Source organism: Comamonas sp. wu1-DMT (assembly GCF_040187805.1).
In the GTDB taxonomy this organism is placed as follows: domain Bacteria; phylum Pseudomonadota; class Gammaproteobacteria; order Burkholderiales; family Burkholderiaceae_C; genus Comamonas; species Comamonas thiooxydans.
This window is the reverse complement of record NZ_JBANEM010000009.1, coordinates 57,672-114,393: the sequence shown is the minus strand read 5'-3', so window position 1 is coordinate 114,393 and position 56,722 is coordinate 57,672. Positions and strand designations below refer to the sequence as shown.

Annotated in this window: 49 protein-coding genes and 2 pseudogenes (1 of these 51 running past the window's edge); 24 read left to right on the top strand and 27 right to left on the bottom strand. The window is 62.6% G+C overall.

Features of this window, described 5'->3' with window-relative positions:
- Positions 1–127 precede the first annotated feature (127 nt).
- Positions 128–502 (bottom strand): VOC family protein, encoded by a 375-nt coding sequence (locus V8Z78_RS14405; RefSeq protein WP_003060301.1) that lies wholly within the window; start codon positions 500–502, stop codon positions 128–130.
- 103 nt (positions 503–605) lie between these two features.
- Between V8Z78_RS14405 and V8Z78_RS14400 the strand changes: the two genes are divergently transcribed.
- From V8Z78_RS14400 to V8Z78_RS14390, 3 genes are all read left to right on the top strand, one after another.
- The gene (locus V8Z78_RS14400; RefSeq protein WP_087865939.1) at positions 606–1,181 is read left to right on the top strand and encodes a flavin reductase family protein; all 576 of its coding nucleotides are present in this window, start codon (positions 606–608) and stop codon (positions 1,179–1,181) included.
- A 243-nt stretch (positions 1,182–1,424) separates the two neighbouring features.
- On the top strand, positions 1,425–2,243 hold the full coding sequence (locus V8Z78_RS14395) for a hypothetical protein (RefSeq protein WP_349731587.1): 819 nt from the start codon (positions 1,425–1,427) through the stop codon (positions 2,241–2,243).
- A complete protein-coding gene (locus V8Z78_RS14390; RefSeq protein ID WP_039050325.1) occupies positions 2,236–3,300 on the top strand; it encodes a sensor histidine kinase in 1,065 nt (354 codons plus the stop codon). Before V8Z78_RS14395 ends, V8Z78_RS14390 begins: the two co-directional genes overlap by 8 nt.
- Before the next feature lie 769 nt (positions 3,301–4,069).
- Here the strand turns inward: V8Z78_RS14390 and V8Z78_RS14385 are convergent.
- The 4 genes from V8Z78_RS14385 to V8Z78_RS14370 all read right to left on the bottom strand — a co-directional run bounded on the left by V8Z78_RS14385 (position 4,070) and on the right by V8Z78_RS14370 (position 9,211).
- Entirely contained in the window at positions 4,070–4,606 is a 537-nt protein-coding gene (locus V8Z78_RS14385; RefSeq protein ID WP_349731586.1) for a transglycosylase domain-containing protein, read from the bottom strand.
- 109 nt (positions 4,607–4,715) lie between these two features.
- On the bottom strand, positions 4,716–5,309 hold the full coding sequence (locus V8Z78_RS14380) for a hypothetical protein (RefSeq protein WP_145914968.1): 594 nt from the start codon (positions 5,307–5,309) through the stop codon (positions 4,716–4,718).
- A 6-nt stretch (positions 5,310–5,315) separates the two neighbouring features.
- A complete protein-coding gene (locus V8Z78_RS14375) occupies positions 5,316–7,124 on the bottom strand; it encodes a DEAD/DEAH box helicase (protein WP_349731585.1) in 1,809 nt (602 codons plus the stop codon).
- Between the two features lie 1,079 nt (positions 7,125–8,203).
- Entirely contained in the window at positions 8,204–9,211 is a 1,008-nt protein-coding gene (locus tag V8Z78_RS14370) for a zinc-dependent alcohol dehydrogenase family protein (protein WP_349731584.1), read from the bottom strand.
- Positions 9,212–9,374: 163 nt separating this feature from the next.
- Here V8Z78_RS14370 and V8Z78_RS14365 point away from each other — a divergent pair, with 163 nt between their 5' ends.
- Positions 9,375–9,773: a winged helix-turn-helix transcriptional regulator gene (locus V8Z78_RS14365; protein ID WP_046460502.1), complete on the top strand. Its 399-nt coding sequence runs from the start codon at positions 9,375–9,377 to the stop codon at positions 9,771–9,773.
- Between the two features lie 103 nt (positions 9,774–9,876).
- Here V8Z78_RS14365 and ycaC read toward each other — a convergent pair whose 3' ends face one another.
- The 3 genes from ycaC to V8Z78_RS14350 all read right to left on the bottom strand — a co-directional run bounded on the left by ycaC (position 9,877) and on the right by V8Z78_RS14350 (position 12,251).
- Positions 9,877–10,506, bottom strand: a complete 630-nt coding sequence (ycaC, locus tag V8Z78_RS14360; RefSeq protein WP_057094054.1) for an isochorismate family cysteine hydrolase YcaC — start codon at positions 10,504–10,506, stop codon at positions 9,877–9,879.
- A gap of 38 nt (positions 10,507–10,544) precedes the next feature.
- Positions 10,545–11,240, bottom strand: a complete 696-nt coding sequence (locus V8Z78_RS14355) for an isochorismatase family protein (RefSeq protein ID WP_003066964.1) — start codon at positions 11,238–11,240, stop codon at positions 10,545–10,547.
- A 90-nt stretch (positions 11,241–11,330) separates the two neighbouring features.
- Entirely contained in the window at positions 11,331–12,251 is a 921-nt protein-coding gene (locus V8Z78_RS14350; RefSeq protein WP_179627365.1) for a pirin family protein, read from the bottom strand.
- Between the two features lie 131 nt (positions 12,252–12,382).
- Between V8Z78_RS14350 and V8Z78_RS14345 the strand changes: the two genes are divergently transcribed.
- Positions 12,383–13,294, top strand: coding sequence for a LysR family transcriptional regulator (locus tag V8Z78_RS14345; RefSeq protein WP_080944381.1), 912 nt, complete (start codon positions 12,383–12,385; stop codon positions 13,292–13,294).
- Between the two features lie 66 nt (positions 13,295–13,360).
- Here V8Z78_RS14345 and V8Z78_RS14340 read toward each other — a convergent pair whose 3' ends face one another.
- Positions 13,361–13,846 carry a glutathione peroxidase gene (locus tag V8Z78_RS14340; protein WP_012840289.1) on the bottom strand — a complete coding sequence of 162 codons (486 nt, stop codon included), beginning with the start codon at positions 13,844–13,846 and terminating at the stop codon, positions 13,361–13,363.
- 266 nt (positions 13,847–14,112) lie between these two features.
- Here V8Z78_RS14340 and V8Z78_RS14335 point away from each other — a divergent pair, with 266 nt between their 5' ends.
- The 4 genes from V8Z78_RS14335 (at position 14,113) to V8Z78_RS14320 (ending at position 19,427) form a co-directional block, all read left to right on the top strand.
- The gene (locus tag V8Z78_RS14335; protein ID WP_349731617.1) at positions 14,113–16,581 is read left to right on the top strand and encodes a penicillin-binding protein 1A; all 2,469 of its coding nucleotides are present in this window, start codon (positions 14,113–14,115) and stop codon (positions 16,579–16,581) included.
- A gap of 160 nt (positions 16,582–16,741) precedes the next feature.
- Entirely contained in the window at positions 16,742–18,232 is a 1,491-nt protein-coding gene (gene putP / locus V8Z78_RS14330) for a sodium/proline symporter PutP (protein ID WP_502878850.1), read from the top strand.
- Positions 18,233–18,439: 207 nt separating this feature from the next.
- Entirely contained in the window at positions 18,440–18,859 is a 420-nt protein-coding gene (locus tag V8Z78_RS14325; protein ID WP_003066953.1) for a guanyl-specific ribonuclease, read from the top strand.
- A gap of 142 nt (positions 18,860–19,001) precedes the next feature.
- Positions 19,002–19,427, top strand: a complete 426-nt coding sequence (locus V8Z78_RS14320) for a barstar family protein (RefSeq protein WP_003072350.1) — start codon at positions 19,002–19,004, stop codon at positions 19,425–19,427.
- A 74-nt stretch (positions 19,428–19,501) separates the two neighbouring features.
- Here the strand turns inward: V8Z78_RS14320 and V8Z78_RS14315 are convergent, their stop codons facing one another.
- Positions 19,502–20,194, bottom strand: a complete 693-nt coding sequence (locus V8Z78_RS14315; protein WP_003066946.1) for a TerC family protein — start codon at positions 20,192–20,194, stop codon at positions 19,502–19,504.
- Here V8Z78_RS14315 and V8Z78_RS14310 point away from each other — a divergent pair.
- The 4 genes from V8Z78_RS14310 to V8Z78_RS14295 all read left to right on the top strand — a co-directional run bounded on the left by V8Z78_RS14310 (position 20,193) and on the right by V8Z78_RS14295 (position 24,321).
- Entirely contained in the window at positions 20,193–20,411 is a 219-nt protein-coding gene (locus V8Z78_RS14310; protein WP_003066944.1) for a hypothetical protein, read from the top strand. The two genes, V8Z78_RS14315 and V8Z78_RS14310, sit on opposite strands and share 2 nt — an antisense overlap.
- A gap of 61 nt (positions 20,412–20,472) precedes the next feature.
- A complete protein-coding gene (locus tag V8Z78_RS14305; protein ID WP_034347946.1) occupies positions 20,473–21,165 on the top strand; it encodes a LuxR C-terminal-related transcriptional regulator in 693 nt (230 codons plus the stop codon).
- Positions 21,166–21,186: 21 nt separating this feature from the next.
- On the top strand, positions 21,187–23,106 hold the full coding sequence (locus V8Z78_RS14300) for a sensor histidine kinase (RefSeq protein WP_349731582.1): 1,920 nt from the start codon (positions 21,187–21,189) through the stop codon (positions 23,104–23,106).
- Between the two features lie 18 nt (positions 23,107–23,124).
- On the top strand, positions 23,125–24,321 hold the full coding sequence (locus tag V8Z78_RS14295; protein ID WP_349731581.1) for a leucine-rich repeat domain-containing protein: 1,197 nt from the start codon (positions 23,125–23,127) through the stop codon (positions 24,319–24,321).
- Between the two features lie 14 nt (positions 24,322–24,335).
- Here V8Z78_RS14295 and mnmA read toward each other — a convergent pair whose 3' ends face one another.
- A complete protein-coding gene (gene mnmA, locus V8Z78_RS14290; protein WP_349731580.1) occupies positions 24,336–25,466 on the bottom strand; it encodes a tRNA 2-thiouridine(34) synthase MnmA in 1,131 nt (376 codons plus the stop codon).
- Between the two features lie 53 nt (positions 25,467–25,519).
- Here mnmA and V8Z78_RS14285 point away from each other — a divergent pair, with 53 nt between their 5' ends.
- The 5 genes from V8Z78_RS14285 to V8Z78_RS14265 all read left to right on the top strand — a co-directional run bounded on the left by V8Z78_RS14285 (position 25,520) and on the right by V8Z78_RS14265 (position 32,336).
- Positions 25,520–26,458 carry a LysR family transcriptional regulator gene (locus V8Z78_RS14285; RefSeq protein ID WP_057094063.1) on the top strand — a complete coding sequence of 313 codons (939 nt, stop codon included), beginning with the start codon at positions 25,520–25,522 and terminating at the stop codon, positions 26,456–26,458.
- Between the two features lie 312 nt (positions 26,459–26,770).
- Complete coding sequence (locus V8Z78_RS14280; RefSeq protein WP_046460423.1) at positions 26,771–28,156, top strand: GntP family permease; 1,386 nt, start codon at positions 26,771–26,773, stop codon at positions 28,154–28,156.
- Positions 28,157–28,448: 292 nt separating this feature from the next.
- Positions 28,449–29,894, top strand: a complete 1,446-nt coding sequence (gene tcuA / locus V8Z78_RS14275) for an FAD-dependent tricarballylate dehydrogenase TcuA (RefSeq protein WP_046460422.1) — start codon at positions 28,449–28,451, stop codon at positions 29,892–29,894.
- 155 nt (positions 29,895–30,049) lie between these two features.
- Positions 30,050–31,261, top strand: a complete 1,212-nt coding sequence (gene tcuB, locus V8Z78_RS14270) for a tricarballylate utilization 4Fe-4S protein TcuB (protein WP_314352541.1) — start codon at positions 30,050–30,052, stop codon at positions 31,259–31,261.
- 91 nt (positions 31,262–31,352) lie between these two features.
- Positions 31,353–32,336 carry a Bug family tripartite tricarboxylate transporter substrate binding protein gene (locus V8Z78_RS14265; protein ID WP_003066923.1) on the top strand — a complete coding sequence of 328 codons (984 nt, stop codon included), beginning with the start codon at positions 31,353–31,355 and terminating at the stop codon, positions 32,334–32,336.
- Positions 32,337–32,496: 160 nt separating this feature from the next.
- Here V8Z78_RS14265 and V8Z78_RS14260 read toward each other — a convergent pair whose 3' ends face one another.
- The 4 genes and pseudogenes from V8Z78_RS14260 to V8Z78_RS14245 all read right to left on the bottom strand — a co-directional run bounded on the left by V8Z78_RS14260 (position 32,497) and on the right by V8Z78_RS14245 (position 37,160).
- Positions 32,497–32,994: a carboxymuconolactone decarboxylase family protein gene (locus tag V8Z78_RS14260; RefSeq protein WP_003066920.1), complete on the bottom strand. Its 498-nt coding sequence runs from the start codon at positions 32,992–32,994 to the stop codon at positions 32,497–32,499.
- A 238-nt stretch (positions 32,995–33,232) separates the two neighbouring features.
- Positions 33,233–34,157, bottom strand: a pseudogene (locus tag V8Z78_RS14255) (RNA polymerase sigma-70 factor).
- A gap of 199 nt (positions 34,158–34,356) precedes the next feature.
- Positions 34,357–35,973 (bottom strand): gamma-glutamyltransferase family protein, encoded by a 1,617-nt coding sequence (locus V8Z78_RS14250; RefSeq protein WP_314352539.1) that lies wholly within the window; start codon positions 35,971–35,973, stop codon positions 34,357–34,359.
- Between the two features lie 176 nt (positions 35,974–36,149).
- Complete coding sequence (locus tag V8Z78_RS14245; RefSeq protein WP_054074293.1) at positions 36,150–37,160, bottom strand: Bug family tripartite tricarboxylate transporter substrate binding protein; 1,011 nt, start codon at positions 37,158–37,160, stop codon at positions 36,150–36,152.
- 158 nt (positions 37,161–37,318) lie between these two features.
- Here V8Z78_RS14245 and V8Z78_RS14240 point away from each other — a divergent pair, with 158 nt between their 5' ends.
- The gene (locus tag V8Z78_RS14240) at positions 37,319–38,239 is read left to right on the top strand and encodes a LysR family transcriptional regulator (protein ID WP_046460417.1); all 921 of its coding nucleotides are present in this window, start codon (positions 37,319–37,321) and stop codon (positions 38,237–38,239) included.
- A gap of 22 nt (positions 38,240–38,261) precedes the next feature.
- On the opposite strand, the pseudogene V8Z78_RS14235 reads toward V8Z78_RS14240, so the two are convergent.
- The 3 genes and pseudogenes from V8Z78_RS14235 to V8Z78_RS14225 form a co-directional block, all read right to left on the bottom strand.
- A pseudogene (locus V8Z78_RS14235) lies at positions 38,262–39,159 on the bottom strand (DMT family transporter).
- Positions 39,160–39,217: 58 nt separating this feature from the next.
- Positions 39,218–39,775 (bottom strand): NUDIX hydrolase, encoded by a 558-nt coding sequence (locus V8Z78_RS14230; RefSeq protein ID WP_003066904.1) that lies wholly within the window; start codon positions 39,773–39,775, stop codon positions 39,218–39,220.
- 26 nt (positions 39,776–39,801) lie between these two features.
- Positions 39,802–40,314: a GNAT family N-acetyltransferase gene (locus V8Z78_RS14225; protein WP_057094075.1), complete on the bottom strand. Its 513-nt coding sequence runs from the start codon at positions 40,312–40,314 to the stop codon at positions 39,802–39,804.
- 197 nt (positions 40,315–40,511) lie between these two features.
- Here V8Z78_RS14225 and V8Z78_RS14220 point away from each other — a divergent pair, with 197 nt between their 5' ends.
- Complete coding sequence (locus V8Z78_RS14220; protein WP_003066898.1) at positions 40,512–40,766, top strand: DUF2061 domain-containing protein; 255 nt, start codon at positions 40,512–40,514, stop codon at positions 40,764–40,766.
- 337 nt (positions 40,767–41,103) lie between these two features.
- On the top strand, positions 41,104–42,459 hold the full coding sequence (gene aptA / locus V8Z78_RS14215) for an omega-aminotransferase AptA (protein ID WP_179627355.1): 1,356 nt from the start codon (positions 41,104–41,106) through the stop codon (positions 42,457–42,459).
- Positions 42,460–42,521: 62 nt separating this feature from the next.
- Here aptA and rsmA read toward each other — a convergent pair whose 3' ends face one another.
- The 3 genes from rsmA to V8Z78_RS14200 all read right to left on the bottom strand — a co-directional run bounded on the left by rsmA (position 42,522) and on the right by V8Z78_RS14200 (position 47,174).
- Positions 42,522–43,283 (bottom strand): 16S rRNA (adenine(1518)-N(6)/adenine(1519)-N(6))-dimethyltransferase RsmA, encoded by a 762-nt coding sequence (gene rsmA / locus V8Z78_RS14210; RefSeq protein WP_057094077.1) that lies wholly within the window; start codon positions 43,281–43,283, stop codon positions 42,522–42,524.
- Positions 43,284–43,386: 103 nt separating this feature from the next.
- On the bottom strand, positions 43,387–44,814 hold the full coding sequence (locus V8Z78_RS14205; protein ID WP_012840313.1) for a peptidylprolyl isomerase: 1,428 nt from the start codon (positions 44,812–44,814) through the stop codon (positions 43,387–43,389).
- A gap of 14 nt (positions 44,815–44,828) precedes the next feature.
- On the bottom strand, positions 44,829–47,174 hold the full coding sequence (locus V8Z78_RS14200; RefSeq protein WP_349731616.1) for an LPS-assembly protein LptD: 2,346 nt from the start codon (positions 47,172–47,174) through the stop codon (positions 44,829–44,831).
- A gap of 243 nt (positions 47,175–47,417) precedes the next feature.
- Between V8Z78_RS14200 and V8Z78_RS14195 the strand changes: the two genes are divergently transcribed.
- From V8Z78_RS14195 to V8Z78_RS14185, 3 genes are all read left to right on the top strand, one after another.
- Positions 47,418–48,524, top strand: coding sequence for an aminoglycoside phosphotransferase family protein (locus tag V8Z78_RS14195; protein ID WP_054074287.1), 1,107 nt, complete (start codon positions 47,418–47,420; stop codon positions 48,522–48,524).
- Between the two features lie 180 nt (positions 48,525–48,704).
- Entirely contained in the window at positions 48,705–49,445 is a 741-nt protein-coding gene (locus V8Z78_RS14190; RefSeq protein ID WP_057094080.1) for a 16S rRNA (uracil(1498)-N(3))-methyltransferase, read from the top strand.
- A 4-nt stretch (positions 49,446–49,449) separates the two neighbouring features.
- Positions 49,450–50,184, top strand: coding sequence for an SOS response-associated peptidase (locus V8Z78_RS14185; RefSeq protein ID WP_349731579.1), 735 nt, complete (start codon positions 49,450–49,452; stop codon positions 50,182–50,184).
- On the opposite strand, the gene V8Z78_RS14180 is transcribed toward V8Z78_RS14185, so the two are convergent.
- The 6 genes from V8Z78_RS14180 to V8Z78_RS14155 form a co-directional block, all read right to left on the bottom strand.
- A complete protein-coding gene (locus tag V8Z78_RS14180; RefSeq protein ID WP_349731578.1) occupies positions 50,185–51,063 on the bottom strand; it encodes an alpha/beta hydrolase in 879 nt (292 codons plus the stop codon).
- A gap of 167 nt (positions 51,064–51,230) precedes the next feature.
- A complete protein-coding gene (locus tag V8Z78_RS14175; protein ID WP_054074283.1) occupies positions 51,231–52,724 on the bottom strand; it encodes a M20 family metallopeptidase in 1,494 nt (497 codons plus the stop codon).
- A 112-nt stretch (positions 52,725–52,836) separates the two neighbouring features.
- Complete coding sequence (locus V8Z78_RS14170; RefSeq protein WP_349731577.1) at positions 52,837–54,378, bottom strand: methyl-accepting chemotaxis protein; 1,542 nt, start codon at positions 54,376–54,378, stop codon at positions 52,837–52,839.
- A 242-nt stretch (positions 54,379–54,620) separates the two neighbouring features.
- Positions 54,621–55,205, bottom strand: a complete 585-nt coding sequence (gene metW / locus V8Z78_RS14165; protein ID WP_003066861.1) for a methionine biosynthesis protein MetW — start codon at positions 55,203–55,205, stop codon at positions 54,621–54,623.
- Positions 55,202–56,410: a homoserine O-succinyltransferase MetX gene (gene metX, locus V8Z78_RS14160; protein ID WP_057094083.1), complete on the bottom strand. Its 1,209-nt coding sequence runs from the start codon at positions 56,408–56,410 to the stop codon at positions 55,202–55,204. Before metX ends, metW begins: the two co-directional genes overlap by 4 nt.
- A 216-nt stretch (positions 56,411–56,626) precedes the next feature.
- Positions 56,627–56,722 carry the 3' end of a TMEM165/GDT1 family protein gene (locus V8Z78_RS14155; RefSeq protein ID WP_003066856.1) on the bottom strand. 474 nt of this gene lie beyond the right edge of the window, so the window shows 96 of its 570 coding nt (coding positions 475–570); the start codon falls outside the window, past its right edge; the stop codon is at positions 56,627–56,629.

Sequence of the window (56,722 nt, the reverse complement as noted above, 5' to 3'; positions counted from 1 at the left end):
CGCGTTCCATGTTGCCACTCGGGGCTCAAGGCCTTGCCCGGAAAGCACAGACAGCTCCTGTTTTTTATCCCCACCCCTGAAGACAAAAAAAAGGCCGCTTGCGCGGCCCTGGTTCAGTCAGCCTGGATCAGGCCTTCGCGGGGCGATAGGCCAGACAGATCTTGTTGCCGTCCGGGTCGCGCAGATAGGCCAGATACATGGAATCGCCACGCCAGCCCGGCGCATCCTCGATCGAGACGCCGCCCGCTGCCAGGCCCGCCGCATGGGCCGCGTTCACCTGGTCGGTGGACTGGGCCAGAAAGCCCGTGGTCGCGCCATTGCCAGAGCTTGCCGTTTCGCCGTTGATGGGCGTGGAGATGGCAAACACGCCCGTGGGGCTGCGGTAGAAGAAGCGGTTCTTGTTGGCAACGCCGGGCGCGATGCCCAGCTGACCCAGCAATGCGTCGTAAAAGCGCTTGCTGGACTCCAGATCATTTACACCCAGCATGATGTGGCTAAACATGGTTGTCTCCTGGAAAAGCCCTGTTTCGGGCGAAGATGGGAAATCGGCAAGCCATCGTAACGGGAGCTTGCCGCCCTCTTCTGTCACCCATATTCAGCCCACCATGCTGCCAGACCATTTCACCCCGGTTCCCCTGGACAAGTCCTACCGCCTGCTCAATCACGGCCCCACGGTCATCGTCTCGGCCCAGCATGCGGGCGAGCGCAATGCCATGAGCGCGGCCTGGGCCTGCGCGCTCGACTTCGCGCCGCCCAAGATCAGCGTGGTGCTCGACAAGGCCACGCGCACGCGTGCGCTGGTCGAGGGCAGTGGCCTCTTTGCCGTGCAACTACCCACCGTGCCCCAGGCCGCGCTGACGGTGGGCATAGGCACGGACAGCGCCGTCACAGAACCCCGCAAACTCGTCAAACATGGCGTGCAGCTTTTCGACGCACCGGGCTTGGCTGTACCGCTCGTGGCAGGCTGCGCCGCCTGGCTGGTCTGCAAGCTGATCCCAGAGCCGCACAACCAGCAGAGCTATGACCTGTTCATCGCCGAAGTCGTGGCGGCCTGGGCCGACGAGCGCGTGTTCCGCAATGGACACTGGGAGTTCGGCTCCGCGCCTGCCGAGCTGCGCACCCTGCACTATGTGGCGGGCGGGCAGTTCTTCGCGATTGGTGAATCGGTGCTCGTGAAATAGAAGCTCTTATGGCCGCATCGCTTATGTATCAAGCGCCGGCAGCTATCAAAATAATGCGCACTTTGCCGTGACGGCCACTGACACCCTCAGGTGCCCCGGCCCGCAGCGCCTGCGCACCCGGGTCTTTGTAACCGCCTTGATTTAGACTGCATCACTGACTGACCAAACAACCCATGACTGCAGGTGCCGTACCTCCGCACAGGGCAACGATCTCTGCTATCAATCACCTTGAAGTGACAGGCAATGGCGCAAGAGTTTTTTGATCCCGTGCTGTTCATCACAGAAGATGCGCCGACGTCGGTCGATCTGTCGCAGACACCGTTTTTCTGCAATATCCACGGGTTCCCGCACTATTGCGCGGAGCCGCCCACAGGCTTGACGCTGCTTGAGCCTGTCGCCAGTGACCCCAAGGTCGCCATCGGCAACGCATACCGCGTCCTTTCTGCGACCACCACCCACCCCGACCCCAAGTACGGCAATCAGACCCGGCTGGAGTTCCAGGCCGATAAGGTCGAGTACGAAGCCCTTGCCGCCACGCATCAAACTGCAGCGGCGTTCGGCATGACGCTGATAGCACCGGGCCAGGGAGTTCGCATCACCAGCCCCCAACCACATCTTTCGCTGGTCGACTATGAGTACGGCATGTTTGCCGGGCACCGCTCGCCCTATGAGGGCACCGGCTACCGTCTGCTGGGCAAGGTCTGTACCGACCTCGAGCATCACGATTTCCCGCATGTCTTCACCTCCATCGACCCGCACCTGCCGCTGGTGATTTCGGTGGGAAAGTACTGGCCTGAGCAGCAGAAAATCTGTCTCGCCGACCTCTGGCTGCCGCGTGGCATGGCCTTGTATGTGCCTCCCCGACCCAATCTTCCCGGACAGACTTGCCTGGATCTGCACGGCAACCGCAATTCAGCCCTGGCCTGCTGGCGCGGGATAGAGCGATCCAGCGTCAAAACCCAGACCCTGCTGCAGACCGAAGGCGGCTATTTCTACTGGTTCTGGAACGAGCTGCCCACCACCCACCCTCTTCTCGATCTGACAGGAGCGTCCCATGCTTGAAGCCCGCCCCCGCCTGCGCACCCTTGAACCCGACACGGACAACGGCCTCTACCAGACGCTGCTGGAATCCACCCTGGCGATTCCGTTCAAGATTGACTGGACCACGAAGAAATACAGCTATATCGGCCCGCAGATCGCTGATCTGCTGGGCTGGAGCCCCGAGAGCTGGGAGACCGTGAACGACTGGGCCGAACGCATCCACCCCGACGAGCGCGAGCAAACCGTCTCGCGCTGCGTGGAGCTGTGCCTGGCGGGTGTGGATCACGAGGCCGAGTACCGGGCGCTGACCAGCGACAACCGCTTTGTCTGGGTCAAGGAGGTCGTGCATGTGCTCTGCGACGAACAGGGCCAGCCCACAGCGCTGATCGGCTTCACCTTCGACATCACCGAGCAGAAAAAATCCGAGCATTTGCGCGCCGAGCTGGAGGCCCAGAAGCTCTCCAACGCGCGCCTGCAGGAACGCCTGCGCCTGACCCACGACCTGCACGACGGCCTGGGCGGCGAGCTGGTCCATATGATTGCTTCCGTCGAGCAGGGCAGCGATGCCATGACCCGGCCCCAGGTGCTGTCCATGCTCAAGCTCATCCGCAACGATCTGCGCCAAAGCATAGACAGCAACGCCTCGGCCCAGGTACGCGTGCCAGCCACTCCACAGGAATGGCTGGCCCCCTTGCGCCGCCGCTTCAACGATCTGTTCGAGGCCCTGGGTGTTCGCTGCGACTGGCAGTTTCCGCAGAGCTGGAGCCAGCCGCCCAATGCGCTGCAATACCTGGCTCTGACCCGGCTGATCGAAGAGGCGCTGACCAATGTCATCAAGCACAGCCAGGCCCGTCATGTGCGCCTGTCCCTGGTGCAGCCACAGGCAGAGGAGCTGCTGCTGGAGATCGAGGACGACGGCGTAGGCTTCGATGTGCAGGCCGTGGATGCATCGGGTCTGGGCGTTGGCATGCGCTCCATGGCGGTGCGCATTGCGCGGGTCGGCGGACTGCTGGGGATTGAATCGTCGCCGGGGCGGACTGCTTTGACGGCGAGGGTGGTGTTGGGTTCTGAGGATTGAGGCTTCTGGGCTGTAGTGCTTATGCGGTAAGCGCTTGCGACTATCCATTTCCAACTGCGCTGAATTCACCACTTGCTGCGTTGCTGGCGACAGAGGCCGGGATTTCGCCCCGGCGGGCGACCTTCTTTTCTTGCTCGTGCAAGCAAAGAAGGCAAAAGAACACGCCCCGACTGTCTGCGTCCCTGCGCTTCGCTACGGGCAAACCTGCGTCACGCCATTCAGTCTGCTCTGCCGCCCAACTCGCTGCGCGGCACGCCGCTTCGCTCAGACAAGCGGCGGCAAGCCAGAGCACGATGCAACGCTGTCCTCCGGCAGCGTTGCCCGCAGCCCGAACCGCGTGCCGCAGGCGCAGACACACGGGGGAATGCGGGAGCGGACGGCCTGCGAGAGTTATGACGAAATTGGCCTTTAGCGCTTACCTAGATTGCGGCAGCAGCTATCAAAAATACAAAAAAACTATCTGACTGTCCGCATTCGGTATCGCTCCTTTTGCCCACGCCTGCGACGGCAAGTTCTTGGGGCTGGCAGTTGCACCGCAGAGTGCAACTGCATCGTCATCACTTTTATGGCAACGTGTTTGAGCGAAGCGCTGCAAGCGCGCAGCGAGTTTTGCCGTACAGCCCCAAGAGCTTGACATCGCAGGTTGCCCCGCAGCGAAGGGGTCGTGGGCAGCAGGGGCCGTCTCTTTGCCTACTTTCTGGCCACAGAAAGTAGGTCGGCTGGCGGGCCAAGACCCGCCCGGTGGTCTAAATTGAGCTCCGCAGGCAATCTATCTTTCAATTTGCGCCTTGAGATAGTTCGAGTACTTCAACTCTCTATTTTTTATATATAAAATCCTATAGCTTATCTTCTCGGTCCATTTCTCACTTATTTCCATCGGATGAGGATATTTAAGCAATGCAGCAATTAAATAAAATTTATCTGACTCAAGACCAAAATTATTACGATCAAGCGCTTGAAACATCCCTTTTCTTTTATGTCCCATATAAGCATTAATTAAATAACACTGGGCAATTTCATATTTTTTAAAATTTCTCGAAATTAATACTGCAAGAATTTGCTCTCGGATTTTTCGCTTCAAGCTCTTTTCATATCTGGCAGAAATAACTCTCACCAATTGTTGCTCTATTGTGCTTGCACCTTGAAATTTTTTATTCACCTTGGTTGAGTATATTGCCCTAGCCATGGCAACAAAATCCACACCGAAATGAAATAAATACCTATGATCCTCAGCAAAAATCAACTCTTTTATTCCATTGTTTTTTAAATCGAATATTTTTGACTCATTTATATTAATTGAAACCAATTCAAAATCTATTTGAAATCTTGAATTGAATCTCAGAAAAAATTTCCCAACGATATATAAAATAAAGCTTGGAAAAAAATAGAAAAATAACACTAATAATGGCTTAAGCCTAGGTGATAGAAGGCTTCTCATTTTTAAAATCTGTAGCAGGCCTCTGATAAAACTTATTTTTACTCAAATATGCAGCTCCAGTTTTATTAGAAACACTCCAGCTAAACCTTCCTTCGAAAATTTCAGAATCACTCCGTTCACATCGCGGCGGAATATCAAAAGAAACGACCATACTGGAGACTCTAGCTTTTGAACTCGCTTTACAGAAAGCATTCAACGTATCATTTCCAAATATTCTTTTAATTATTCGACCACTTACATCAATCGGAATTTTTGAGGAACCAGAATAATGAATGACATGCTCCACTTTCATACCGCGAGACGAATCCTCATATATTCGTTCGCCACCGCCAATTAACTCTCCATTAGATGATGAGAAATACATTAAGAAATGCATTTCCATTTCTCTGTATGGATTGTAATCAGTCTCCTCAACAATTAATTTCAAGTAATATCTTCCATTAAACTCTGGAAACTTAAAAAACACGTCCTTCAACAGAAAAAATATAAACGCAACTACTATTGCAGCCAATATATTGGCGATTACAGAATATAGTAGATTATTCTTGTTTATTTCAGAAATAAATTCCATTAGCATTTACAAATAAACCATTTTATTTATCGCCCGCGTCGAAGCCACATAAACTAACCGAGCTTCTAGCACAGAATCCTTTTTCACATCCCGCGCCTTGCGCTCTTCGTCCGAAGTCACCACCGCCACCACCGGCCATTCCAGCCCCTTGCTGGAATGCATAGTCATAACCTTGATGGAGTCTTCTGCGGGCTTGAACTGGCCGGAGCGCTCACGCACCTTATGCGGCAAACCTTTGCGACGCAAAGCGTCTGAACACACCCACAGTTCATCCTTGTGGCGGCAGAGCACAGCCATCTCGCCCCAGGCATGGCCTTGCGCATGCTGGTCGGCCAGGAGTTCGGCCACGCGGGCCGCGCGTTCGGGCAGGGTGGGCAGGTCGATGACGATGGGCTCGGGGCCTTCACGACCGCAGCTCAGCGGTTTGAGCAGGGGGATGCCGTCTTCGTCCTTTGCATCCTCGGGCGTGAGCATGTCGCCGGCCACGCGGTGAGCCAGCTGCAAAATCTGGCGCGTGTTGCGGTAGTTGATCTTGAGAATGGTGGTGCGGCCGGACGCCTGTATGCCCACGCTTTTGAGGCTGAAGTTGCGCTTTTGGCCGCGGTCGTAAATGCTTTGCGCGTCGTCATAGAGCAGCAGCAGGCTGTTGGTGCTCGGGTCCACCATCTGCGTGACGAGCTTCAGCCATTCGGGCGCAAAGTCATGACCTTCGTCGATCAACACGGCGTGGTACTGGCCTGCGGGAATATGTTTGTCGTCCACGCCTTTGATGACGCGCTGCGCAAACTCAGCCATCTTCTGGCTCACATGCAAGCGGTCAAGGTCCGGGGTGTAGAGGTTGTAGGTAGTGAGCTGGGCACGCGTCCATTTGTCCCAATGCACGACATGCACACGGTCGGCCAGACCTTTGGCCTCCATGCTGGCCGCCAGCTTCACGCCCAGCGGCTCGTTGTAGCAGAGCACCAGAATCGGCTTGCTACCCGGCCCTTGCGTCTGGGCCAGATGCTCGGCGCGGTAGCCAAGGATCATGGTCTTGCCCGAGCCTGCCACGCCGTGGATGACGCGGTGACCATCGCCCAGGCTGCGTGCCAGCTGCTCCTGCTGCAGATCCATGACCCGCATGATGTCGGGCAGCTCTTCCTCGTCCTGACCGGCATCATCGCCAAACAGTTTTTGCTGCTGGGGCACGCGCACTTCGGGAAACAGAATCCAGCGAATGCGGTCGAGCTGCGGCAGGCTGATGGCGCGACCAAAGCTGTGCGGGAACATATCCCAAAGTCGCAGCTGGAAGGCTTCTGCGTCCACGGCTTCGACCATTTCGTCCTGGCAGATGACCAGATGGCCGGGCAGTGCGTCACCCAGACCCGCCGCATCGAACTGTTTGCGCGTGATGCGCGTGAAGACCACGCCGTGGCCCCAGGGAAAAGCCAGCTTGCCTTTGTGATCGCCATCGCCCTGCACCAGTTGCGGATCGCGCTCCAGTGCATTGATGACCTGAATCGCGCAGTGGCGCGCCTGCTGCAGCGGGCTCATCACCACCTTGGGCTGGCCGCTGCTGCTGTCGAGAATTTCGAAATATTCGCGCGTGGCCTTGCGAATGGTTTCCAGATGCCAATCCTTGGTTTCCAGAATCAGCGCACCCCGGCGCGGATGGACCACCACAAAATCGGGCCGCGTCTGCTTGGGACCAATTGGCACATCCCACCACAGCAAATAATCATCTTCGAGTTTTTGCTGCAAACGCTCGGCCAAACGTTTTTCACCGCTGGTCATACGCCCCGCGCAGCTTCCAAGCGCGGGAATTAATACCGCCATTGCCTCCACCTCTTACTTGTATCTTCTTGTTTCAGGAATGGAGGTATTTATATCCGATGAAGCCTTTCTGAATCTTGCAAAACCGATTAAAGCTGTCGCTCACGTTGGCTTCAATGCAGGCTTGGGTTTATTTCGAGTATCGGTTGCGAGCTGATATTCGGAATGGGCGGTTTTTCTCTGTGTCGTCAAAACAGAGAATTCAAGCTAAATCAGGCTCTAGCTCAATCGAGTCAAGCGCTGGTGGCTATCAAAATAGATTCAATGTTGTCGTACACGACAGAGGCCGGGATTTCGCCCCGGCGGGCGACCTTCTTTTCTTGCTCGTGCAAGCAAAGAAGGCAAAAGAACACGCCCCGACTGTCTGCGTCCCTGCGCTTCGCTACGGGCAAACCTGCGTCACGCCATTCAGGCTGCGGTGCGGCAAAACTCGCTTTGCGCTACGCGCGCCGCTCAAACAGGTTGCCGCAAATTTGTTCACGATGCATTGGCACTCTGCGGTGCCAATGCCCGCAGCCCGAACCGCGTGCCGCAGGCGCAGACACACGGGTGGGAGCGGGCGGCCTGCAAGAGTTATGAAGAAATTGGCTTCTGGCCCAATCAAAAATTGCGGTTGCAGCTATCAAATTTGATGGAAGCTATCTTTCGGTATCTCGCCCCTTGTGCCCACGCCTGCGACGGCGGCCTCTTGAGGCTGGCGTCTGCACCGCAGAGTGCAGGCGCATCGTGCTCTGACTTGCGGCAACGTGTTTGAGCGGAGTGCTGCAAGCACGCAGCGAGTTTTGCCGCACAGCCACAAGAGGTTGACGGCGCAGGTTGCCTGTAGCGAAGCGAAGGGGCGTGGGCAGTAGGGGCCGGCTCTTTGCCTACTTTCTTGCGGAAGAAAGTAGGTCGGCTGGCGGGCCGAGACCCGCTTTCTGTCCGCCGACAAGGCATGTCCCCGGAACAAAAACTCAAGCCAAATCAGCCTTTCCCCAAGGCAGATCAAGCGCCAACAGCTATCAAAAAGAAAGGCATGTGGCCCCGCAGGAACCACATGCCCCATCATCCTCAAACTCAGGCGCACAAAGCGCCAGCAGCCATCAATATTCGAGGCAGATCTTGCCGAAATGCTTGCCCGCTGCCTGATGCTCGAAAGCCGCCACCATCTGCTCCAGCGGATAGCGGCTGTCGATCACGGGCTTCCAGCCGAAGTTCTCCAGCGCACGCACCATGTCCTGTTGCTGCTCGCGGCTGCCGACGATCAGGCCCTTGAGGGTTTGCTGCTTGCGCATCATCTCCACCGTGGGCACGGCACCCGCAAAACCGGTCAGCACGCCGATCAGTGCGATATGGCCGCCCACGGCGCAGGCGCGAATGGACTGGGGCAGGGTGCCAGGGCCGCCGACCTCGACCACGATGTCGGCACCGCGACCGCCGGTGGCGGCCAGCACGGCGTCGCCCCATTCGGGCTGCTCCTTGTAATTGATCACCAGATCGGCCCCCAATGCCTTGAGCTGCTCGGCCTTGGCCGCGCTGGAGGTGGTGGCGATGACGGTGGCGCCCATGCTCTTGGCCATCTGCAGTGCAAAGATGGAGACGCCGCCCGTGCCCAGCACCAGCACGGTGTCGCCGGCCTTGAGATGGCCGTCCACCACCAGCGCGCGCCAGGCCGTGAGGCCGGCCGTGGTCAGCGTGGCGGCCTCGGCATGGCTCCAGCCCTCGGGGGCATGGGTAAAGCTGGTGGCGGGCAGGTTCACGAATTCGCGTGCAAAGCCGTCCACGCCGTCGCCGGGCACGAGCTGGAAGTCGGAGGGCACATGGCGGCCCGACAGCCATTGCGGAAAGAAGGTGGAGACGACGGCATCGCCCACGGCAAATTCCGTCACGCCAGCGCCCACGGCCGTGACCAGGCCAGCACCGTCGGCCATGGGGATGCGGCCGTCGGCCGCCGCGCCGGGGCGGCGCACCACACCCAGGTCGTGGTAGTTGAGCGAGCTGGCGTGAATGCGTACCTGGATCTCGCCGGCGGCGGGTGCCGCAGGTGCAGGCAGGTCGACAAGCTTCAGATGTTCGAAACCGCCGGGGGCGGCCAGTTGCATGACTTTCATGGAGTGCTCCTCAAGAGGTGAAACAGATGCTTTGCATGGTGCCGTCAATGCGCATCCACCACCAGTACCAACATATTTGTTGGGTAGTATTAAAAATGTAAGTAATGCATGGGCGCTGGCTGGCGCTACGATGCTTGCAGTCCGGAACTGCAGCGAGGTGATCATGAAACGATTGAACAGCAAGAGCGGCTGCGCCGTGGAGGTGACGCTGTCGGTGATGGGCGGCACCTGGAAGCCCGTCATCCTGTTCCATCTGCTGCCCGGCAAAAAGCGCTTTGGCGAGCTGGGCCGCATCATCGGCGGCATCACCCAGCGCATGCTGACGCTGCAGCTGCGCGAGCTGGAAGAGGCCGGCATTGTCGAGCGCACGGTGTATGCCGAAGTGCCGCCGCGTGTGGACTATGCGCTGACCGAGCTGGGCCGCAGCCTGCAGCCGGTGCTGATCGCCATGCGCAACTGGGGCATCGCATACAGCAAGAACTTTGCTCAGGCCGAGCCCATGCATGACGCAGATCAGAGCAGCGCAAGCTGCCTGCCAGACTTGAAGCAGAAGCAGGCTTGAACGCCTATCCATCAAACGTCAGCAGCTATCAATTCCAATAAATCAACAGCAAAAAGCCCGCAGGCTGCAAAAGCTTGCGGGCTTTGTTCTAAAACTGCATGGCTTACTTGCCTGCGGTCAGCGTGGTGTAGCTGTTGATCAGGTTGCGATAGTCGGGGATATGGTTGGAGAACAGAGTCCCCAAGCCCTCGATATCGTTGCGCCAGTCGCGGTGCAGCTCGCAGGCCGCGCCGAACCAGGTCATGAGCTGGGCTCCGGCCTGCTCCATACGGCTCCAGGCAGCCTGCTGGGTCATGCTGTTGAAGGTGCCCGAGGCATCGGCAATGACGAACACTTCAAAACCTTCAGCCAGGGCCGACAAAACCGGGAAGGCAACGCAGACCTCGGTCACCACGCCGGCGACGATGAGCTGCTTCTTGCCCGTGGCCTTGACGGCCTTGACGAAGTCCTCGTTGTCCCAGGCATTGATCTGGCCGGGACGCGCGATATAGGGGGCGGTGGGGAATTTTTCCTTGAGTTCGGGCACCAGCGGGCCGTTGGGGCCGTTCTCGAAGCTGGTGGTCAGGATGGTCGGCAGCTTGAAGTACTCGGCCATATCGGCCAGGGCCAGCACATTGTTCTTGAACTTGTCGGGGTCGATATCGCGCACCAGGGACAGCAGGCCGGTCTGGTGGTCCACCAGCAGCACGGCAGCGTTGTCCTTGTCGAGGCGGATATAGGGTTTGTTGCTCATGACGGTCTCCTTCAGAGGTAGTGGTGGGGTGAGGAAAATCAAACGCGCTGGGAATCCAGCACTTCGTGGTTCTGTACCACTTCCTGCGCCTTGGCGTAGCTTTCGATCAGCAGCTGGTAGTTGGGGAAGATGCCGGTATAGGCCTGTGCCCATTCGGCCGCGTCTTCGCGGTTCCAGGTCTTTTGCAGCTCCGAGGCAACGGCCGCGGTGTCTATGGGCACCACGCCGGCCTGCAGCATGCGGGCCAGGGTGATTTCCTCGGCCATCTTGGAGTAGGTGCCCGACGCATCGATGACAGCAAACACCTGGTAGCCATCGGCCACGGCAGCGATGGAGGGAAAGGCCATGCAGACGCTGGTGATGGTGCCGGCGATGATGAGCTGCTTCTTGCCCGTGGCCTTGACGGCCTTGACGAAGTCTTCGTTGTCCCAGGCATTGATCTCGCCCTTGCGCGCCACGTAGGTGGCGTGAGGCGCGTTCTGGTGGATTTCGGGAATCAGCGGGCCGTTGGGGCCCTGAGGCACGGAGGCTGTGGTGATCACGGGGATCTTGGCCAGCGAAGCGATCTTGGCCAGCGTGCTGGCCAGACGGCGCAGCGTGGTGAACGGCATGTCCTGCACGGTCTGGAACAGGCCGCTCTGGTGGTCGATCAGCAGCATGGCCACGTTGTCGGGATCAATCACGGGCTTGGCACCGTTGAAATTGGCGGGGATGGCTGCGGTCTGGATGCTCATGGAAGTCTCCTTGGAGTTGGGAGCGAAGGGAGAGGTCTCGCTCCCCGGCCGCATCGCTGCAGGGCCGGGGATACGGGTGGCACTGAGGGCTCAGTGGTTCAGCACGGCCGTGGGCGCATGGCGCTCGGCTGCCGGAATGCGGCCGAACTGGCCGCTGCGGAAGTCCTCCAGCGCCTGCTGGATTTCCTCGTCGCTGTTCATAACGAAGGGGCCGTAGCCGACCACGGGCTCGTCAATCGGTTCGCCTGACAGCCACAGCAGCGTGACGTCGCTGTTGGCTTCCAGATGCACGCTGTCCGCAGCGCGATCCATATGCACCAGCTGTCCGGCGCGGGCAATCTCCTGTCCGTTGACCAGCAGCGTGCCGTGCAGCACCACCAGCGCCAGCGTGCGGCCGGCCCGGGCCTGCAGCTCGGTGGCTGCTCCGGCGCTCAGCCTCACATCCCAGACATCGATAGGCGTGAAGGTCTTCGCCGGGCCGCGATAGGCGGTCCCCTTGCTGCCAAGGTAGTCACCGGCAATGACACGCAGATGACCCGCACCGCCTGGCAGTGCGACCTGCGGGATGTCGGCATTCAACAGGGTCTGGTAGCCGGGGGCGGACATCTTGTCCCTGGCCGGCAGGTTGACCCACAGCTGCACCATCTCCAGCGGGCCGCCGCTCTTGGCAAAGGCTTCGGAGTGGTACTCCTCGTGCAGGATGCCCGAGGCCGCCGTCATCCACTGCACGTCGCCGGGGCCGATGGTGCCACCGGCACCGGTGGAGTCGCGGTGGGCCACTTCACCCTCGTAGACGATGGTCACGGTCTCGAAGCCGCGGTGCGGATGCGTGCCCACGCCGCGCCGTGCCGTGGTGGGCGTGAAGTTCTGAGGGCCTGCATGATCCAGCAGCAGAAAGGGGCTCAGGGCCTTGCCGTGGTCGCCATAGCTGAACAGCGAGCGCACGGGAAAGCCATCGCCCACCCAGTGGGGACGGGGAGCTTCGTAGACACCCAGGATTTTCTTGAGCATGACATTTCTCCTTGCGGCTGGCCTGCGGTCCCTGTGGATGTCGCAGGCGTTGAACATGGAGAAAGTATGAATTTGGAACGATGACTTGAGTAGTCCACAATATTCAGTCTCAGAGTTCTATTTTTAAAACGATGAAACTGCCCGATCTCAACGAGCTCTACTACTTCGCCCAGGTGGTGGAGCACGGCGGATTCGCACCCGCAGGCCGCGCACTGGGCCTGCCCAAGTCCAAGCTCAGCCGCCGCGTGGCCCTGCTCGAAGAGCGCCTGGGCGCGCAGTTGCTGCTGCGTTCCACGCGCAGCTTTGCCGTGACCGAGGTGGGCAAGCGCTACTACCAGCACTGCCGCGCCATGCTGACCGAGGCCGAGGCCGCCGAGGAGTCCGTGGCGCTGGTGCATTCCGAGCCCTGCGGCAAGGTGCGCATGAGCTGCCCCGTGGCCTTGCTGGCCTCACGCGTGGGCCGCATGCTGGGCGAATTCATGCGCCTGTATCCGCGCGTGGAGCTGCAGGTGGACGAGACCAATCGGCGCGTGGACGTGATTGGCGAGGGGTTGGATCTGGCCCTGCGCGTGCGCCCGCCGCCGCTGCAGGACAGCGACCTGGTGCTGCGCACGCTTGCCGAGCGCCGGCAATGCCTGGTGGCCGCCCCCGAGCTGCTGCAGCGACTGGGTCAGCCCGGCGGACCCATGGATCTGTCGGCCTGGCCCAGCCTGGATATGGGCGGCCTGCAGGAAACCCACCGCTGGGTGCTGCACGGACCCGAGGCCGTGCGCGCCGAGGTCAGGCACCAGCCGCGGCTGGTGACGCAGTCCATGCTGGCCCTGCGCGATGCGGCTCTGCTGGGCGCCGGGGTGGTCCAGCTGCCCAGCATGTTCGTGCGCGAAGACCTGCGCAGCGGCACGCTGGTGCAGGTGCTGCCGGGCTGGGAACCGCGCCCCGAAATCATCCACGCCGTCTACGCCTCGCGTCGCGGTCAGCTGCCCGCCGTACGCGCGCTGCTCGACCATCTGGCCCAGTCCTTCAAGACCTTGTCGGAAGACTGAACATCAAAACCGCCTCCAGCACTTACTGGGTAATCGCCGTCAGCTATCGAAACGATAACAGCAGTATCAACCCAGAGCCGCCTGGATATCGCCTGCCAGCTTCTCGGGCTTGTCCTGGGGCGCGTAGCGGCGTATCACCTGCCCGTCACGGCCCACGAGGAATTTGGTGAAATTCCATTTGATGGACTTGGTGCCCAGCACGCCTGGCGCTTCGGAGGTGAGCCAGCGGTACAGCGGATGCGCACCGTCGCCGTTGACCTCGATCTTGTGCATGAGCGGGAAGCTGACGCCGAAGTTCAGCTCGCAAAAGCTCGCGATCTCGTCATCCGAGCCTTTCTCCTGCGCTCCGAACTGGTTGCAGGGAAAGCCCAGCACCACCAGGCCCCGGTCCGCATATTGCTCGTGCAGTGCCTGCAAGCCCTTGTACTGGGGCGTGAAGCCGCAGGCACTGGCGGTATTCACGATCAGCAATACCTTGCCCTGATACTGCGACAGAGGAGTGCTGCGCCCCTGGATATCGGTGGCCTCAAAGTCATAAACACTGTTTGCCATGCTGCTCTCCCGCCAAAGTGAAGCCCCAAGCTTAAGGCAGTCGGCAAAACATCTCACCATTGGAAACAAGCCCGCGCAGCCACGCCACGGAGACAATACCGGGGCTGCGACCATAGAAAAAACTATCCCCGCAAGCAGAGCGCCTGTTTTTTGGGCATTCTTCGCAGTCTTGCCTTCTTGCGGCCCTTGGCGGGCTGCCTTGCAACGTGCGTTTGTCCTTGAACGAATTGAAAGAAAAATGGGTAGCTCAGGCCACAGCTTTGTGGATGCGCGCTCGCGCCAGCACTCTGGGCCAGCGCATTGCAGCCCTGCCCTGGTGGCGTCGCTGGCCGACGCGGCGTGAATGGCTGTGGTTTGCCGCGGCCTTGCCGGTGCTGTTTGTCGTCTATGTGCTGCTGCTGATTCCGTTCACGCCCAGCATCAGCGACATCCGCAAGGCCAAGCTCGAGCAGCCGGCGCAGATCCTGAGCGCCGACGGCAAGCTGATCGGCGAGTTCAAGCGCAGCAACCGCCAGTGGGTGCCGCTGGAGCAGATTTCGCCCGCCGTGGTCAAGGCCCTCGTGGCCACCGAAGACCATCGTTTCTACGAGCACCATGGCATGGACTTCACGCGCACCGTGGGGTCGGTCATCCACACCCTTGGCGGCAATCCCCAGGGCGGCTCCACCATCACCCAGCAGCTGGCGCGCAATCTCTATCCCACGGAAATCGGCCGTGCACGCAATGTGAACCGCAAGCTCAAGGAGGCGATCACGGCCTTCAAGATCGAAGCGCTCTACACCAAGGACGAGATTCTCGAGACCTATCTGAACACCGTGCCCTTTCTCTACAACGCCTATGGCATAGAGATGGCTGCGCGCACCTATTTCGACAAACCGGCCGCCAGGCTCACGGTGCTGGAAAGCGCCACGCTGGTGGGCATGCTCAAGGGCAATGCCTATTACAACCCGGTGATCAACCCCGACCGCGCGATTGCCCGGCGCAACACCGTGCTGAGCCAGATGGTCAAGCGCGGCGAGCTCAAGGACGATGAGTTCGAGCGCCTCAGGAAACGCCCCATGCGTCTGGACTTCGAGCGCCAGGAGGAGCCCACGGGCATGGCGCCGCATTTTTCCCAGCAATTGCGCAAATGGCTGATCGCCTGGGCCGACAAACACGACTACAACATCTATACGGACGGCCTGATCGTCCGCACCACGCTGGACTCGCGCCTGCAGAACTGGGCGCAGCAAGCCGTGAACCGCCAGATGCAAACGCTGCAGGGCATTGCCAACAACAACTGGGGCCACCGGGACGGCTGGAGCGCCGAGAACGCGCTGGTACTGCAGCTGGTGCGCGAGACGGAGGCCTTTCGCAGGCTTGCCAGAAGCGGCAGGCCTTCCGATATCAGCGAAGAAGAGGCGCTCAAGAAGCTGCTGGCCGACAAGACCTTCATGAGGCAGCTGCGCGAGGACAAGACCCGCGTGCAGGCCGGCTTTCTGGCCATAGATCCGCGTACCTCGGCCGTGCTGGCCTGGGTGGGCAGCCGCGACTACGCACAGGATGCGTTCGACCATGTGGCCCAGGCGCGCCGTCAGCCCGGCTCCACCTTCAAGCCCTTTGTCTATGGCGCAGCTCTGCAGCGTGGCGCCAGGCCCGAGGACACACGCAAGGACGAAGCCGTGGAAATCCAGCTGCCCGGCGGCGAGGTATGGCGTCCCAGCGACGCCGTCGAGCCCACGGGCGTGCCCATGAAGCTCGCCGATGCGCTGGCCTATTCCAAGAACACCATCACGGCCGAGCTGGGCCAGGAAGTGGGCATGGACCGCGTCATCAAGCTGGCCCGCGGCCTGGGCGTGCGCCAGAGCCCGCTGGAGCCCGTGCCTTCGCTGGCGCTGGGCTCCAGCCCCGTCACGCTGCTGGAAATGGTCAACGCCTACGGCAGCATCGCCAACTCCGGCCGCTATATTCCGCCCCAGTTGGTCACCCGTATCGAGAATGCCGACGGCGAGCTGCTGGCCGAATTCACCCCGCCCAAACCCGATCAGGTCTGGGACGAGGAAGAAAACTACGGTCTGCTGGAGATGATGCGCGCCGTGATCGACAAGGGCACGGGCCGCGCGATTCGCAAGCAATACGGCATTCGCGCCGATGTGGCCGGCAAGACCGGCACCACCCAGGGCAATGCCGACGGCTGGTTCATCCTCATGCACCCACAGATAGTGGCCGGCGCCTGGGCAGGCTTCAACGATGCGCGCATCACGCTCAAGAGCGACCAATGGGGCCAGGGTTCGCGCAGCGCCCTGCCCATGGTGGGCGACTTCATGTCGCGCGCCATGCGCAGCCCGCTGCTCAATGCCAAGGCCCGGTTCACCGAGCCCAACACCAGCCACTGGTGGAGCGATCTGGTGGGGCGTCTGCGCGACAAGGTTCAGGAATGGAGCGGGCCCGCAGATGAGGGCAACGATCCCGATCGCACAGCGCCGACGGCTCCCGCCCATCCAGCACCCAACAGGAGCAATGGCAGCGAGGTCGACATCATCGAGAGCACGCCCGCTGCGCCGCCTTCGGCTATGAGCCAGCCCGCGCCAGCCGACAGCAACGCCCAGCCGCCTGACCTTGACAGCAGCCCCGGACTGGCTCCCGGCGAGATGATGCCGGCACCGGCCAGACCCCCCGCGCCTTCAAGCTGGAGCGATATAGGCACACCACTGCCGCCTGCCGCGCCACTGAATGCGCCGCAGGACAGCCAGTAGCGCGGTTTTCAGCCACATGCCCGACTGGGCTGTCGAATAACTGGTCCAATTGCAGATCGATACCCGCCAGCAGGTCTCCCACCAGGAGGCCGCTGGCGGATTTGTTTTCGCCGGGCATGAAACCCACATGCCGATGGCGCTGCGCCGATCCGGAGCCGACATGACCGCCAATACACCAACCATAGTCACCTTTGCCATCTACCTGCTGGGCATGCTGCTCATAGGTTGGGTGGGATACAAAGCCACGTCCAACCTGTCCGACTACATCCTGGGCGGGCGCAGTCTGGGCTCGGTGGTCACGGCGCTGTCGGCCGGAGCCTCGGACATGAGCGGCTGGCTGCTCATGGGCCTGCCCGGCGCGGTATTTGCCACCGGCCTGTCGGCCTCGTGGATTGCCATCGGCCTGTGCGTCGGTGCCTGGCTCAACTGGCGCTTTGTGGCGGCACGCCTGCGCGTCTATACCGAGAAGGTGGGCAATGCGCTGACCCTGCCCGACTACTTCACCAACCGCTTCGAGGATGGCAGCAGCCTGCTTCGCATCGTCACGGCGCTGGTGATTCTGGTGTTCTTCACCGTCTACTGTGCCTCCGGCGTGGTCGCGGGCGCCCGACTGTTCGAGTCCATGTTCGGCATGGACTACCAGACAGCCCTGTGGGTGGGTGCCGTGGCCACCATGGCCTATGTGTTCATCGGCGGCTTTCTGGCCGTGAGCTGGACCGACACCATCCAGGCCTCGCTGATGATCACCGCACTGATCCTCGCGCCGCTGATGGTCATCTATGCCGACGGCGGCGTGGGCGCCAGCGCGGCCATCATCGAAACTGCGCGCAGCGGTGCCTTCGACATGTTCCAGGGCCAGGGAGCGATCGCCATCGTCTCCCTGCTGGCCTGGGGTCTGGGCTACTTCGGCCAGCCTCACATTCTGGTGCGCTTCATGGCGGCCGAGTCGATCAAGACCATTCCCAACGCGCGCCGCATCGGCATGAGCTGGATGATGCTGTGCCTGGGAGGCGCCGTGGCCGTGGGCTTCTTCGGCATTGCCTTCTTTGCCAGCCGCCCCGATATTGCGACAAACGTCAACGGCAACCATGAACTCGTGTTCCTGGAAGTCGCCAAGCTGCTGTTCAACCCCTGGATCAGCGGTGTGCTGCTGGCCGCCGTGCTGGCGGCCGTGATGAGTACCCTGTCCTGCCAATTGCTGGTCTGCTCCAGCGCCCTCACGCAGGATATCTACAAGACCTTTTTGCACAGGAACGCCAGCCAGAAGCAGCTGGTCTGGTTCGGCCGTGCCATGGTGTTCGCGATTGCCGTGATCGCCATCCTGATTGCGCAGGACCCCCAGGCCAAGGTGCTGGGCATGGTCAGCAATGCCTGGGCCGGCTTCGGCGCCGCCTTCGGCCCGCTGGTGCTGATCTCGCTGCTCTGGGCCCGCATGACACGCAACGGCGCGCTGGCCGGCATGGTCGTGGGCGCGGTCACGGTTCTGGTCTGGCAGCATTACCAGTGGTTCAAGCTCTATGAGATCGTTCCCGGATTTGCGTTTTCCGCTATCGCAATCATAGTGGTCAGCCTGCTGGACAAAGAGCCTTCGGCCACGATCACGGCCAAGCACCGCGAGGTGGAGGCTGAAATCGCTGCCCACGGCGAATAAGCACTTTGGCCTCCGAGAAAGCCCTGTACGGCACTGCTGGCAGGGCTTTTTTGTCGCCAAGGCGATCAGGACGCAACCTCTAGGGGCCGTGAGCGGCCTCTCGCAGAGTGCACAAAAAATAGGCGCAACTTGCATTTTCAGGGCCTATCCGTCACACTTACGGGTCGAAATTTCAGGCATTACCTGAGATTCTGAAAGGTTTAGTGAATGCTCAAGGCCGCTGCAGCCAAGGTATATCAGACGGGTTTAGCGTTGATGCTGGGTGCCGCTTTTGCGCTGGCATCCCCTGCGGCTTTGGCGCGCAAAGCGCCGGAAGTCGGTGCCACCGTTCCCGGCTTTGAGACCGTGAGCCTGGCCGAACTGCCGCGCGAAGGCCGCACCACCTATGGCCGCATACTCCAGGGCGGTCCGTTCTCCAGCGACAAGGACGGCACGGTATTCGGAAACCGTGAGCGCATACTTCCGCGCCAAGCCAGAGGCTATTACCGCGAATACACCGTGCGCACGCCAGGCGCGAAAAACCGGGGTGCGCGACGCATAGTCTGTGGCGGCTTGCAGCCCCAGGTGCCCGATGCCTGCTTCTACACGGGCGACCACTACAACAGCTTTCAGCAAATCGTCCAATGAAGTTAAAAGACGCCCTCCAGGCCCGCCACACAGCGGCTTTTGACCTCTTGAATTCCGCAGCGGCGGTTTGCGCAGACAGCCTACAGCGCTGTCAGTACCGACTCTGCCACCAGTTTTGATGTTTTTAGAAAGAATCACGGAGATGGACACGCCACTTCGTAAGCCCTCGGAAACACCGTTGCGCAATGTTCGCCCGAACATCGTGCAATCCATTCGCGCCTATCGCATTCCTGATCTTCAGGCAGCAGCAGAGGCGCTGGGCTCCCATTTCCTTTATGCCAATCTGGCCCATGCCCAGACCAAGGCCGATGTTTTCGAGCTGCTGTCCACCCAGTTCTACCTGCCGGCACACTTTGGCAAGAACTGGGATGCGCTGTATGACTGCATGACCGACCCGATCAACAAATCCGGCCCGCAACCCGGTTTTGTGGTGGTGCTCGACCAGATTCCGACCACTCCCAAGTTCGACAAGGAAGTGCGCGAGCAGTTGCTGGACGTGTTCCGCGATACTGCGGACTTCTGGGCAGAGCGCAAGATTCCCTTCCGCTGCTTTTACTCATTCCTATAGGTCGGCTGCTGCGGCGCACACGACACCAAATGCCCGCCTTGAATGCGGGCGTTTTTGCTTTCAGAACCAAAGGCTCAGGCTGTGCCGCCCTGAGCGGCGGCCTTGAGCTGCATCCACTTGCCCATTGCAATCACCAGCACGGCGCCGCAAGCGGCCGCTGCGTAATGCGCCCAGGGATTGATCCGTACAAAACCTTCGAGCATATGGTCGCTGGTGATGGTTTCGCCGGCCACCCAGCCAATCAGTGCCGCGCCCAAAGTGACGATGACCGGAAAACGCTCCATCAGCTTGATCATCAGCGTGGAGCCAAAGATGACCAGCGGAATGCTGATGGCCAGGCCCAGAATCAGCAGCAGCATATCGCCGCCTGCTGCAGCAGCCACGGCGATCACATTGTCCAGACTCATGACCAGATCGGCGAGCAAAATGGTGCGAACGGCAGCCATCATGCCCTGCCTGGCCACGCTGCCGGAATCCTCTTCTTCATCTTCGCCCTTGAGCAGGCCCACGCCAATCCACAGCAGCAACAGGCCACCGATCACCTCGACGAATGGCAGCTGCATCAGCTTGGCTGCCACCACCGTCAAGGCAATACGCAACACCACGGCGGCACCGGAGCCGAGCAGCACCGCTTTTTTCTGCTGCTGCGGCGGCAGGCCACGTGCGGCCAGAGCGATGACCACCGCGTTGTCACCCGAGAGAATGATGTTGATCCAGACGATCTTGAACAAGCCGATCCAGAAATCGGCACCGAGCATGGCATCCATGGAAAATATTCCTGAGTTCTCTGTCCGTTGCACCTTGAACGGACAAACGCCCGGCATTGCAAAGCCAGGCGTGATCAATGCAGGGAAGTTTAGCCAACTGCCTCTTGGAGCCGCTATCGGCGTATTGCTTCTGACGTCATGGGAATTGCGGGCCACGGAGTTCGCTTTCGTTTTGGGACAGACTCCGCAGGCACCTCAAATTACCAGTTTTCAGTGATAGCCAAGCGACTTGATCTCGGTAACAGTGGGATACGAAAACCAGCGGCACCTCACACAATATGGCAGAGACTTTTTCCCTCCCTACAGAGTCCATTCTCCCCAGCCCCTTGATCGTGGTGGAGGATGAGCCGTTGATCCGCAATCGGCTGGAAAGCATTTTGCATGGCCTCGGATATGCGGATGATGCTCTCATCTTTGCTGCAACCCTGGGGCAGGCACGCGCCCGGCTGGCGGAGCATCCGGTCGCCATGGCACTGGTGGACCTGGGCTTGCCCGACGGCAGCGGCATAGAGCTGATCAGCCAGTTGCGCGCCGCCGATCCCGGCATGGGAATTCTGGTCATCTCCGCCTGGAGCACCGAGGATGCCATTCTGTCGGCGCTGCGTGCCGGGGCCAACGGCTATGTGCTCAAGGAGCGCGACGACCTGGAGGTCACCCTGTCCATACGCAGTGTGCTGCGCGGTGGCGCCCCCATCGACCCTTTCATTGCACGGCGCATCATTGCCGAGTTGCAGCCTTCCCAGCCCACGGAAGCACACAAGGAGATGCCGCCCGAAGCCATACTCAGCGCCCGCGAAATCCAGATCCTCAAGCTGGTCGCAGACGGCATGACCAACCGGGAGATCGCAGAGTCGCTCTTTCTCTCGCGCTACACCGTGGAATGCCATGTGAAGAATATTTACCGCAAGCTGGCCGTGCCTTCGCGCACCAAGGCGGTCAGCGAGGCCCGGGCACGCGGTTTGCTGAGCTGAATGTTCAAGCGGTCGGCTCTCATGCTCCGCCTGATATTTGCGCTCGTCATGGGCTGGAATTGCGGCGTGGTCTGGGCACAGGAGCTCAGGCCTCAGGACCTGCTCTGTGAACCGCGCATTGTGGCCCGCCAATCGGCCAAGGCAATGCCCGAGGGGCCTCCACCCGATGCGGCCTTGCTGCAATGGGTGGATGTGCCGGGGCTGGATGACTGGAGTCAACGCTGGCCCGGCTATGACGGTGCAGCCTGGTACCGCATCGATTGGGAGAGCCCCTGCGGGCGCGATCAGCCCGTGGCGCTGGCCGTCGTCAATATCGTGATGGCGGGCGAGGTGTTCGTGAATTCAGAACTGATCTGGCGCGATCAGTCGCTGGTGGAGCCGCTGAGCCGCAGCTGGAATATGCCACGCTACTGGCTGCTGCCCAAGGCGCTGCTCAAGGAGCAGGGCAACAGCATCTGGGTGCGCGTCCACGGGCTCAGCAGCCAGACGCCAGGCCTGGGGCGGCTGCGCATAGGCCATCCAGCCGAGCTCAAGCAATGGACGGCGCAGGCCACCTGGAACCTGCGCACCATTTATATGGTCTGCATCACGGTCAGCCTGGTGCTATGTCTGCTGTTTTCGTTTGCCTGGCTCCACAACCGCAATCAAAAACTCTATGGCTGGTACGCACTCAATCTGATGTGCTGGGCACTGATGCTCTGCTTTATGGTCATGACTGATCCCTGGCCCTTCAGCAGTACGCCGGCCTTTGCCAAGGGCAATTTGCTGGTTTTCATTGCCTTTACCTACACTTTCTGCATTTTTACGCTGCGCTTTGCGGAATTACGCCTCATGCGTCTGGAACGTACGCTGGCCGGCATATGCAGCCTCTGTGCCGTATTTGCACTGTCTGTGCCCGATGCACAGATAGCGCTGAGCCGGGCCGTCTGGCTGCTGATGTTCTGTCTTTGCGCTCTGGTGTGCCTGCTGTTTCCACTGCGCGCGCTGCAGACACGCACGCCAGCCCACATCGCTTTCAGCCTCTGCTTCGTGCTTTACCTGGCCATCGGCGTGCACGATCTGCTGCTGCTGACCAAGACCCTGGATCACAATCTGACGCTGACTCCCTACACCACCTTGCTGAGCATGCTGGTGATCGCGTGGTTGCTGGGGCGGCAGGTCGTGTTGAATATGCGCCGCATCGAGCACTTCAACCACGAACTCAGTCTCACCGTCACACAGGCCTGCGACGACCTGAGCCAGACCCTGGAGAGGGAACACCATCTGGCTCTGAGCCACTCCCGCCTGCAGGAACGTCTGCGCATTTCCCAGGATCTGCACGACGGTCTGGGCGGCTCTCTGGTGCGCTCCATTGCACTGGTCGAGCAGAGCAGCGCCCCTTTGCCCAATGCCCAGGTGTTGTCCATGCTCAAGCTCATGCGTGACGACCTGCGTCAGATGATTGACACCGGCACCAGCACCGCCATCCAGGTTCCCGAGACACCCATGCAGTGGCTTGCTCCGCTGCGCCACCGCTTTGCACGGCTGTTCGAGGAGCTGGACATTCAGGTGAAGTGGTGTCTGCCCGAATACTGGACTCACGCGCCCAGCCCCATTCAGTGCCTGACGCTGACCCGCGTGCTGGAAGAGGCATTGACCAATGTCATCAAGCACAGCCGCGCCAGCCAGGTCCAGGTTCGGCTGGAGATTCCCGACGCCAGGGAGTTGCAGCTGCAGATCGAGGACAACGGCACAGGCTTTGATTTGGATAGCACACAGATCAACAGCATGGGCGTGGGCATGCGCAGCATGCTGGCGCGACTGGAGCGCCTGCAAGGCACTCTGGTCATACAGTCCAGCCCCGGCCGCACCGAGCTGCGAGCCAGCCTGCCGCTGTTCGGCAAGGTGCAACGTCACACCGAAGTACAGAGCGCCGTGCCGTCTCCCCAGAGCATCTGGTAACTGCGCTAAGCTTTCTGCATGCCCCTGCTTATCGACGGAACACCGCATGAAGACGGCGTCTTCACCCTTGAGCTGACGCCTGACGCGCCGCACAGGCTCAAAACCAGCCCCGGCCAGGGCAGCCTGACCCTTGGCCCCAGGACGCTGTTGAAAACAGCGGACCTGTGGCTGCCTGTCGACGCCTGCGTGCTCTGGTCCTGCTTTGACCCCTTTGCCACGCCCGCCGGCTCGCCCTGGCCACGCAGCTTCTACTACACGGGCAATGACAGCGGCTTCTTCACATGGGCGCAGTTGCGTACTATCGAAAACTTCAGCTGGTACCCACAGCTACAGCAAGATGTACATATCGACGCCAGCCAGTCACAGATTCGCGAACTGAGCATTCATCTGCAAGCGGGCAATCAGGGCCACATCCACCTGAAGCTGCCGCAGCAGGGCATGCGCCTTCATCTGCAGGGCAATCTGGAGCAAATCACCGTCACCGCAGGCCTGCCTGAAAGCCTGAGTTTGAGCCCGGCCACCAGCAAGAACCCGGCCGATGAAGCCTTTCAGCTGCCCGACATGGGCAGCCTGAAACAGGTCGCCACGCTGGAGCTGCGCAATGGAGCGGGAAAGCAACCCATTTCGCTGCAAAACCTGCTGCAGTTTTCGAAGCTGGAATCGCTTTCCCTGTGGGGTAACCACAGCGATTTGGCTCAGCTTTCATCATGTACGCAGCTCAAGGCGCTATCACTGCGTTTTATGCGCCATCTGTCGGGACTGCCTGCGCTGCCGACCTGGCCGGAGCTGGACTTCTTCATCGCCTACAACGTGGAAGAAGCCACTGGCAAACACCTGCGCCAGCAACTCAAGGACCGGGCCAAGGCTCGACCCTGGGCTGACTACACATCCGTCAGCCAGTTGCGCAAGCCCGAATGGTGGGCCAAGGAATATGGGCGGCCATTTGCGGGCTGGCCCACAGCCCGTGCCAGGATTGCGCATGCAGCCTATGAGCTGGCTGAACAAGAAATTGGCACAGCCAGCAACCTTGGCCAAGTGCAAGCTGCACTGACAGCCTTTACCGCCCGCTTCAACACAGTCAAAGGCATTGAAACCAGCGAACGTGAAGACCTGGGGCTGGCCGTGCAGCAACTGGCACAACTGCCTGCGGCGCTGTCACTGAAGCTGACGGATGAGCAGGCCCAGCAGTGGTTTGATGAAAACCGCGACTACTAGCGCCTACCTATCGATTACCGAGCGGCCGCAGGATCGACCTGCGCAATGATGCCGCCTCCCAGGCAGACATCGCCGTCATAGAGCACGGCGGACTGACCAGGGGTGACAGCCCATTGCGCTTCGGGAAAGTCCAGACGGAAGCCGGCCTCCGTGGCCTGGGAAATCAGCGCAGGCGAATCGGGCTGACGGTAGCGGGTCTTGGAGCCGTAGGCCTTGCCCTCGGCCGGAGCTTGGCCCGCCACCCAGCTGACCTGATCGGCCAGCAGGGCATGCGACTGAAGCAGCGGATGGTCATGGCCCTGTACCACGCGCAGAATATTCTTGTCCATTTCCTTGCGTGCCACGAACCAGGGCGCATGGTCGCCCGCACCACGGGCAGCGCCCTTTTCCTTGACGCCGCCAATGCCCAGACCCGAACGCTGGCCCAGCGTGTAGAAGGACAGACCCACATGCTTGCCCAGCTTGCGGTTGCGGTCGTCCAGGATGAGACCCGGCTCCTTGCTGATATAGCGGTTCAGGAAGTCGCGGAAAGGGCGCTCTCCGATGAAGCAGATGCCCGTCGAGTCCTTCTTCCTGGCATTGGGCAGGCCGATCTCTTCGGCAATGCGACGCACCTCGGTCTTGTGCAGCTCGCCCACGGGGAACATGGCCTTGGACAGCTGGGCCTGGTTCAGGCGGTGCAGGAAATAGCTCTGGTCCTTGGTGTTGTCCAGGCCCTTGAGCAGCTCGAACAGCTGGGTAGACGGATTCTGGCGCACGCGTGCATAGTGGCCGGTGGCGATCTTTTCTGCTCCCAGGCGCATGGCGTGGTCCAGAAAGGCCTTGAACTTGATCTCCGCATTGCACAGCACGTCCGGATTGGGCGTGCGACCGGCCTGGTACTCGCGCAGGAACTCGGCAAACACGCGGTCCTTGTAGTCTGCGGCAAAGTTCACATGCTCGATCTCGATGCCGATCACGTCGGCCACGGCCGCCGCATCGACAAAGTCGATATTCGACGAGCAGTACTCGCTGTCGTCGTCATCTTCCCAGTTCTTCATGAAGATGCCGACGACCTCGTGGCCCTGCTTTTTGAGAAGATAGGCGGTGACGGCGGAATCCACACCGCCCGACAAACCCACCACGACACGCTGCTTGTTGCTCATAGGTATGCGATTATCCCAGCGCCCGTCAACTGCTGCGGGCGTGAGGATTTGCCATGGAACTGCGCCAGCTGCGCTACTTTGTACGAATTGTTGAACTGGGCTCCATGAGCCGGGCAGCGCTGGATCTGGACATGGTGCAGTCGGCGCTGAGCCAGCAGATCAGCCGCCTGGAGTCGGAACTCTCGACCCGGCTGCTGCAGCGCACACCACGCGGAGTCATCCCCACCGAGGCCGGCCAGGCTTTTTTCCACCAGGCCCAGCTGACCCTGCGCCATGCCCAGCAGGCCATTCACGCAGCCCAGCAGGCCCGGCTGTCGGGTGCCGTCAGCATGGGCCTGTCCCCCACGATTGCCAATGTGCTGGGCCTGCCGCTGATGCGTGCCATGCGCGAGCGCTACCCCGAGGTGCGTCTGCACATGGTGTCAGCCCTCTCGGGGCATCTGACGAGTCTTCTCAACGCCAGACAGCTGGATCTGGCCATCCTTTTCGATACTCAGAGCGCCAGACGATGGAGCGTGATGCCGCTGCTGGAAGAGCAACTGTTTCTGATCCAGTCGCGCCAGCAACCGGTGGCGCCGCAGATTCAGCATGAAGTGCCCATCAGCCTGGAGCAGCTGCAGCAGGTGCCGCTGATCCTGCCCTCGGGCAGCCACGGCCTGCGCAGCTCCATCATGGCTTCGTTCACCAGTGCCGGCTTTCAGTCGCAGATGGCCATGGAGATCGACTCGCTCACCCTGCTGATGGAAGCGGTCGATGCCGGCATGGGCGCCACGGTCCAGCCCTGGTCAGCCGTGGGCATGTACCGTGATGCTGCCGAGCGTTTTCAGTGGTCGCAGATCGCCGATGACTCGGTGCGGCGCAAGGCCGCGCTGTGCAGCCTGTCCGACGACGAGCTCTCGCCCGCTGCCCTGGCGGCACGTGTGGTGCTGACGGACTGCGCCAGGCAACTGGTGCATTCCGGAGTCTGGCGGGGAGCATCGCTGACGGATTGAGCCCCCGCCTTCCAGGCAGAGGATGAATGCGAAGCTGGCTGACCATGGGCGACGCCGGAAAATCAAGGCTCAGGCCTTACGTAATTTCCACAGCAACTTTGTTGTCATGTGAAGCTCATACCTCATGGCAAACCTAGATCTTCATTACAACATTGCTGTTGCGCCCCCTGGGCAGCATCTCGACATCCATCTTGCACCACGCCGACGGCGCCAGCCTACAGCGGGTGCGAGTGCGCTTTTTTAATATGAGCCTTGCCTCGTGCTGGATGTGAAGTGCGCTTCAGGACAGCCAGCCAAAACCAAGGTTCATTTATGACATCTCTCGATATTCAGTTGCTGCTGACCGCCCTGGTCAGCGTGCTGGTGCTGGTCGCCTTGATCGTTTCACGCATCAAGCTGCACCCGCTGCTGGCCCTGCTCATCGTCTCGGTCGGCGTCGGCTTTGCCACCGGCATGGATCCGGAAACCATCGTCAAGCAGCTGACCAACGGCGCGGGCAAAACGCTGGGCGCCGTGGGCGTCGTGATCGCGCTGGGCGCCATGCTGGGCAAGATCCTGGCCGATGCAGGCATCACCGAGCAGATCGCCGAAGCCATTCTCAGGCACTCCTCCGATCGCATGATCCCCTGGGCCATGACCCTGGTGGCCTTCATCGTCGGCATCCCCATGTTCTTCGAGGTCGGCCTGGTGGTCATGCTGCCGCTGATCTTCAGCGTGGCGCGCAAGCTGGAAAGCCAGGCCCGTTTCAAGGGCTCGGCCTATGTCTACGTCGGCGTGCCCGTGATCTCGGCACTGGCGGCCATGCACGGCATGGTTCCGCCCCATCCCGGCCCACTGACCGCCATCGCCACCCTCAAGACCACGGTCGGCCCGACCATGCTGTACGGCTTTCTGGCCGCCATTCCGGCCATGGTTCTCGGCGGCCCGCTGTATGGCGCCTTCATCGCCCCGCGCATGAGCACCAAGCCCGACCAGGCCTTGCTGGACCAGTTCACCATCACCGAGAAAGCCACTGCCGACCAGCAGCCCAGCATCGCCCTGGGCGTGCTGGCGGCCCTGCTGCCCGCCATTCTGATGCTGATCCACGCTGTTGCCGAGATGCTGCTGCCCAAGGATGCGGCAGCCATGCATGTGGCCAGCTTTCTGGGCAATCCCCTGATCGCCATGCTGCTGGGCGTGCTGTTCGCCATCGTGGCCCTGGTGATGGCCCGTGGCGGCGATACCGAAAAGCTGCGCGACGCGCTGGGCAAGAGCCTCAAGCCGATTGCCTCCATCATCATGATCATTGCCGGTGGCGGCGCCTTCCAGCAGATGCTGACCAGCGCCAAGGTCGGTGATGCCATCGTCCATCTGACCCAGCAGTTCGCCTTCCCGCCGCTGATCCTGGGCTGGCTGATCGCCATGCTGCTGTCCGTCTCCACCGGCTCGGCCACCGTGGGCATCGTGGGCGCTGCCGGCCTGCTGGCGCCGCTGGCGGGGGCCGACCCCAGCCTGAACCTGCCTCTGCTGGCCCTGTCCATCGGCTGCGGCTCGCTGTTCTTCAACTATGCCAACCATGCCGGTTTCTGGATGGTCAAGGAGTCCTTCGGCATGACCATGGGCGAAGCCACCAAGACCATCTCGGTCGTGCAGTCCATCGTGGCCGTGGTGGGCCTGATCATGGTGCTGCTCTTCAACGCGCTCGTCACCGTGCATTGAAGCCGGCCGTCTAGGCCACACCGGGGCTGCAGCGCAGCGGCCCTGGCGCCTTCCTCCGGGGCTGCAAGCCGTGACACAAGGCCGCATCACGCCGCCTTCGGCCTGCGGCAGAACCAATCCATCACGATTGGTGATACCCCCATCCCCTAGCCCCGCTGCACGGGTGAGGCGGTGCTCACTACAGTGACGTTCAACTCCAATCTAACCCTGTCAACCGCGCTCCGGCAGCGGAAATGACAGAGGACATTTCCCCACGTTGAACCGCTGCAGGCACCGCCCGTGGCAGCCCATCATGAAAACTGAAGCCTTTGACACCGATGTACTCGTCATCGGTGGTGGCAATGCCGCCCTGTGCGCCGCGCTGATGGCGCGCGAAGCAGGTGCCCGCGTGCTGCTGCTTGAATCTGCACCGCGCGAATGGCGTGGCGGCAACTCCGGCCACACCCGCAATCTGCGCTGCATGCACGACGCTCCCCAGGACGTGCTGGTCGAGGCCTATCCCGAAGAAGAGTACTGGCAGGACTTGCTCAAGGTCACGGGCGGCATCACCAACGAGCATCTGGCGCGCATGGTGATCCGGGCCTCCTCGACCTGCCGCAACTGGATGCGCAGGCATGGCGTGCACTTCCAGCCGCCGCTGTCGGGCGCGCTGCATGTGGCGCGCACCAATGCCTTCTTCATGGGCGGCGGCAAGGCGCTGGTGAATGCCTATTTCCGCAGCGCCGAAAAGCTGGGCGTGGAAATCCGCTACGAGTCGCCCGTGGACAAGCTCGAAATCGAGAACGGCCGGTTCCAGGCCGCATGGGTCAAAACCAAGGATGGGCGCCAGCGCATCACGGCCAAAAGCTGCGTGCTGGCGGCGGGCGGCTTCGAGTCCAACCGCGAATGGCTGCGTGAGGCCTGGGGCCAGAACGAGCGCGGCGAATGGCCAGCTGACAACTTCATCATCCGCGGCACGGCCTTCAACCAGGGCGTGCTGCTCAAGCATATGCTGCAAGAGCAGCAGGCCGACGGCCTGGGCGATCCCACCCAAGCTCACATGGTGGCCATCGATGCCCGCGCTCCGCTGTACGACGGCGGCATCTGCACGCGCATCGACTGCGTCTCGCTGGGCGTGGTGGTGAACCGCGATGCCCAGCGCTTCTATGACGAGGGCGAGGACTTCTGGCCCAAGCGCTATGCGATCTGGGGCCGTCTGGTAGCCCAGCAGCCCGGCCAGACGGCCTACTCCATCATCGACAGCAAGGCCATAGGCCGCTTCATGCCGCCGGTGTTCCCCGGCGTGAAGGCCGACTCCCTGCCCGAGCTGGCACAGAAGCTGGGTCTGGACGTGGACACCTTCATGACCACGCTCGACGCCTACAACAGCAGCTGCAAGGTCGGCCATTTCGACCATACCGCGCTGGACGACTGCCACACCGAAGGCCTGGCTCCGGCCAAGACGCACTGGGCGCGCCCGCTCGACACCGGCCCCTACTACGGCTATGCGCTGCGCCCCGGCGTGACCTTCACCTATCTGGGCCTGAAGGTGGACGACACCTCCGCCGTGCGCTTCAAGGACCAGCCCAGCCAGAACCTGTTCGTGGCCGGCGAGATGATGGCCGGCAATGTGCTGGGCAAGGGCTACACGGCCGGTGTGGGCATGTCGATCGGCACAGCCTTTGGCCGCATTGCCGGGCGCAATGCCGCGCTGGCGGCTGCTGGCAAACCCGCTATCCATGGCGCCGTAAAGGACTGAAATGAAACACCCCCTGAGCGGCTTCGCCGCTTCCCCCTCCCTCTTTGGGAGGGGGACAACGCCCTCGCTGCGGGGCGGCCCTTGCTCGGCGTCTCTGACTTGGAGCACGCCAGTTTCAAGTGATGCGAATCACGGTCAACATCATTGATACTGACATGCAAACCCTGAAATCCCTGCAAGAACTGGGCAAGGAAGCCCAGACCCTGGCCACCGGTAAGGTGATTCCCATCCTCCCCGCCCCAACGGAAACCGCTGCCGAGGACGAGGTGGCGCGCGTGATGCAGATCTGCAATGCCTGCCGCTATTGCGAAGGTTTCTGCGCCGTGTTCCCGGCCATGACGCGCCGTCTGGAGTTCGGCAAGGCCGATGTGCATTACCTGGCAAATCTCTGCCACAACTGCGGCGCCTGCCTGCACGCCTGCCAGTACGCACCGCCGCACGAATTCGGCATCAACATTCCCAAGGCCATGGCCGAAGTGCGCGGCCAGACCTATGCCGACTATGCCTGGCCGCCCGCCATGGGCAAGCTGTACCAGAAGAACGGCCTGACCCTGTCCCTGGCACTGGTGGCCGGCCTCTTCCTGTTCCTGGCGCTGGCCGTGGCCGCGCAAGGCGGTCTGGGCCAGCTGTGGAACGGCAATCTGGGCAACAACTTCTACAACCTGTTCCCTCACAATCTGCTGGTCGGCATTTTTGCGCCGGTGTTCCTGTTCGTGGTGTTTGCGCTGTCCATGGGCGTGCGCCGCTTCTGGAAGGATGTGAAGCCCGCCACCAGCAATGTGGATGTCAGCGGCCCGGCCGCTGCCGAAGCCACACACGACGTGCTGCGCCTGAAATACCTGGACGGCGGCCATGGCGACGGCTGCCACAACGAGGACGACGAGTACACCTTGAAGCGTCGCCGCTTCCACCACCTGACCTTCTACGGCTTCATGCTGTGCTTTGCAGCCACTGGTCTGGCCACGGTCTATCACTATGTCTTCGATCTGCCCGCTCCCTACGAGCTGCCCAGCCTGCCCAAGATTCTGGGCGCCCTGGGCGGCGTGAGCCTGATGATCGGCACGGCCGGCCTCTGGATGCTGAACCGCGCGCGCCATCCGCTGCATGGCGACACCAAGCAAAAGCCCATGGACCTAGCCTTCATCGCCCTGCTGTTCCTGGTGGCCGCAAGCGGCCTCGCGCTATGGCTGGGCCGCGCCACGCCGGCGCTGGCACTGCTGCTGTGCCTGCACCTGGGCGCCGTGATTGCGCTGTTTGCCACCCTGCCCTACGGCAAGTTTGCCCACGGCGTGTTCCGCACGGCTGCCCTGCTGCGCCACAACACCGAAAAGCGCGAGCCCAGCCCCATCGGCCTGGGCGCTGATTGAGCGAAGCCCCATGACAGGCGCGCCCGCCGTGCCTGCTTTCAGAAAAATCAGCCGGAATACCGGCATTCCTTTCCGACCAAGGAGACATCCCATGATGAACAAACGCCATTTCCTGCGCGCCACGGCCGTGGCCGCCTCTCTGCTGAGCCTGGGCTCGGCGGCACAGGCCGCTCCCGACTGGCTGCCCAACAAGCCCGTGACCCTGGTCGTGGGCTTTGCCGCAGGCGGCGCCGCCGACGCGGCGGCGCGCATGATTGCCAAGAAGCTGGGCGAAAACATCGGCCAGACCGTGGTGGTGGACAACAAGGGCGGCGCGGGCGGCAATATCGCCCACCAGTTCGTGACCAAGGCGCCGACCGACGGCTCGGTGCTGCTGTTCGGCTCCATCGGCCCGCTGACGATTGCCCCCCACATCATGAAGGTGGGCTACAACCCCTTCACCGACCTGGCACCCATCTCTGGCGGCGTGAACTTCCCCAATGTGCTGGTGGTGCACAGGGGCGCCGGCGTGAAGAACCTGGCCGAGTTCGTGGCCAAGGCCAAGAAGAACCCCGGCAGCGTGGACTATGCCTCCACCGGCGCGGGCTCGGCCTCGCATCTGGCGGGCGAGCTGTTCAACCAGCGCGCTGGCGTGGAGATGGTTCACGTGCCCTACAAGGGCGGTGCACCGGCCCTGCAGGACTTGCTGGGCGAGCGCGTCACATCCTACTTTGCCGCGCCCCCGACGGCCCTGCCGCATGTCGAGACCGGCAAGCTGATTCCGCTGGCCACAACGGGCCTGACGCGCCCGGCCTACATGCCCAATATTCCCACCGTGGCCGAAGCCGGCTTCCCCGGCTTCGAGGCGCTGAACTGGTATGCCTTCGTCGCCCCCGGCAAGACCCCCACACCCGTGCTGGACCGCTGGAACCTGGAAATCGTCAAGGTGCTCAAGGACCCCGGCGTGGCCGAGGCGCTCAAGGTCCACGGCCTGACGCCCCAGCCCACGACGCGGGCCGAGTTCGCGGCCTTCATGAAGAAGGAATACGAGCAATGGGGCAAGGTGGTCAAGGAACGCAAGATCACCCAGAACTGAGAGCGTGTTCACGATCTGAGAGCACAAACCCGCTCGCGCCGATGGCATAACGCATGAATTGGGCGCAATCCAAGTCAGGGCGGCGACGGCCGCGCCGCTCCCGCAGCGAGAGAGGCGCCGTGCCACGGGCGCCGTGCAACGGGGGAAGCCGTACAGCCGCTCAGACTGTGATGGGCTTTTTCTCCACGGGAGCCGCAAAGCCCACGCACAGACGGTTCCAGACATTGATGCAGCCGATGGCGTAGCTGAGCTCCACGATCTCGCGCTCGCTGAAGTAGGGGCGCAGGGCCTCGAAGTCCTGCTGCCCGGGATGGGCCTGGCTCAGCTGGGTGCAGCGCTCGGCCCAGTTCAGCGCGGCGCGCTCGCGCATCTCGAACAAGTCCACCTCGCGCCAGACCACCACGCTGTTGATGCGCTGCAGGTCCTCGCCGCGCGAGAGCAGTTCGCGCACATGCATGTCCACGCAGAAGGCGCAGCCGTTGATCTGCGAGACGCGCAGATAGACCAGCTCCAGCAGCTGCACACCGAGGCTGGAGCGCGCGATCTGAGCGTTGAGGCCGGCCTGCGCCTTGTAGAGCTCGGGTGCCAGCGCACGGAAGTCCAGGCGCGGCGTGGGGATAGCAATAGGGCTGGCGGTGGGGTTGGCGATGTCGGCCATGTGAATACTCCTTGAGGCATTGCAGGCCCGCCCCTGCGGCCGGCCCATGCCTCTTAGACGCGGCAGCGGCGCGGTTTGTGACAGACCTCGCCCTTCATCGCCGGGCTATCAATAAACATAGCTGCCATCGCCTGCTGCAAAACAAATTCAGCAATAAAACCATCTGAAGCTTTTGATTGACTGACGGTAACAGCTATTGTTTTTTCGCCTTCTGCGACGGGCCTCACTCATCAGGCAATCAGGCAGGCGGCAGCAGCACGCGGGTCAGCTTGTCCGGATTGCGTAGCGTGTAGATGCGCCGGATCAGTCCGTCCTCGACCAGCAGCGTCTGCACCGACTCCACCTGGCCGTCCACACAGCGCACCAGACCCGGCAGGCCATTGACCCGCGCCAGATGCAGGCTCTGCTCCTGCCCGTCGCGGCGCAGACGCCGGGCCGTGGCGAAGTACAGCAGCGCCAGGCGGCGCCCGGTCTCCAGCACGTGACCAAAGGATGCCACCTTGCCGCCGCCGTCGCTGATCAGCGCGGCATCGGGCGCGAAGAGCGCCTGGATCTGCGCCAGATCGCCCCCCCCGCGCAGCCTGGGCAAAGCGGCGCAGCAGCTCGGCATGGGCTTGTGCGGGTGCCTCGAAGCGCGGCCGTCCGGCCTTCACATGGGCACGCGCACGGTGCACCAGCTGACGGCAGGCGGCCTCGCTGCGGCCCAGCGCCTGGGCCACTTCGGCGTAGTCGGCATCGAAGACCTCACGCAGCAAAAAGGCCGCGCGCTCCTCGGGCGTCAGCTGCTCCAGCACGAACAGCAGCGCCGTGGAAACATCATGGGCCTGCTCCAGCAGCTCCTCGGCCGAGGGAGCGGCCTCGGACCAGGGCTGGACCAGCGGCTCGGGCAGCCAGAAGCCCGCATAGTGCTCACGCTCCACGCGCAGGCGCCGCAGCCGGTCTATGGCCAGCCGCGTGGCCGTGGTCACCAGCCAGGCCTCGGGCTGGGCAATGGAGGTGCGCTCGCTGTCCTGCCAGCGCAGCCAGACATCCTGCACCAGATCCTCGGCCTCGGCTCGCTGGCCCAGCATGCGATAGGCCAGCCCGAACAGGCGCGGGCGATGGCGCTCGAAATCCTGCAGTCCCGCATCGGCGGGCGGCGCAGTGTGGGAAGTGGGGCTCACGTGATGTCTCCTGCAAATAGGCCGGGCCAGCCACCCAGTGTGACAGGCACCAAGCCTTAGACGCAGAACGCACAGCTTTTGTGACAACGCAGCCAAAAACTGGCGCACTTCGAGCCAGGGACGCCGAGCAAGAGCCGCCTCGCGGCGAAGGCGTCGTCCCCCTTCCGGGGGAAGCCGCGCAGCGGCTCAGGGGGGGACCTCAATACCCCACCGCGCACCCGTCCTTGCGCGGATCGGAACCCGCGATGTAGTGCTCGCCATCGCGCAGCACCAGTTGCGCGCCGCCGAAAGCGAACACGCCATGGCCGGCCTCGATGCTGACCTCATGGCCGCGTGCGCACAACTGCTCAACCACGGCGGCATCGAAGGACGGCTCCACGGCCACGCCCTTGCCGCCGGTCACGCGCCAGCGCGGCGCATCGGCCGCAGCCTGCGGGTTCTGGCCGTAGCGCAGCACGCGCAGGGCCATCTGCAGATGGCCCTGGCTCTGCATCGGGCCGCCCATGACGCCGAACGCCATTTGCGGTCTGCCGTCGGCATGCATGGCAAAGGCCGGAATGATGGTGTGCGAGGGACGCTTGCGCGGACCGACCTGGTTGGCATGACCGGCCTCGGTGGTAAAGCCGTGGCCGCGGTTCTGCAGGCTGATGCCCGTGCCCGGCACGACCACGCCCGAGCCGAAGCCCATGTAGTTGGACTGGATGAAGGAGACCATCATGCCGCTGGCATCGGCCGTCGCCAGGTAGACCGTGCCGCCGGGCCGGGGCGCGCCGCAGCGAGGGTCGCTGGCCTTTTCGCGATCGATCAGCTGCGCGCGTTCGCGCAGGTAGTCGCGGTCCAGCAGCTGCGCTGGGGTGACCCGCATATGGTCAAGGTCGGCGTTGTACTGGTGCAGGTCGGCAAAGGCCAGCTTCATGGCCTCGATCTGCAGGTGCACGCTGTCCACGCCGTCCAGCGGCTGCGATCCGATCGGATCGCCACCCGCACCCAGCTCGTCGAGCATGCCCAGCGCCATCAGCGCCGCAATGCCCTGGCCGTTGGGCGGGATCTCGTGGATCACCGAGTCACCGAACTTCTGCGACACCGTTCCCACCCAGTCGGCCTGGTGCGCGGCCAGGTCTTCCTCGCTCATCACGCCGCCGCAGGCCCGCGAATGCTCGACCATCTTCCTGGCCAGCGCGCCGCGGTAGAAGGACTCGCCCAGGGTCTCGGCAATCTCTTCCAGCGTGCGCGCATGGGCTTCGCTCCTGAACACTTCACCGGCTCGGGGAGCGCGGCCACCGGGCAGAAAGCACTCGGCAAAGCCGGGCTGGTCGCCCAGTTTCTTGCCGCCCAGCTCCCACAGTGTGGCAATCGTGGGCGAGACCGGGAAACCGTTGCGTGCATAGTCGATGGCGGGCTGGGCCACCTGCGCGAAGGGCAGCTTGCCGAAGCGCTTGGACAGCGCCACCCAGGCCGACACGGCGCCGGGCACGGTCACGGCATTCCAGCCCTTTTCCGGAATGCCGCCGAGCTGGGCAAAGTAGTCGGGCGTCCAGCCCGCAGGCGAGCGGCCCGAGGCGTTGAGGCCGTGCAGCTCCTTGCCGTCCCAGACGATGGCAAAGCCGTCGCTGCCAATGCCACAGCCCGTGGGCTCGACCACCGTGAGCGTCATCGCCGCGGCCAGTGCCGCATCCACGGCGTTGCCGCCAGCCAGCAGCATGGAGAGGCCGGCCTGCGCGGCCAGCGGCTGCGAAGTGCTGACCACATTGCGCCCCAGCACCGGCGAGCGATGCGAGGCATAGGGAAGCGTCCAGTCCTTGATGAGGTTTGTCATATCTAAGTCCGATCAGTGATTCATGGGCGCCGCGCTTAAAACTGGCACGCCCCAGGCCATAGGCATCGAGCAAGAGCCGCCTCACGGCGGGAGGCGCCTAGCCGGGGGCGCCTAGCCGGGGGCGCCGAGCCGAGGATGCCGTCCCCCCGGCGCAGCCGCACAGGGGGTTGCATATGTCATTCCAAAGTAATGTGGTTGTCCCTGATGACCTTGGCCCAGCGCGCGCTGTCGGCCTGCACCATGGCAGCGAACTGCGCGGGCGTCTGCGGCTTGGCGGGCTCCACGCCCTGCTTGGCCAGGCTGGCGATCACCTCGGGATTCTGGATGGCGCGGTTGAAGGCCTGGTTGATCCTGCCGACCAGCTCGGGCTTCATGCCGGCCGGGCCGTAAAGGCCGAACCAGGTGACCGAGGAATAGCCTGGCAGGCCGGATTCGGCCACCGTGGGCAGATTCGGCGCCAGCGTGCTGCGCCTGTCGCCGGTCACGGCCAGGGCACGCAGGCGGCCGCTGGCCACATGGGGCATGCCCGTGGGAATGGAGTCGAACAGCAGATGCACCTGGCCTGCCGCCAGATCGGTGATCGACTGCGCCGTGCCCTTGTAGGGCACATGGGCGAGCTGTATGCCGGCCTGGGCGGCAAAGGCGGCGGTGTTCAGGTGCACGATGGTGCCATTGCCGCTGGTGGCGTAGTTGAGCTTGCCGGGATTGGCCCTGGCATAGGCAATCAGCTCCTGCACGCTCTTGACCGGCAGCGAGGGCGTGACCAGCAGCACGCTGGCCGCATCCGCCGTATGCGCAATGGGACTGAAATCCTTGTCCGCCTTGTAGGCCAGCCTGGGCATCAGATGTGGCGAAATCGCATGCGTGCTGCTGGTGGTGAACAGCAGCGTGTAGCCGTCGGCCGCCGCCTTGGCGGCCTCGGCCGTGCCTATGGTGCCGCCGGCGCCGGGCCGGTTGTCTATGACCAGCTGCTGGCCCAGCTCCTGCGATACGCGCTGCGCGATCACGCGTGCCACCAGATCGGTGGCGCCGCTGGCCGGAAACGGCACGATCACGCGCACCGGTCGGCCGGGCCAGGCGGCCTCGCCCTGGGCCAGGGCCGGAAAGGCCAGCAAACCACCGGCCACGGCCGCAGCGGCCTGAAGCCACTGGCGGCGCGTCGTTGAAACAGTAAACCGTGCCCGCATGGCAACTCCTGCAGAAATGGAGGGCTGGCCGCTGCCTGGCGACCATCGAACGGGAGATCTTAGAAAACCGGGGCATTTGCCGCTATCGGCAAATTTGCAAGCCGTCGTTGCCAAAACAGCAAACCGGGCACAATGGCGCTTTGCCGCCACCGCCTGCCATGCCCGAGTCCCGCCATTTGCTGCTGCAAGACACCGCGCTGCGCTACTTCCACGAAGTCGCGCAATGCGGATCGCTGAGCGAGGCTTCGGCAAGACTGCATGTGGCAGCCTCGGCCATCAGCCGCCAGATTGCGGCATTGGAGGAGCGGCTGGGCACGCCGCTGTTCGAGCGCCGCCCGCGCGGCATGGTGCTCAACGCCGCCGGCGAGATCCTCGCCGATCATGCGCGCCGAGCAGGGCTGGACGCCGAGCGCGCGCTCGACGAGATCAAGGCCTTGCAGGGCCTGCGCAGCGGCAAGGTGCGCATCGCCAGCTCCGATGCCTTCGCCAGTGAATTCCTGCCGCGCCTGTGCGCGGCCTTCCAGCGCGAGCACGGCGGCATCGTCTTCGAAGTGACGGTGCTTCCCACGCACGAGGTTTCCGGTGCCGTGCGTACCGGCACGGCCGACATAGGCCTGTGTTTCAGCCGGGCCCCCGAGCCCGGCATCGCCGTCGCCTGCCGCGTAGCCGCGCCCGTGCTGGCGCTGGTGGCATCCGGCCATGAACTGGCGCAGGAGCGCAGCGTGGCACTGGCAAGGCTGGTGCGCTATCCGCTGGCATTGACGCCACCCAGCACGGCCGTGCGCCAGTTGCTGGATGCAGCCTGCAGCCGCCAGGGACTGATGCTGGCGCCGGCCCTGGAGAGCAATCACGGCAAGACGCTGCTGAACTTTGCGGCCCAGGGCGCAGCGGTCGCCGTGGCCAGCGAAATCGCCGCCCGCGACATGGTGGCCACAGGCGCGCTCGTGGCCGTGGCACTCAGCGACCGCGGCATGGATTTGCGCGATATCGAGGTTCAGACCCTGGCCGGCCGCACGCTGCCGCATGCGGCGCAGTCCTTTCTGGAGCTGCTGCAACTGCGCCTGCCCGCAGCCTGGTGATACGGCAGCCGCTCGCGCCGACTCAATCCGCCTTGGGGCGCAGCACCAGCCATAGCGACAGCGCAATCAGCCCGCCACCCATGGCATGAGCGATGGTCAAGGACTCATCGAGCAGGGCCCAGCCCCAGAGCACGGCAAACACGGGCACGATAAAGGTCACGGTCAGCGCCTTTTGCGGGCCTTCATCGGCAATCAGCCGGAAATACAGCACATAGGCCAGAGCCGTGCTCAACAGGCCCAGCAGCGCCACATTGCCCCATGCCAGCAGCGGAGCGGCCTGCAGCCTGGCCAGCATGCCGGACTCCAGCGCCATGTCGATGAGCAGCGCCGGCGTCAGCACCATCAGCGCACCGAGCTGGCTGATGAAAACGGCAGCGCGCGTGTCCACGCACGCATTGGCACCGGCCAGCCTGAGCGTCAGATAGCTGGAAAACGCATAGCAGACCGTGGCCACAAAACAGGCAGCCATGCCTCCCAGCACGGCACTGCCGAGATCCAGCGGCCCGGCCTGGGCCAGCACCGCCACACCGCCAATCCCCAGCAGCACCGCCACCACACGCGCGGGCGTGATCGCCTCGGCAAACACCAGCGCTCCCACCACGGTAGCAACCAGAGGCGTGGTGGCATTGAAGATGGCGCTATAGCCCGATGGCAGCACCTGGGCCGCCAGCGCGTACATGAGAAAGGGGATGCCGGAATTGATGACACCCAGCCCCAGCAAGGGCCAAAGATAGCGTCCTGGCCTGGGCCGGTAGCCCATGGCAAACAACGCCGCGCCAAGGCCCAGCGCCGAAAACAGGCCGCGTCCCACGGCCGTGGGCACGGCCCCCAGATGGGATACGGCCACGCGCATGAATAAAAAAACTGCCGCCCCAGAGGGCGGCCAGTGTCATGAGTCGGATCAGGCTGGCTACAGACATACAGGACATTGTGCACAGCCCCGGCCTGCACGCCTGTCACAACTGCCGAATGCCAATATCAGTGAATCTGCACCAGCACATCGTCCAGCGTGGCACCGGCCTCTTCCGGCACCGGGCGCGTCAGCTGCGGCACCTTGTAGATGCTGGCATCGGCATGAATCAGGCCTATGTCATAGCGCTGGCCGGCCAGATAATCGCCCACCGACTCCAGCACGATGGGGCTGCGATGCAGATGCTCGGTGGCCTTGAGCTCATCGAGCGAGAGCCAGACGCTGCGCACGATGCCGTCGTCCAGATGGCGCTGGGCATGGTGCATGCCCAGATCGCCCGTGAAGGCGAAGCGCAGATAGGTGATGTCCGAGCCCGTGCGCGTGCGCACAAAGCGGTTCATGTAGATGCCGACCAGAGCCGTGGGCGTGAAGCTGTAGGCCGTCTCTTCCATGACTTCGCGCACACAGGCATCGACAGGGCTTTCGGAAGGGTCGAGATGACCGGCCGGCGTGTTCAGACGCAGTCCATCCGCCGTTTGTTCTTCCACCAGCAAAAAACGGCCATCGCGTTCGATGATGGCCGAGACAGTCACATTGGGTTTCCAGCGATTGGGCATGGCCGGCATTATCCTTGTCCCAACCCGACGATGTGTCAGATAAATCCCACCATATAGAGCGCTCCTTCGCCGTAACTGGCCAAATGTTGCTGCTGCGCAGCATTTGTCACGGATTCGACCACATAGCCTTGACGCTCCCAGTAAAGCCGCGAACCCTGCACCGAAACCAGTGCCGTGCGCTGCACGCCGCGCGCTCTGGCCTGCGCCTTCAGGACCTGGACCATGCGCCGCGCCAGGCCCTGGCCGGCGGCAGCCTCGGACACGGCCATATCGTGCAGATAGAGCACGCAGGCGTCGTCATATTCGGCAAAGTCGCCGTTGAGCGGCGTGATGGCTCCGGGGCGCGACCAATAGGCTGCCAGATAGGCCACCAGTTCCCCGCCCTGCTCGGCCGCCCAGGAACAATGCCCGGCCGTCCGCAAACGGCGCACAAACACCTCGCGCGGCTCGGCAAAGTCCGCACCATAGCAATGCTGCTGTATGCGCATCACGGCATCCACATCGTCCGCTCCCAGCGCGCGCAGCTGGATTGGCATCGACTCCGTCATCAAAAACTCTCAAATCAATAGTTGTCAACGCTTATCAGTCAATGGCTGACAGCCAATTTCAATCAAAATCCGGCACATAGCTTAGCAAGCCGTTCATCTCGCAGCAGTCTGTAGGCGCTATGGCGATAGTAATGATTCTCAATTGGAAATGCATCGCCATCCTCCCTAACATTCATTCATCGCACAGGGAGAAACAGATGACACGCTTGATCAAGACATTGCGCCAAAACCAGCTCACGCTGACCAAGACCGCCAGCTACTACGTGATACACATCACCGTGGCCGCCTGCGTCGCCTATGCCGTGACCGGCAATCTGATTGCTTCGCTGACGCTGAGCCTGCTCGAGCCCACGGTCCAGGCCTTTGCCTTCTTCTTCCATGAAAAAGTCTGGGAGCGCCGCCTGAAGAAACGCGAGCAGCAAGCGCTTGCCGGACAGGCACTGAGCGCCTGAGAGCCGTCTATGAACGCCGACCACCCCACCACTTTTGCGCAATGGCTGCTGCAGTCCCTGGCCATGCTGGGCGACTGTAACGGCCATCTTCGCGATCTGTAGAAATTATGTGTACAAGCTTTTTGATAAGCCATGGGTAAATATTGAATATCCCAGGCTCTTTGTGAGCTTCTGATCATTCACGCCAGAAAATCATCCGAGCCTGACTCTCCCGCATCAGAAAATACTGTGGATAAGTCATGCTGAAGATGCCAATTCGGACTCGCGCCCATGGGTTTGCGGCTATTTGCCAAACCGGGCCCAAGGCCAACAATGGCCGGGAATCCAAGGAGTTCCCATGCAGCTTGCAGACCGCCAGACATCCGCAGACCTCGCGCGCCACGACGAACAATGGCTGAGCGCCCACTGGATGCCGTTCACCGGCAACCGCAACTTCAAGGCCAGGCCCCGCATCATCACGGGCGCACAGGGCGCCTACTACAGCGATGCCGATGGCCGGCGCATTTTCGACGGCCTCTCGGGCCTGTGGTGCTCGGGGCTGGGCCATGGCCGCCGCGAGATCGCCGAGGCCATTGGCAAGGCCGCGCTGCAGCTCGATTACGCTCCCGCCTTCCAGTTCGGCCACCCTGCCTCGTTCGCGCTGGCCAACCGCATCGTGGCCCTGATGCCCCAGGGGCTTGAGCATGTGTTCTTCACCGGCTCGGGCTCGGAAGCGGCCGACACCTCGCTGAAGATGGCGCGCGCCTACTGGCGCGCCAGGGGTCAGGGCTCCAAGACACGGCTGATCGGGCGCGAGAAGGGCTATCACGGCGTGAACTTTGGCGGCATCTCTGTGGGCGGCATGGGGGGCAACCGCAAGATGTTCGGCCAAGGGATTGAAGCCGACCATCTGCCGCACACCCAGCCGCCACCCGGTTCGTTCTTCAAGGGCCAGCCCCAGACAGACGGACGCGCCCTGGCAGACCGGCTGCTCGATCTGATCGCCCTGCATGACGCCAGCAATATCGCCGCCGTGATCGTGGAGCCCATGTCGGGCTCGGGCGGCGTGGTGATTCCGCCCACCGGCTATCTGCAGCGTTTGCGCGAGATCTGCACCCAGCACGACATCCTGCTGATCTTCGACGAGGTCATCACGGGCTTTGGCCGCCTCGGAGCGATGACGGCGGCCGAGGCCTTTGGCGTGACGCCGGACATCATGAATATCGCCAAGCAGGTCAGCAACGGCGCCCAGCCATTAGGAGCCTGCGTGGTCACGCCCGCCATCTATGAGCAGTTCATGGCGGCCGGCGGGCCGGAGTACATGCTGGAATTTGCCCACGGCTATACTTATTCAGCCCATCCCGTGGCCTGCGCGGCAGCCATTGCGGCACTGGATCTGCTGCAGCGCGAAGACGGCCCGGGCCGCGTGCGCGCGCTGGCCCCCTTCTTCGAGCAGGCCGTGCACAGCCTCAAGGACGCCAGGCATGTGCTGGACATCCGCAATATCGGCCTGGCGGCGGGCATCACGATTGCATCCCTGCCTGGCGAGCCCGCCAGGCGCCCTTATGAGATCGCCATGAAATGCTGGGAGGCCGGCTTCTATGTGCGCTACGGCGGCGACACGATTCAGCTGGCGCCGCCCTTCATCAGCGAGCAGGCCGAGATCGAGCGGCTGATCAACGCACTCGGCGATGCGCTGCAGGCCACCGATTGAACTACTAAATCAATAGCTTCAATCGCTTTTCCCAAAAGCGATTGAAGCCTTTTTATCCAAGTTCAGGAGAGCTGTGCCGCCAGGGCTTCGAATTCGGCGACAGGCACTTCTTCCGCGCGGCGCTGCAGATCGAACTCGCCGGCAAAGCCCTTGGCTTCCAGCCATTTGCCCAGGGTGTTGCGCAGGATCTTGCGGCGCTGGCTGAAAGCGACCTGCACCAGCTCTTCCAGCAGCTTGGGATCGAGATCCGCAGGCTGCTCGCGCGGAATCATGCGCACCACGGCACTGTCGACCTTGGGAGGCGGATTGAAGCTGCCCGGCGGCACGAACAGCACATCCTCCATGGCGTAGCGCCACTGCAGCATCACCGACAGACGGCCGTAGGCCGAGGTGCCGGCGTCCGCCACCATGCGGTCTATGACCTCTTTTTGCAGCATGAAGTGCTGGTCCTGCACCACATCCACCTGCTCCAGCAGATGAAAAAGAATGGGGCTGGAGATGTTGTAGGGCAGATTGCCGACCACGCGCAGCTTGGCCACGCCCAGTCGCGCAGCCAGCGCACGGAAGTCCACCTTGAGCACATCGGACTCGACCACATTGAGATCGTCGCGCAGACGCAGACGGGCCGCCAGGTCCCGGTCCAGCTCGATCACGGTGAGCTTGCCCAGGCGCTCGACCAGGGGCTGCGACAGCGCCATCAGGCCGGGGCCGATCTCGACCATGGGTTCGCCCGCCTTGGGGTCGATGGCCTGGACGATGTTGTCGATGATGGCGCCGTCGGTCAGGAAATTCTGGCCGAAGCGCTTGCGGGGAATATGTTTCATGAATGCGAAAGCGGTGCCTGGGCACCGCTTGGAATGAGGTGGAGCTCCGATGCCCGGTGCGCAATGATGACATTACCGGGCACTTCAAGCGGATTGAATGGGCTTATTGGGGTGGCTCGCGGTATTCCACAAAGGCCTTGCCGCGCAGTTCCTTGAGCCAGGTTTCGTAGTCCTGCTCGGCCTTGCGCTCGCGCACCACGTTGCGAACCATTTCGCGCTGCTCGCGCTCGGTGAGCTTTTCCTGGCGGCGCTCGATCAGCTGAATCAGGTGCACGCCGAAACGCGACACCACGGGGTTGCTGATCTGGCCCGGCTGCAGGTTGTCGAGCACGCGTTCAAACTCGGGCACGAACTGGCCGGGCGAGGACCAGCCCAGATCACCGCCATTGCGCGCGCTGCCGTCCTTGGAGAACTCCTGGGCCAGTTGCTGGAAGGTGGCCTGGCCGGCTTCCACACGACGCTTGTAGTCCTCCAGACGCTTGGCCGCCTGCGCTTCGGTCATGCCATCGCCTACGGTCAGCAGAATATGGCGGGCGTGGTTCTGCGTGATGTATACAGGCGCTCCGGCCTGAGATTTTTCCAGCACCTTGAGCACGTGGAAACCTGCGCCCGAACGAAACGGACCGACGATGGCACCGACAGCCGAATTGCCCACCTGCTGAGAAAACAGCTCGGGGTAATCGCTCATGGGGCGCATGCCCATGGCGCCGCCACCCTGACCGTTGGGGACATCCGAAAACTCCCGCACGGCAGCGATGAAGTCGGGGTTCTTGCGAGCGGCTTCTGCCGCCTGCTTGGCCTTGGCCTCGCGCTCCGCCACCACGGCAGGGCTGGCGTTTTCAGGCACGGTGATCAGGATGTGGCCCAGATTGGCTGCGGCACCCGCAGCCGCATCGCCGGGGCGCTTCTGGTCCTTGAGATAGCGATCGATGTCTGCTTCCCCGACCTTGACGCGACCGTCCACATCACGCTCGCGCACACGCTGCATCAGCATCTGGTTGCGGATCTCCGAACGGAACTGCGCTTCGGAAATCCCTTCGGCCTTCAGGCGCGACACCAGGCCGGCCTTGTCGGTATTGTTCTGGCGCGCCACATTGGCCACGGCCTGATCGACCGTCATGTTGTCAATGTTGATGCCCGTGTCCTTGGCTTCCTGCAGCTGCACGCGCTCGACAATCAGGCGCTCCAGAACCTGGCGGGCCAGCTCGCTCTGGGACGGCAGCTGCCCGCCCTGCTCGGTCACATTCTGCGCAACGCGCTCCATGCGCGCACGCACTTCGTTATTGGTGATGGGTTCGGAATTGACCACGGCCACGATGTAATCGGCCGAGCGAACACCCTGTGCGGCTACCGGAGCCTGGCGCCCCGAGGGCTGGGCCGTCGCCTCCAATGCGCGCGAGATGGAGGAGTCATTGCCAGCCTTGGCCTTGCTGCCGGGGCTCTTCAGGCCCTGGGCCTGCACACCGGCAGCCATTACAGCCAGTGCCACGGCAACAGCACATGCATTGGATGTCTTGGAGAAAAAACGCATGAAAAAAGCCTTGATTAATCGTAATTGGTAAAGCGGCTGGGCGGAGTCACCGCCTCACGCAAATATTGATAGCGCGGCACATTCTGCTTGAGGCTGGAGGTGGGATCGGCACCAAAACTCAGGCGCGAGAAGCCCACGAACTCCATCTGGAACAGCAGACGCAGATTCGACTGGATGACCGAGCTTTGCAGGCGTTCCAGCACCACACGGCCAATCCAGCAGCAACCGTCGTATTCCAGGCCGACCACGGTATCCACCAGCTTGTTGTCCTTGATGGAGTAGTTGAGGCGGCCCACGGCATACCAGCGGCCACCGCCCTGGCCGCGACCGGCGCCCAGATCCTTGCCCTTGTCGCCCCAGAGGTCGTTGATGGGCCATTGCCAGCCCACGTCCACCAGTTCGCTGGAGGGTTTCTTGGTGACCGTATCCAGCTGCGTGCGGTAACCGATGTTGAAGGTGCGATAGTTGCCCGGGCTGTAACGCGCCGTGGCCGTGGTACGCACCGTGCGGTTCAAGTCCTTGTTGTACTGGGTCGTGCCTTCCAGCGACCACTTGTCGGTCCAGTTGAAGGCCGCACCCAGCAGGATATCGGACAGCTTACTGGTAGCAGCCACCTCACCGGGCAGCAGCACGCGCTGATCGGACAGGCGAACGCGCTGGGCCACGGCGAACTTGAGCTTTTCCGCACCGCTTTCGGGGTCGATGAAGCGTGAGGTCGCGCCCAGCGTCATCAAATGGTTGTCGGCAATGCGGTCCTGACCGACATAGTCGTTCTCGGAAAAAATGCTCGCGAAGTTGAAATCGCTGCGACCCGTGTCGTAGAGCGGCAGCATGCTCTGATCGCGATAGGGCGTATAGGTATAGAAGGCCCGGGGTTCGAAGGTCTGCAACAGATTCTTGCCGAACCAGGAGGTGTCGCGCTCGAAGATCAGGCCGCTGTCCAGGCTGAAGGTGGGCAGAGTGCGGTTGGCGCTCTTGCTGCCGTTGCTCATCAGCTGATCGGTCTGATACATGGAGGTATGCAGCATCAGCTTGGGCGTGATGAAGGCGCCGGGAGACAGGAATGGCCGGCTCAGTTGCGCCTGCACATAGCTGCGCTGGCCGTTGTTGCCGACCTGACCCGTGATGGGGCGAATCAGCTCGAAGCGTGTGGTGTCGGCCACCACGGAGAAATCCAGCCCATGCGGCAGGTCCAGCGGCGTGTAGCGGTACTGCAGCTGCGGCACCATGCTGTAGGGCGGCGCAATCGGCGAAGTCACATCCTGCTGCACCTGATAGCGCAGCACATTGAGGCTCAGCACCCCATCGCCCTTGGCCCAGCTCAGATTGGCCGTGCTGGGCAGCAGGCGCTGGCGCAGCGCCACGGGAGCCAGGCGGAAGTCGCGCCAGTAATCACCGTCGCTGACGCGGTTCAGATTGAGGTTCAGCCCCAGACCGCCGACCGGCGTATCGAAGCTCGCACGATGCTGCCAGGAATAACCCCAGCGATCGCGGTTGCGCAGATTGTCGCCCGGCATGTAGCTGGCATAGGTCTCGCCCGAGTAGCTGGGCTCCAGATAGCGGAACTGTCCCGTCAGATTCACGCCGCGCTTGGTCATCAGCGTGGGCGTGATGGTCATATCGCGATTGGGGGCGATATTCCAGTAATAGGGCTGTGAATACTCGATGCCGCCGAGCTTGTCCATGCCTATCATGGGCGGCAGCAGGCCCGATTTGCGCTTGTCCGAGAGCGGAAAACTCATGCGCGGCACGGGCAGGACGGTCACGCCCTTGAACTTCAGGGATGCACCCTCGGCCACCCCCACCTCTTCGGCCATGTCCAGATGAATGGTCTTGGCCTCGAGCACCCAGCTCGGCTCCCAGCTGGCCTCGTCATCGCGCTGGCAGGTGGTGTAGGTGGCGTCATGGACGACCGAACGATCCTTGTCGATGAAATCCACTCGCGAGGACTCGCCATGGCCGCCCGTGGCCAGAAAGCGATAGTTGGCATTGTCGAACTGGCCCTTGAAGGCATCCATCTGCAGATCCAGCACCGTACCCTCGTAGACATTGCCGGCCTGGTTGATGTGGACCGAGCCCACGGCGTTGATCCTGTCGTCCGGAACCGCATAGTCGAGCTTGTCCGCGCGGATCATGGTGTCGCCGCGGCGCAACTCTGCCTCGCCATGAACCGAGGCCTTGAGATCGGGCTGACCGGACAGGCTGTCACCTTTGATATAGATGGGCTGCTGGTCACGCACTTCCTGAGGATAGCTCTCCTGCAGCGCGCTGCTGGACTTGAGTTCCAAGGCTGGCAGCTCGCCCGCGACGCTGGCGGAGGACGACGCTGTCGTTTCGGCCGACTGGGCATAGGCCTGCATGCCAGCACCCGCCCATGCCAGTGCCACAGCCCATGCCAGAGGACGAATCACCGGCCGAGCAGCTCCCGCACGCGTCGAACGGGCAGGGCAGGCAGGTAGGAAATCTCGCGGATGGGATGGGGATTGCACGATGATCTTGAACGTCAAAAGCGCGCGTGCCCAGGCACACGTCAACAGAAAACCGAGAGCCTAGCACCACTGTCCACAGATGCGGCGGCATCGGTTTGTAAAATCCGATTATCCATGACCGCTCCTATCACCCCCACAGTTGGCGTTGCCTGGGCAGATTCTGCCCGCCACGCCGCATTCGACGCCTGGCTGGCACCGCTGGCTCAAAAGTACCAGCTGCTTCCCGCAACCCTGCGCCCCGCTTCGGCCGATGCGAGCTTTCGCCGCTATCTGCGCCTGGATCGCAGCGATGGAAGCAGCCTGATCGTCATGGACGCGCCGCCAGACAAGGAAGATTGCGCGCCTTTTGCCAAGGTTCAGGGCCTGATGAACCAGGCTGGCCTGTGCGTGCCGCAGATCCTGGACTGGGATGCCGTTCATGGCTTCATGCTGCTCAGCGACCTGGGCGGCCAAACCGTCATCGAGGCTCTGAACCCCGAAAAACCCCAGGATGCCGAAGCCTGGTACCGCTCGGCCATCGAGGTGCTGCTGGACTGGCAACTGGCCTCCAAGGCCGGCAATACCGGCAGCTTGCCTCTCTATGACGAGGCCCTGCTGCGCCGAGAGCTGCAGCTGTTTCCCGACTGGTACATCGCCAAGCACCGCCAGTTCACGCTGGACGACAAGCAGCAGGCCTTGCTCGGCAAGACCTTCGATCAGATCGTCGCCCACAATCTGCAGGCTCCCAGCGTCTATGTGCACCGTGACTTCATGATGCGCAACCTGATGCAGCCTGTGGCAAGCGGCGCGCCGCTGGGCGTGCTGGACTTCCAGGATGCCGTCTACGGCCCCATCACCTATGACATCGCCAGCCTGCTGCGAGATGCCTTCATCAGCTGGGAAGAGGACTTCATCATCGACATCACCATCCGTTACTGGGAAAAGGCCCGCAAGGCCGGCCTGGTGGGCGCCAACAGCGCCAGCGGCTGGGGTGATGACTTCGGCGAGTTCTACCGTGGGGTTGAATGGATGGGTCTGCAGCGCCACCTCAAGGTTGCGGGTATCTTTGCGCGCCTGACGCTGCGCGACGGCAAGCCCAAGTATCTGGCCGATGCGCCTCGTTTCATCCACTACATCCGATCCACCTGCAACCGCTACCGCGCGCTGGGCCCGTTCCTTAAATTGATCGACGAGATCGAGGGTATCCAGACGCAGGTCGGTTACGCCTACGGAAGAATGTAAATACCCCCTGAGCGGCTTTGCCGCTTCCCCCTCTCTCGCCTTGCTTCACAATGCGGGAGGGGGACGACGCCCTCGCTGCGGGGCGGCCCTTGCTTGGCGTCCCTGAGGTGATTCAGCGCCAGTTTTGCGAGCTACGGACTCTGCGTGGCACCATGAATCACGAACCCCGAATTTTTCCCTATGCCGCGCTATCACTGCCCTATTCCACTGCACATCGGCAACGAGCTGGACCTGCCTGCAGGTGCCGCCCGCCATGTGCAGGTGCTGCGCCACCAGCCCGGCGATGTCATCACCCTGTTTGAGGGCCAGACCGGCAACGGTTTTACCGGCGGCGAGTTCCAGGCGACCATCACCCACATGGGCCGCAGCGATGTGGGCGTGCGCGTGGACAGCCACAGCCCCGCCGAGCGCGAAGCCGAACGTGTCGTGCACCTGGTCGTCGGCATGCCCGCCAACGAGCGCATGGACTGGCTGGTGGAAAAAGCCACCGAGCTGGGTGTCGCCAGCATCCAGCCCGTGATGGCGGCGCGCAGCGTGCTCAAGCTCAAGGGCGACCGCGCCGACAAGAAGATCGAGCGCTGGCAGTCGATTGCCGTCTCGGCCTGCGAGCAATGCGGTCGCAACCAGGTACCCGTGATTCACGCTCCCCTGCCGCTGGCCGACTGGCTGCGCAGCAAGGATGCCCCTGCCACCGATGCGACGCGTCTGGTGCTGTCGCTGCGCGAAGGCAATCAACCGCTGCGTACTGCCGCCGGCGATGCTCAGGCAGTCTGGGTGCTGCATGGCCCCGAAGGGGGTCTGACCGCCCAGGAGGAAGACTTGGCCCTGGAGCAGGGCTGGAAGCCTGCCAGCCTCGGCTCCCGCGTGCTGCGCGCTGAAACGGCATCTGTTGCCGCCCTGTCCCTGCTGGCCCTGGAGTAAATCAATGAGCAGCTGTCATCTCTCTCTGGCCAAGCCCGAGTTTTATCTGCAGAACTTTCGCGTTGAGGCTCCCGAGCCCAGGCCCGAAAGCACCATCACCCCGCGCCGCCTTGGCTGCATCATCATCAACGCTGCCACAGAGTCCTCTGCAACGCTCTTGGGACGTACGTTTACAGCTCCTGAAGAAGGAGCACCCGCACTGCCGGTGGAACGGCTGCTGGTGCCGGCCAGCTTCGGTCTGGTGCCGCACTGGGTCAAATCGGCCTCGGACGGCCGCCTGCGCGCGCTCAAGCTGGTGAATGCAAAAATCGACAATCTGACCACGGGAACGGCCTTTCGCGATGCCTGGCTGGCAGGCCAGCGCTGCATCGTGCCGCTGCAGGCCTTTCAGGTCGACGACCTGCGCCCCGGCAAGCCCCTGCCGACCCGTATCACCCGCGTGGACAACCAGCCCATGGGCGCCGCCGGCGTCTGGGCGCGCTGGGTGGGCGAGGACGGCGAGGTCATCGTCAGCTACGCCCTCATCACCATCAATGCCAATGCCCATGCGCTGATGAACCGCTACGGCCAGCCCGGCAACGACAAGGCCATGCCGGCCATCCTCAACGAAGGCGCATACGACGCCTGGCTCAATGCCAAGGTGAACAAGGCCAAGGAGTTTCTGCGCCCCTACCCTGCGGAAAAACTGCGTGCCAACCCGGTGGAAAAAGGCCGCAAGCAGCCGCCACAGCAGTGGTAATCAGGGGGCTGGAAACTGCTGTTCCAGCCACTGCTCGAGCCGCGCAAAAACCGGCGCGGCAAGTTCGGGGCTCTCGTTGAAGATCTCGTGATAGGCCTCCTCAAAGCACTGGGACTGCACCAGATCGCGTGGCGCCTGGGCGGCAAAGGCAGCGCTGCCGGCCGGGTTGACCAGCTTGTCTTCGCCCGCCCATAGCAGCAGCGTGGGCACGCACCAGGCCGTGGCCTTGGACAGCACATGGCGGCCACCCTCGGCCATATAGCGCGCCAGCCGGGCGCTGATGCGCCGGTGCTGCAGTGCATCGGCGTCATAGGCCAGAGCCACATCCGGATCATGCGAGAGATAGGCGGACTGCACGCCATTGGCCACGCGCAGATTGGGCAGCAGCCTGGGCAGGCTCGCCACCAGCGCCTTCTGCACACCCGACAGATGCAGGGCCAGCGCCGGCGAGGACAGCACCAGCCCGTCCACATGACGCAGGCCTGACGCGACAAAATCAGCAGCCACCAGTCCACCCAGGCTGTGCCCCAGCAGCACCAGGGGCTGATGCCTGGGCATGGCAGCACGCGTGGCATCGAGCACCACGGCCAGATCGTCGAGCAAGCGCATATCGCTGGTCAGGCCGCCCTGCGGCCCGCCCGACAGGCCGTGGCCGTACTGGTCATAGGCCCGCACCGCAAAGCCGAGCTCGTTGAGCCGCTGCGCCAGCGCGGCATAGCGGCCGCTGTGCTCGCCCAGGCCATGCACCAGCAGCACCTGGGCACGGGGCTTGACTCCCGGCGCCAGCGGCCAGTCGCGCAGCGCAAGCTGGGTGGCGTCCGATGCGGCCATATGCAGCAGCCGGGGCGTCGTCTGGGTACGGGTATCGGTAGGCGTCATGCACGGTCTCTTCAGCTGGCAAGAGCTTGCAGGATGCAGCCGCCCCCCCGCCCGCGTCAACCGTGGCAATCCTCGACCCGTCCCTGGGAATTCAACACTATCGCCACCAAAAGGATAGCTGCCGGCGCTTTCTGGAAAAGCGTCAGCAGCTATTTTCAATGCCGCGATCAGGCCTGGTCCGGCTCCGTCTGATGGCGGGCCATGGCGGCAATCACCTCGGCCACCGACGCCGTGAGCTTCTTGGCATAGGGGACATGGAGGAACTCGTTGGGGCCGTGGGCATTGCTCTTGGGTCCGAGCACGCCGCAGACCATCATCTGCGCCTTGGGAAAGCCCTTGCTCAGCATATTCATCAGCGGAATCGTGCCACCCTGGCCGATATAGCCGCAGCCGGCGCCGAAATGGGCTTGGCTGGCGGCATTGAGCGCCTTCTCGAACCAGCCGTCCATGCCCGGCGCATTCCAGCCGCTGGAGCTTGAAAGGCCTTCCCAGGTCACCCTGGCCTCATAGGGCGCGTTGTCCTCCAGCAGGGCCTTCATCTCCTGCACGCAGGCTCCGGCATCGACCAGCGGCGGCAGGCGCAGGCTGAGCTTGAAGGCCGTGTAGGGGCGCAGCACATTGCCGGCATTTTGCAGATTGGGCATGCCCTCCACACCCGTCACGCTCAGCGTGGGCTCCCAGGTGCGACGCACCAGGGCCTGGACAGGATCGGTGGTCGTGGGCAGAGACACACGGGCCGAGCCACCGCAGTCGTAATGCGCCCAGGGAAAGCGCGCATAGGCGTCCTCGCCGAGGATCTCCGCCGTGGCGCGGATCTGCGCCATGCGCTCGGCCGGCACCTCGCAGTGAAAGCTCTGCGGCAGCACGCGGCCATTCTTGCTGTCCTCGAGACGATCCAGCACCTGGCGCATGATGCGAAAGGACGAGGGCACCACACCCGAGGCATCGCCCGAATGCACGCCCTCGGTGAGTATCTGCACCTTGAGCGTGCCGCTGGCCATGCCGCGCAGGCTGGTGGTCAGCCACAGCTGGTCGTAGTTGCCGGCGCCGCTGTCCAGACAGATCACCAGGCCCACATCGCCCAGACGCGGGCGCAAGGCATCCACATAGGGCAGCAGATCGGCCGAGCCGCTTTCCTCGCAGGTCTCGATGATGGCCACGATGCGGGGGTGAGGCACGTTCTGGCGCTTGAGCTCCTGAATCGCCGCCACGCTGGCATAGACCGCATAGCCGTCGTCGGCGCCGCCACGCCCGTAGAGCTTGCCGTCCTCGTACTTGGGCGTCCAGGGACCCAGATCGCTGCGCCAGCCTTCGAACTCGGGCTGCTTGTCGAGGTGTCCGTACATCAGCACCGTGGGGCTGGTCGAGGCCTTCTCGGCCGTACCTTCCACCTCGAAGAAGATGACCGGCGTGCGACCCGGCTGCTGAATCACTTCCAGCGTCAGCCCGGCCACCTTCTGCGCTTCCACCCAGGCCGCAGCATTGCGCAGCACGGTGGCGATATGGCCTTGCTGCTCCCAGTCGGGGGCAAACATGGGCGACTTGGCAGGGATGGTGATGTAGTTGGTCAGCTCGGGGACAATGCTTTGGTCCCACTGCTCGGTGATGTGCTGCAGCGCGTCCTGTGGCTGCAGCAGATTGGTGGGAGTACGTGCGTTCATGGTCGGCTCCTTCAGTGACGGGGCTACGAGCCATGACGGGCTCGCGCCATGCCCGTGATTGTGCGCCAATGCAGGTGCCTGCGCCTCAGGCATTGACATGGTGGATCAGGGTTTAGTGCAATGCCGGCGCCCCACGCTCCAACTGGAAGCGGGAAACCTCTCTCAACAGGCTTTCGGCCTGTTGGCGCAGCCCCTCGGCAGCGGCTGCGCTTTCCTCCACCAGGGCTGCGTTTTGCTGCGTGGCCTGGTCCATCTGCATGACAGCCTCGCCGACCTGGGCCACGCCTGCGCTCTGCTCGCTACTCGCTGCGCTGATCTCGCCCATGATGTCCGTCACACGGTGAATGGCACTGACGATCTCGTCCATGGTGCGACCTGCCTGGTCGGCCAGCGCACTGCCGTCTGCCACGCGTTCCACGCTGGCAGTGATCAACGTCTTGATTTCCTTGGCCGCATCGGCGCTGCGCCCCGCCAGGGCGCGCACCTCGCTGGCCACCACGGCAAATCCTCGGCCCTGTTCACCGGCGCGTGCAGCCTCCACAGCCGCGTTCAGTGCCAGGATATTGGTCTGGAAGGCGATGGCGTCTATGACGCCGATGATGTCGGCAATGCGCGAGCTGCTGGTGTTGATGTCCTGCATGGTCTGTACAACTCGCGCCACCACGGCACCGCCCTGCCGGGCCACTTGCGAGGCGTTCTGCGCCAGCCGATTGGCCGTCTGGGCGCTATCGGCGTTCTGGCGCACGGTGGCGTTGAGCTGCTCCATGCTGGCCGCCGTTTCCTCCAGCGCGCTGGCCTGGCTTTCGGTACGGGCAGACAGGTCGGCATTGCCCTGAGCAATCTCGCTGGAGGCATGTTGCATCTGCACCGATGCGCCGTGCACGCGCTGGACCAGTTCGCGCAGCGCGCCGCGCATGGTTTGCAGATCGGACATCAGGCCCCGGGCCATGCTGCCCGAGCCCCCATCGGTCAGATCGCCATCGGCCACGCGGCGCAACGCCTTGCGCGCATCGGCCGGGTCTCCGCCCAACTCGCTGCGCAGCGTGCGCACCATCACCCAGAGCAGCGTGGCCGAGATGACCACGGCCAGCAGGGCCAGCAGACCCGACCACAGCTGCATGCGCTGGGCGCTGGCACGGGTGGCTGCATGCGATGCTTCGGCCGCATCGCGGGCCGCCTTGAGCTGTTGCAGCACGGCTTCGCGCAGCTTGCGCCAGGCCGGGGTTTCCCGAGTCTTGAGCGCGGCTGCGGCGGTGTCATAGTCCTCGGCCGCCAGAGTCACGATCTGGTCCTGCGCTTCGGACTGGGCCTGGCGCAAGGCCTGCAGGCTCTTGACGGCGACTTCCATGGCCGTTCCCTGCACGCGCCGGCTCAGATCGTCATAGGCGGCGTCATAGGCCCGACGGGCATTGCCCAGGTTCTGCACGGCCTGCCCGTCCGACGGATCCATCACGATATTGCGCAGTGCCTGGCCCGATTGCAGACCCTGGGCATACAGCTCCTGCAACTGCGCCACCACGGCTTGGTTGTTCCTCAGGTAGTCGTTGAAATCGGACTGTGTACGGGTCAGCCCCCACTGGCTGCTGAGCAGCGCCAAAACAAACAAGGCTGCAGGTGCAGCCGAGCAAAAAATGAGACGGGAACTAAAACGCATGGCAAGGCGCGCACCAGCCGAGGCTTCGGCGCATTGATTCAGATCAAAAAAAATAAGCAGTTGATTATGAATCAAATGCTTACATTTTTGCATCGCGGTAGCAGCAGCACCGCTTTGTCGCAGGAGCGCTGCCCTCTCAGATTTAAGAGCTTCCGGCTCGTGTCAGACAATGAATTCGACGTGAATCAATACCCGATTCATTGCCAATGAATCGTAATTAGCTACTGTTTCAAGAGCAGCAATCAGGCATGCTCGAAGTGGAACACCGCCGTTGTCGCCAACAGATTGGGCAGGCTCCTCACCACCTGACCGTTTTGCAGACCGAAGGAGTCGCGAATGCGCAGGCGGTTCTTGGTGGCCAGCACCTCGAAGTCCTTGTAGGTGCCCACCCGGATATTCGGCGTGTCATACCACTGGTAAGGCAGGCGACGCGTGACCGGCATGCGCCCGCGCAGCACGGAAAAGCGATTTTGCCAATGTGCAAAGTTGGGAAAGGCAACCACGCCTTGCTTGCCGATGCGGGCCGTCTCCTGCAACATCACCTCGGCATTGCGCAAATGCTGCAGCGTGTCGATCTGCAGCACCACATCGAAGCTGTTGTCGCCGAAGATGGCCAGGCCGTCCTCCAGATTGAGCTGCAGCACGTTCACGCCGCGGCGCGTGCAGGCCAGCACATTGGCGTCGTCCAGTTCCACGCCATAGCCCGTACATCCGCGCTCTCGCACCAGATGCTCGAGCAGCGCGCCGTCGCCACAACCCAGGTCCAGCACGCGTGCGCCCTCGGGCACCAACTGGGCAATGGCTTTCATGGTGGTCAACTCGGTCATGCGGCTTCTCCTGCGCGTTCGGCGGTGTTCAGTTCTTTGGCAATGCCTTCAAAATAGGAGCGCATCACGCCCATATAGCGTGGGTCATCAAGCAAAAACGCATCATGACCATGGGGGGCGTCGATCTCGGCATAGCTGACGTCGCGGTTGTTCTCCAGCAGCGACTTGACGATCTCTCGGCTGCGCGCCGGTGCGAAGCGCCAGTCCGTCGTGAAGCTCACGAGCAGAAACCGGGCCTTGGCCACGGCCAGCGCCCGGGTCAGATCGCCGTCATGAGCGCGCGCCGGATCGAAATAGTCCAGTGCGCGCGTGATGAGCAGATAGGTGTTGGCGTCAAAGTAGCCGCTGAACTTCTCGCCCTGGTAGCGCAGATAGCTCTCGATCTGGAACTCCACATCCTGGGTGCTGTACAGGTAATCGCGCCGCTCCGGCGCCGGGCCGCCCCGAGTCAGGTCAGCCCCCTCGGCGAGGAGCGCGGGGGCCCTGAGACTGCGGCCGAACTTCTGGTTCATCACGTCATCGCTCAGATAGGTGATGTGGCCTATCATGCGCGCGATGCGCAGGCCGCGCGCAGGCACCACGCCATGCTCATAGAAATGGCCGCCGTTGAAATCCGGATCGGTGACGATGGCGCGACGCGCCACCTCGTTGAAGGCAATGTTCTCGGCGTTCAGATTCGGCGCGCTGGCCACCACCACGGCATGGCGCATGCGCTCGGGATAGCGCAGCGACCAGGACAGGGCCTGCATGCCGCCCAGGCTGCCGCCCAGCACGGCGGCGAGCTTCCCGACCCCCAGGCGGTCCAGCAGACGCGCCTGCGCATCCACCCAGTCCTCCACCGTCACCACGGGGAAATCCGCACCATAGGGCTTGCCCGTGGCCGAGTTGGTGTGCATGGGGCCGGTAGAGCCGAAGCAGGAGCCCAGATTGTTGATGCCGATGACAAAGAACTTGTCGGTATCGACGGGCTTGCCCGGACCGATCATGTTGTCCCACCAGCCCTCGCTCTTGGGCTGGCCCTCGTAGCTGCCTGCTACATGGTGGGAGGCATTGAGCGCATGACAGACCACGATGGCATTGCTCTTGTCGGCATTGAGCTGGCCATAGGTCTCGAAGGCAAGATCGTAATCGGCGATGGAGCCACCGCTCTGCAGGGGCAGCGGCTCATCAAAATGCATGAACTGAGGTGTCGCGATGAAGGACATATGAAAAAACCCGGCATCGCTAAAAACGAGGCCGGGTCGGTGTACTGTCACTTCGCGGACGGGTCTTTAGCTGGATTTATAAAGCGCCCGCAAGCTTTGGCAAATCGGCGCGTGAAAGTGCAGTGTACTGCATTCATTGCACCGAACTCAAAAGCAGACTGTCAAAGCTGTCCAAGCCTTTTGAGCCTTGTGCAAATAGCTATGCTTTCGGTAGTTTCACACTTTGGTCAGGAGCGCCGCCACACCCAGCACCAGGAAGATCACGGCGCACACACGGTGAATCGTCTTGATCGGCAGCTTCTTGGTGATCTT

Coding starts and splice junctions, on each gene's coding strand:
- mnmA (WP_349731580.1), bottom strand. CDS start 25,466: ATGAGCAACAAGCAGCGTGTCGTGGTGGGTTTGTCGGGCGGTGTGGAT.
- V8Z78_RS14310 (WP_003066944.1), top strand. CDS start 20,193: ATGGAAAATATTCCTGAGTTCTCTGTCCGTTGCACCTTGAACGGACAA.
- V8Z78_RS14380 (WP_145914968.1), bottom strand. CDS start 5,309: ATGGAATTTATTTCTGAAATAAACAAGAATAATCTACTATATTCTGTA.
- tcuB (WP_314352541.1), top strand. CDS start 30,050: ATGCAAACCCTGAAATCCCTGCAAGAACTGGGCAAGGAAGCCCAGACC.
- V8Z78_RS14395 (WP_349731587.1), top strand. CDS start 1,425: ATGGCGCAAGAGTTTTTTGATCCCGTGCTGTTCATCACAGAAGATGCG.
- V8Z78_RS14180 (WP_349731578.1), bottom strand. CDS start 51,063: ATGACGCCTACCGATACCCGTACCCAGACGACGCCCCGGCTGCTGCAT.
- putP (WP_502878850.1), top strand. CDS start 16,742: ATGACCGCCAATACACCAACCATAGTCACCTTTGCCATCTACCTGCTG.
- V8Z78_RS14305 (WP_034347946.1), top strand. CDS start 20,473: ATGGCAGAGACTTTTTCCCTCCCTACAGAGTCCATTCTCCCCAGCCCC.
- V8Z78_RS14195 (WP_054074287.1), top strand. CDS start 47,418: ATGACCGCTCCTATCACCCCCACAGTTGGCGTTGCCTGGGCAGATTCT.
- metX (WP_057094083.1), bottom strand. CDS start 56,410: ATGTCCTTCATCGCGACACCTCAGTTCATGCATTTTGATGAGCCGCTG.
- V8Z78_RS14190 (WP_057094080.1), top strand. CDS start 48,705: ATGCCGCGCTATCACTGCCCTATTCCACTGCACATCGGCAACGAGCTG.
- V8Z78_RS14370 (WP_349731584.1), bottom strand. CDS start 9,211: ATGAAAGTCATGCAACTGGCCGCCCCCGGCGGTTTCGAACATCTGAAG.
- rsmA (WP_057094077.1), bottom strand. CDS start 43,283: ATGAAACATATTCCCCGCAAGCGCTTCGGCCAGAATTTCCTGACCGAC.
- V8Z78_RS14250 (WP_314352539.1), bottom strand. CDS start 35,973: ATGACAAACCTCATCAAGGACTGGACGCTTCCCTATGCCTCGCATCGC.
- V8Z78_RS14175 (WP_054074283.1), bottom strand. CDS start 52,724: ATGAACGCACGTACTCCCACCAATCTGCTGCAGCCACAGGACGCGCTG.
- V8Z78_RS14335 (WP_349731617.1), top strand. CDS start 14,113: ATGCGCGCTCGCGCCAGCACTCTGGGCCAGCGCATTGCAGCCCTGCCC.
- V8Z78_RS14185 (WP_349731579.1), top strand. CDS start 49,450: ATGAGCAGCTGTCATCTCTCTCTGGCCAAGCCCGAGTTTTATCTGCAG.
- V8Z78_RS14325 (WP_003066953.1), top strand. CDS start 18,440: ATGCTCAAGGCCGCTGCAGCCAAGGTATATCAGACGGGTTTAGCGTTG.
- ycaC (WP_057094054.1), bottom strand. CDS start 10,506: ATGAGCAACAAACCCTATATCCGCCTCGACAAGGACAACGCTGCCGTG.
- V8Z78_RS14205 (WP_012840313.1), bottom strand. CDS start 44,814: ATGCGTTTTTTCTCCAAGACATCCAATGCATGTGCTGTTGCCGTGGCA.
- V8Z78_RS14285 (WP_057094063.1), top strand. CDS start 25,520: ATGGAACTGCGCCAGCTGCGCTACTTTGTACGAATTGTTGAACTGGGC.
- V8Z78_RS14230 (WP_003066904.1), bottom strand. CDS start 39,775: ATGCCGGCCATGCCCAATCGCTGGAAACCCAATGTGACTGTCTCGGCC.
- V8Z78_RS14295 (WP_349731581.1), top strand. CDS start 23,125: ATGCCCCTGCTTATCGACGGAACACCGCATGAAGACGGCGTCTTCACC.
- aptA (WP_179627355.1), top strand. CDS start 41,104: ATGCAGCTTGCAGACCGCCAGACATCCGCAGACCTCGCGCGCCACGAC.
- V8Z78_RS14170 (WP_349731577.1), bottom strand. CDS start 54,378: ATGCGTTTTAGTTCCCGTCTCATTTTTTGCTCGGCTGCACCTGCAGCC.
- V8Z78_RS14390 (WP_039050325.1), top strand. CDS start 2,236: ATGCTTGAAGCCCGCCCCCGCCTGCGCACCCTTGAACCCGACACGGAC.
- V8Z78_RS14400 (WP_087865939.1), top strand. CDS start 606: ATGCTGCCAGACCATTTCACCCCGGTTCCCCTGGACAAGTCCTACCGC.
- V8Z78_RS14225 (WP_057094075.1), bottom strand. CDS start 40,314: ATGACGGAGTCGATGCCAATCCAGCTGCGCGCGCTGGGAGCGGACGAT.
- V8Z78_RS14350 (WP_179627365.1), bottom strand. CDS start 12,251: ATGCTCAAGAAAATCCTGGGTGTCTACGAAGCTCCCCGTCCCCACTGG.
- V8Z78_RS14345 (WP_080944381.1), top strand. CDS start 12,383: ATGAAACTGCCCGATCTCAACGAGCTCTACTACTTCGCCCAGGTGGTG.
- V8Z78_RS14300 (WP_349731582.1), top strand. CDS start 21,187: ATGCTCCGCCTGATATTTGCGCTCGTCATGGGCTGGAATTGCGGCGTG.
- V8Z78_RS14280 (WP_046460423.1), top strand. CDS start 26,771: ATGACATCTCTCGATATTCAGTTGCTGCTGACCGCCCTGGTCAGCGTG.
- V8Z78_RS14245 (WP_054074293.1), bottom strand. CDS start 37,160: ATGCGGGCACGGTTTACTGTTTCAACGACGCGCCGCCAGTGGCTTCAG.
- V8Z78_RS14340 (WP_012840289.1), bottom strand. CDS start 13,846: ATGGCAAACAGTGTTTATGACTTTGAGGCCACCGATATCCAGGGGCGC.
- metW (WP_003066861.1), bottom strand. CDS start 55,205: ATGACCGAGTTGACCACCATGAAAGCCATTGCCCAGTTGGTGCCCGAG.
- V8Z78_RS14220 (WP_003066898.1), top strand. CDS start 40,512: ATGACACGCTTGATCAAGACATTGCGCCAAAACCAGCTCACGCTGACC.
- V8Z78_RS14375 (WP_349731585.1), bottom strand. CDS start 7,124: ATGGCGGTATTAATTCCCGCGCTTGGAAGCTGCGCGGGGCGTATGACC.
- V8Z78_RS14315 (WP_003066946.1), bottom strand. CDS start 20,194: ATGGATGCCATGCTCGGTGCCGATTTCTGGATCGGCTTGTTCAAGATC.
- V8Z78_RS14260 (WP_003066920.1), bottom strand. CDS start 32,994: ATGGCCGACATCGCCAACCCCACCGCCAGCCCTATTGCTATCCCCACG.
- V8Z78_RS14355 (WP_003066964.1), bottom strand. CDS start 11,240: ATGAGCATCCAGACCGCAGCCATCCCCGCCAATTTCAACGGTGCCAAG.
- V8Z78_RS14365 (WP_046460502.1), top strand. CDS start 9,375: ATGAAACGATTGAACAGCAAGAGCGGCTGCGCCGTGGAGGTGACGCTG.
- V8Z78_RS14240 (WP_046460417.1), top strand. CDS start 37,319: ATGCCCGAGTCCCGCCATTTGCTGCTGCAAGACACCGCGCTGCGCTAC.
- tcuA (WP_046460422.1), top strand. CDS start 28,449: ATGAAAACTGAAGCCTTTGACACCGATGTACTCGTCATCGGTGGTGGC.
- V8Z78_RS14265 (WP_003066923.1), top strand. CDS start 31,353: ATGATGAACAAACGCCATTTCCTGCGCGCCACGGCCGTGGCCGCCTCT.
- V8Z78_RS14200 (WP_349731616.1), bottom strand. CDS start 47,174: ATGCAGGCCTATGCCCAGTCGGCCGAAACGACAGCGTCGTCCTCCGCC.
- V8Z78_RS14405 (WP_003060301.1), bottom strand. CDS start 502: ATGTTTAGCCACATCATGCTGGGTGTAAATGATCTGGAGTCCAGCAAG.
- V8Z78_RS14320 (WP_003072350.1), top strand. CDS start 19,002: ATGGACACGCCACTTCGTAAGCCCTCGGAAACACCGTTGCGCAATGTT.